The sequence below is a fragment of the Roseivivax isoporae LMG 25204 genome (assembly GCF_000521865.1).
Lineage (GTDB): Bacteria > Pseudomonadota > Alphaproteobacteria > Rhodobacterales > Rhodobacteraceae > Roseivivax > Roseivivax isoporae.
In genome coordinates this window covers 1-57,207 of sequence record NZ_JAME01000003.1, presented here as the reverse complement: position 1 = coordinate 57,207, position 57,207 = coordinate 1, and the positions used below count along the sequence as shown (strand labels likewise).

Below are 57,207 nucleotides of genomic sequence, written 5' to 3'. Positions count from 1 at the left end.
GGACCCCGCGCTGATGTCGACCCGCCGCTCCGCCCGCCGCCAGGACAGCGCCATGCGCGTCGTCGCGCTGACCGCAGCCGTGATCTTCGTGCTGGACCAGCTGACGAAATGGCTCGTCGTGCACGTCATGGCGCTGGACGCGAAGGGCGTGATCGAGATCGCGCCGCCCTTCCTGACCTTCCGCATGGCGTGGAACTACGGGATCAATTTCGGCCTCTTCTCGGGGCAGACGGACCTCACCCGGTGGGTGCTGATCGCGGTGGCGATCGGCATCGTGCTGTTCGTGCTCGTCTGGCTGCGCCGCGAGCCGCCGGGGATCTGGGGTGCCATCGCGGGCGGGTTCCTGATCGGCGGCGCGCTCGGCAACGTGGTCGACCGCCTGCTCTACGGGGCGGTCGCGGATTTCCTCAACATGTCGTGCTGCGGGATCGACAATCCCTATGCCTTCAACGTCGCCGACATCGCGATCTTCGCGGGGGCTCTCGGCCTCGTCCTCTTTCCTGGCCCCGGCGACACCCCGCGCAAGTCGCGGAAAAAGCGGACGTGACGGCGCGGCCTCTTTGCGGTAGAGCGGACCAAAGACCGGAGGGACGGCGGATGACGTTGCCGCGCATCGTGACATCGGGGATCCTCGGAGCGGCGCTCCTGCTGTCGGCCTGCGGCAGCCGCAACGCCGACGGCGAGACGCGCCTGCGCGACCTGCGCACCTATCGCGGCACGCCCGAGGAATTCGCCATCGTGCCGAACAAGCCGCTCGAGCAGCCGGCGACGTTCGCCGAACTGCCGGCGCCCGCGCCCGGACAGGCGAACCGGGCCGACGCGACGCCGCTCGAGGACGCGGTGGCGGCCCTCGGCGGCGATCCCGCGCGGCTCGCGCCGTCCGGCATCCCCGCGAGCGAGGCACAGCTGGTGGCCGCCGCCGGTCGGAACGGCACCGACGCGGCCATCCGCCAGGACCTCGCGCAGGCGGACGCCGATTTCCGCCGCCGCAAGTCGATCTTCTCGTGGCGGCTCGTGCGCGAGGACCAGTACAACCGCGCCTACCGGAACCAGTCGCTGGATCCCAATACCTGGATGGACGGCGTCCGGCGGCCGGGAACCAACCTGCGCACGCCGTCGGCACCGCCCCCCGGGCTTCAATGACCTTACAATTCTGTCAGGTTCCTTGAACTCCCGCAGGCAGCGCACAGGTGATGTGCATCGCACGACCGAGGAGGCTTCCTGACATGCTGAGACTGGCGACCGCCATCGCCGCTTTGGGGGCGTGCGCGCTGCCCGCCGCGGCCCAGAGCGTCGACGACCAGGTCACGACATTCACGCTCGACAACGGGATGGAGGTCGTGGTGATCGAGAACCACCGCGCCCCCGTGGTCACCCAGATGGTGTGGTATCGCGCCGGCTCGGCCGACGAGGAACGCGGCACCTCCGGGGTCGCGCACTTCCTCGAGCACCTGCTCTTCAAGGGCACGGAAACGCTGGAGCCCGGGGAGTTCAGCCGCGTCGTCGCGGCGAATGGCGGCACCGACAACGCCTTCACGTCCTTCGACTACACCGCCTATTTCCAGCGCGTGGCCGCGGACCGGCTCGACACGATGATGGAGATGGAGGCCGACCGCATGGTGAACCTGCGGCTGCGCCCCGAGGACATCGAGACCGAGCGCAACGTCATCCTCGAGGAGCGCAACCAGCGCGTCGAGAACGAGCCCGGCGCGCTGTTCCAGGAACAGATGCAGGCCGCGCTCTACCTCAACCATCCCTACGGCACGCCGATCATCGGCTGGAAGCACGAGATGGAGGCGCTCGACCTCGAGGCGGCGCAGGCCTATTACGACACGCATTACGCACCGAACAACGCGATCCTCGTGGTGTCGGGCGACGTGACGGCCGATGCCGTGCGCGAGATGGCGCAGGAGCATTACGGCGCGATCCCCTCCGACCCCGACGCGACCGACCGCGCCCGCCCGCAGGAGCCGCCGCAGCGTGCCGCGCGCCGCCTGACCTACAGCGATCCGCGGGTTGCGCAACCCTACGTCCTGCGCAACTACCTCGCGCCCGAGCGTGATCCGGGCGAGCAGGAACGCGCCGCGGCGCTGGTCATCCTGGCCGAGATCCTCGGCGGCGGGCAGACCTCGGTGCTGAGCCGCGAGCTGCAGTTCGAATCCCAGGCGGCGGTCTACACGAGCGCCTTCTACAACGCGACCTCGGTCGACGATTCGAGCTTCGGCCTCGTGGTTGTGCCGGCCGAGGGCGTGAGCCTGCGCGCCGCGGAGGACGCGCTCGACCGCGTGCTGCGCGAATTCGTCGAGGAGGGCGTCGATCCCGAGCAGCTCGAGCGGATCAAGTTCCAGCTGAAGGCGCAGCAGATCTACGAGCTCGACAATTCGGACGGGCTCGCGCGGCGCTACGGCGCGGCACTGGCGACCGGCCTGACCGTCGAGGACGTGCAGGCCTGGCCGGACGTGCTGCAGGCCGTCACCGAGGACGACATCATCGAGGCCGCGCGTGCCGTGTTCGACCCGGCGAAGTCCGTGACCGGCTGGCTGACCGGCACCGCCGGCGATGCGCCGGCCGAGGCCGAGGCCGAACCCGCCGCCGCAAGCGAGGGCACCGAGGCGCCGAGCGAGGAGATCACCCAATGAAAGAGCTGGCATTCCTGATCGCGGGCCTCGCCTGGGCCGTGCCTGCCGCGGCCGAGGTCGACATCCAGGAGGTCACGACCGAGGCGGGCCACCAGGCCTGGCTGGTCGAGGATCCCTCGATCCCCTTCGTGTCGCTCGAGATCAGCTTCCAGGGCGGCAGCGTGCTCGACCCCGACGGCAAGGAAGGCGCGGTGAACCTGATGACCGGCCTCCTCGAGGAGGGCGCCGGGTCCTACGACGCGCGCGGCTTCGCCGCCGCGGAGGAGGCCCTTGCCGCATCCTTCGGGTACGATTCGGGCCAAGATTCCGTGTCCGTCTCGGCCCGCTTCCTGACCGAGAACCGCGACGAGGCCGTGGCGCTGCTGCGCGAGAGCCTCGTGAACCCGGCTTTCGACCAGGAGGCCATCGACCGGGTCCGCGCGCAGGTCATGTCGGGGCTGCGGTCCGACGCGATGGACCCCAACGCCATCGCAGACCGGCGCGCCTCGGAACTGGCCTTCGGCGACCATCCCTACGCTCGGCCGCATGACGGCACGCTCGAAAGCGTGGCCGCGCTGACCCGTGACGACATCGTCGCCGCCCACGAGGCGACGATGGTGCGCGACCGCGTGTTCATCGGCGCCGCGGGCGATATCTCGGCCGAAGAGCTGTCGGCGCTCATCGACGACCTGCTGGAGGGGCTGCCCGAAACCGGCCCGGCCCTGCCCGGGCCGGCCGAGGTCGCGCTCGACGGCGGGGTGACGGTGGTGCCCTTCGACACGCCGCAATCGGTCGCGGTGTTCGGCCAGGAAGGCATCGACCGCCACGATCCCGACTTCTTCGCCGCCTTCGTGATGAACCAGATCCTCGGCGGCGGCGGGTTCGAGGCGCGCCTGATGAACGAGGTCCGCGAGAAGCGCGGGCTGACCTACGGCGTCTATTCCTACCTCGCCAACCGCGACTACGCCGACCTCGTGATGGGCCGGGTGTCGTCCGCCAACGACCGCATCGCCGAGGCCATCGACGTCATCCGCGACGAATGGACCCGCATGGCCGAGGAAGGCGTCACCGAGGACGAGCTCGCGCAGGCCAAGACCTACCTGACCGGGGCCTACCCGCTGCGGTTCGACGGCAACGGCGCCATCGCGGACATCCTCGTCGGCATGCAGATGGAAGGGCTCGACCCCGACTACGTCAACACGCGAAACGACAAGGTCGAGGCCGTGACGCTCGAGGACGTGCGGCGCGTCGCGGGAGAGCTCCTGCACGAGGACAACCTGCGCTTTGTCGTGGTGGGCCAGCCCACCGGCCTCGAGGGCTCCGCGACGCAGTGACCCGCTGACGCCGGCCTCCCTCCGCGGGGGCCGGCGGCCTAGCTGTGTTCCTTCAGCAGGCGCTGCTTCTGGCGGTTCCAGTCGCGCTTGGCCGCGGTTTCGCGCTTGTCCACGGTCTTCTTGCCCTTGGCGATGGCGATCTTGATCTTCGCGATGCCGCGGTGGTTGAAGTAGAGGACCAGCGGCACGAGCGTCATGCCCTTGCGGCTCGTCTCGTTCCACATGCGGCTCAGTTCGCGCTTGGACGCCAGCAGCTTGCGCGGCCTGCGGTCCTCGTGCCCGAACATCGCCTGCTCGTAGGGCGCGATGTAGCTGTTCACCAGCCACAGCTCGCCGTCCTTCACCTCGGCATAGCTCTCGGCGATGTTGGCGGTGTTCAGACGCAGCGACTTCACCTCGGAGCCCATGAGCACGATGCCGCACTCGATGTCCTCCTCGATCGCGTAGTCGAAACGCGCCCGCCGGTTCTCGGCGATCACCTTGTAGTTCTTGTCGCTCTGATCCTTGGCCATGACGTCACCGGGTATCGGAAGGGGCTGTGCCTGTCCATGACATAGGTGTGACGGCGCGCCTGTGCCAGCCGGGGCGTATCAGCCCGCACCGAGGCTCCTGAGCCGTGCCGCCCGGTGCGACCAGAGGATGTGTCCGAGAGCGAGGAACGCCGCGATGCCGCCCGCGACGCCGAGCGCGCCGGTGCCGGCCGAGGACAGCACCGCGCCACCCACGGCCGAGCCGATGGCGCTGCCCACGTAGATCGCCGCGGCGTTCAGCGCGAGGACGACGCTCGCCTCCTCCGGCGCAAGCGACAGGAGCCGCACCTGTTGGCCCGCCATGAACGACCAGCCGACTAGCGACCAGACGAAGCAGAGGAGCAGCACCAGCGCGGGCGGATAGGGCAGGCCCGAGAAGGCCGGCATCAGCACGATCTGCGCGATGCAGAGCGTGACCATCGTCGGCACCGCGCCCAGCCGGTCGGCCATCCAGCCGCCGCCGAGATTGCCGATGACCGCCCCCACGCCGAAGACGACCAGCGCCAGCGTCACGCCGTCGCGGCCCCAGCCCATCGTCTCGGACAGGAGCGGCCCGACAAAGGTGTAGAGGACGAAGATCGCGCCAAGAAACGACGTGGTGAAGAGGATGGCCCCCATGACCAGCCCGTCACGCAGCACGATGCCCAGGTCCGACAGGGCGACCGGGCGGAACCGCAGGCCGCGCGGGACGCGCGTCCAGACGAGCCAGATGCCCGCGAGCGCCACGGCCAGCACGACCCAGAACGCCGCGCGCCAGCCGAAGGTGTAGGCGATCCAGCCGCCCGCCGGCACGCCCGCGACCTGCGCGAGCGTCAGACCGAAGACCACCGCGGCGAGCGCCCTGCCCCGCGTCTCGGGCGGCGACAGCGCCGCGGCGACCGCCGCCGAGACCGGCGTGAACATCCCCGCGCCTGCGGCGGCGAGTGCCCGCGCGCCCATCAGGACCGGAAGCGAGGGCGCCAGCGCGCAGAGCGCCATGCCGAGGGCGAAGATCGCGAGTCCCGCCGCCAGCACGCGCCTGCGGCCCACGGCCCCCGTAAGCGACACGAGGACCGGCGACAGGACGGCATAGGACAGCGCGTAGACGGTCATCAGCCAGCCCGCGGTGCCGCTCGAGACCGCGAAGGCATCCGCGACAGGGCGCAGGAACCCGATCACCACGAACGCGCCCATGCCGATGACGAAATTGCAGGCCGAGAGGGTCCAGATCACCGCGCGCGGTGCGCCCGCCTCAGCCATAGGTCGGGTGGAAAAGGCCCCCTGGGGACAGGGTGAAGATGTCCGCACCGTCCGCCGTGACGCCCACGGAATGCTCGAACTGCGCCGACAGCGACTTGTCCCGGGTCACCGCCGTCCAGTCGTCGGCCAGCACCTTGGTCTCGGGGCGGCCGAGATTTACCATCGGCTCGATGGTGAAGAACATGCCTTCCTCGAGCACCGGTCCGGTGCCCGCGCGGCCGTAATGCAGCACGTTCGGCGGCGCGTGGAACACGCGGCCGAGCCCGTGGCCGCAGAAGTCGCGCACGACCGACATGCGCTGGCTTTCCACGTAGGCCTGGATGGCGTTGCCGATATCGCCGAAGGTGTTTCCGGGCTTCACCGCCTCGATGCCGATCATCAGGCTGTCATGCGTGACCTGGATCAGGCGCTCGGCCTTGCGGCTGAGCTTGCCCGCCACGTACATCCGTGAGGTGTCGCCGAACCAGCCGTCGACGATCACCGTGATGTCGATGTTCAGGATGTCGCCATCCTTGAGCGTCTTGGCTCCGGGGATGCCATGGCAGACCACGTGGTTCACGCTGATGCACGAGGCGTGCTGGTAGCCCTTGTAGCCGATGGTCGCCGAGGTCGCGCCTTCCTCCTCGATCCGGTTCCGGATGAAGTCGTCGATGGTGGCCGTGGCCTGACCCGGGATCACGAGGTCGGCCACCTCGTCGAGCAGGCGCGCGGCTAGGGCGCCGGCCCTGCGCATGCCGGCGAAGTCCTCGGATTCGTGAATTCGTATGCCGTCCCTCGTCAGGCGGCCGCGCGGTTCCTCGTTCAACCTTTCGGTCCTTCGCTGTGTCGAGACAGAGTCCTAATGCGGATGGTCGCGTATTTCCAGTGGATTGCTGCGACGCAGCTTGACGCCGTCATGAGATCGTGAACGGCAGGGAATCGGCGAGCGTCGCGCCCTCGGGCGAAAGGCGGCACCCGAGCGCGACCGTTTCGACGCCCGCCGCGCGGGCGGCGCGGAACCTCTCCGTGTAGGTCGGGTCGATGTCGGCGGCGAGCGTCACCTGCCGCGCGTCGGTGCGCTGCACCACGAAGAGCATGACGGCGCGGTCGCCGCGCGCCGCGACCGCGGCGAGTTCGTCGAGATGGCGCGCCCCGCGCGCCGTCACGCTGTCGGGGAACTCAGCGACACCCGCGCTGCGCGACAGCGTGACCGACTTCACCTCGACCCAGGCGTCCCTCAAGCCTTCCTGCTGCAACAGGAAATCGACGCGGCTCCGTTCGCCGTAGCGGCGTTCGGGCAGCACCGTGCAGTATGCCTCGAGGCCCGGGACGCTGCCCGCCTCGAGCGCCGCGCGCACCAGCCGGTTTGGCAGGCCGGTATCGACGCCCACGAAATGCCCGTCGGGCAGCGCGGAAAGCTTCCACGCGAAGCCGAGCTTGCGGCGCGGATCGTCGTTCGGTTCGAGCCAGACCGCCGTGCCGGGCTCCGCGAGCCCCAGCATGGAGCCCGGGTTGGCCACGTGCGCGGTGACCTCGCGCCCGTCCTCGAGCCGGACATCCGCAAGGAACCGTTTGTAGCGCCGGAGCAGCACGGCCGGCACGAGAGGGGTTTGAAAGCGCATGGGGCGGCCCTATACCTCGCCCCTGTCCCACGCGAAAGGAGGAGCCATGCCCAATCCGACCGCCGCCATGCTCGTGATCGGGGACGAGATCCTCTCGGGCCGGACCCGCGACGCGAACCTCGCCCATCTCGCCCAGGAATTCACCGCGGCGGGGATCGACCTGCGCGAGGCGCGGGTGGTGTCGGACGACGAGGCGGCGATCGTCGAGGCGGTCAACGCGCTGCGGGCACGCTACGACGTGGTGGTGACCTCGGGCGGGATCGGCCCGACCCATGACGACATCACCGCCGACAGCATCGCGCGGGCCTTCGGCGTGCCCATCGACGTGCGAGAGGACGCCCGCGCGCTGATGGAGGCGCATTACGCGGTCACCGGGCGCGAGATGAACGAGGCGCGGCTCCGGATGGCACGCATCCCCGACGGCGCCACGCTGATCGTGAACGCGGTGTCCGCGGCGCCCGGCTTCACGCTCGAGAACGTGCACGTGATGGCGGGGGTGCCGTCGGTCTTCCGCGCGATGCTCGCGGAGGTCCTGCCGACGCTCAACGGCGGCAAGCCGCTCCTCAGCGAGCAGATCCGGGTCGAGAAGGCCGAGGGCGACATCGCCGGGCCGCTGCGCCAGATCGCGGGCGAGTTCGCCGACCTCTCCTTCGGCTCCTACCCCTTCAGCGAGAACGGCGTCTACGGCGCGAACATCGTGATCCGCGGCACCGACGCCGACCGGATCGGCGTCGCGGCAGCACGGATCGCGGACGCGATCGGATGAGGCCGGATCTCGCCGCGCTCTACGCGGCGACGGAGGCCACGTGGCCGCCCGCGCGGCGCCTGCCGCGGCAAGGCTTCGTGCTGCGCGCAGGCGCGGGCGGCGGGCAGCGCGTCTCGGCCGCGACCGCGCGCGAGGGCTGGACCGAAGACGACATCGCCGGCGCGGAGGACGGCATGCGCGCCCTGGGACAGCGGCCGCTCTTCATGGTGCGGATGGGCGAGGACGCGCTCGACGCGGCCCTTGCCGCGCGCGGCTACACGCTCGTCGATCCGGTGAACGTCTGGGTGGCGCCGGTCGGCCGCTTTTCCGGCATGGCGCTGCCGCGGGTCACCGTCTTCGACCTGTGGGAGCCGCTTGCGATCATGCGCGAGATCTGGGCCGCGGGCGGCGTCGGCCCGGAGCGGCTGGCGGTGATGGCGCGCGTCGCGGGCCCGCGCACGGCGCTGTTCGGGCGGATCCGGGACAAGCCCGGCGGCGTCGGCTTCTGCGCGATCCACGACGGCACGGCGATGGTGCACGCGCTCGAGATCGCGGCCGCGCAGCGGCGGCAGGGCCTCGGGCGCTGGATGATGATCGCGGCCGCGCAGTGGGCGGAACGGAACGGAGCCACGCACATCGCCGTTCTGTGCACGGTGGCCAATGACGGCGCGAACGGCCTCTATGCCGCGCTTGGGTTCGAACCGGCGGGGCGCTATCACTATCGCAGGACGACGCTGGAGGACGCAGAGTGAGCGACGACAGACCGACCGCCCTCGACCTGCCGGAGGTGGACCCGCTGCCGCCCGAGACGCGACGCTACTTCGACATCTGCGACGAGAAGCTCGGCATGGTGCCGAACGTGCTGCGCGCGCATGCCTTCGACATCGACAAGCTCAACGCCTTCACCGGGCTCTACAACGAGCTGATGCTGGCGGATTCGGGCCTCTCGAAGCTCGAGCGCGAGATGATCGCGGTCGTGGTCTCGAGCGTGAACCGCTGCTTCTACTGCCTGACGGCGCATGGCGCGGCGGTGCGCCAGCTGTCGGGCGACCCGAAGCTTGGAGAGATGATGGTGATGAACTGGCGCGTGGCGGACCTTGCGCCGCGCCACCGGGCGATGCTGGCCTTCGCCGAGCGCGTGACCCGGGCCTCTTCCGAGATCGAGGAGACGGACCGCGAGGCGCTGCGCGCCGTGGGCTTCACCGAGCGCGACATCTGGGACGTCATCAATGTCGCGGCCTTCTTCAACATGACGAACCGGGTCGCGTCGGCGACCGGCATGGTCCCGAATGACGATTATCACGGGCAGGCGCGCTAGCGCCGCCCTGGCGCTCTGGCTGGCCGCCGCCGGCGCCGCGGCGCAGGTCCTGCCCGACCTGCCGCTGCCCGAGGGCGGCGTCCGGACCGTGGCCGAAGTCGAGGCGGGCGCGCGCTACCGGCTGCCGACCGGGGCGTGGACCGCCGCGCAGGGTCTGCCGACGCGGCGCGTGGACGGACAGGTGTCGCGGGCGGCGTGGCGGATTCCAGGGGGCACGATGACGCCCGGACAAGTCGTGGCGCCCATCCGTGACGCGCTCGACGCCGCCGGCTGGACGATCCTGCTCGACTGCGCGTCCGAGGGCTGCGGCGGCTTCGACTTCCGCTTCGAGACCGAGGTCCTGCCCGCGCCCGACATGTACGTGAACCTGACCGATTACCACTTCCTGTCCGCCGAGGCGCCGGACGGCGCGGCGGTGCTGGGCGTTCTGGTGAGCCGCAGCGCGGCGGACGGTTTCGTGCAGGTGATCGGTGCCATCCCCGGCCCCGCGCCCGAAAGCCCCTTTCCCGTGCCGGTGATCGACCCCGATGATGCCGCGCCCGCCCTGCCCATCCCCGCGACGCAGGGGCTGCCGTCGACCGCGGGCAGCATGACGGGATCGGGGCCAGCCGTGGTGGCGACGCTCGAGGCCGAGGGGCACGCGATCCTCACCGACATGCAGTTCGAGAGCGGGGATTCGAGCCTCGGGGACGCGGAGGTCGCGTCGCTCGACGCGATCGCAGACTACCTCTACGCCAATCCCGACCGACGCGTGCTGTTCGTGGGCCATACCGACGCGACCGGGTCGCTCGAGGCCAACCGCGCCCTGTCGCGCGACCGCGCCGGCGCCGCCGTCGCCTACCTGCGCGACCGGCACGGCCTCGGCGCCGACCGCATCTCGGCGGACGGGGCGGGCTACCTCGCGCCCGTCGCCTCCAATCTCGACGCGGACGGGCGGATCAGGAACCGCCGGGTCGAGGCGGTGCTGCTGCCCGGGGAATGACCGGGGCGCGGCGATGACACCGCGACCCGGTCCCGGTTTAACTTAGACGTACTTCTTGATCTCGCCCGACCGCAGCCGGCGCACGTAGCTGTCGAGCTCGCCGCGCACGATGGGCATGAGCAGGTAGAGCGCGATCACGTTGACCACCGCCATCGAGAACAGCATCGCGTCCGAGAAGTCGATGACCGGCCCGAGGCTCGCCGCCGAGCCGATGATGATGAAGAAGCAGAAGATCACCTTGAAGATCACCTCCTTCACCTTCCCCTCGCCGAAGATGTAGGTCCACGCCTTCAGCCCGTAATAGGACCACGACAGCATGGTCGAGAACGCGAAGAGCACCACGGCGATCGCGAGCAGTACCGGAAACCACGGCAGGACCTGCGCGTAGGCGGCGGATGTCAGTTCGACCCCGGTCACGTCGCCCTCGGTCGCGATGCGGCCGAGCTCGGCGTTCCAGACGTAGAGCCCGGTTTCGGGATCGACGTTCAGGACGCCGGTGATGACGATCACGAGCGCGGTCATGGTGCAGATCACCACCGTGTCGATGAAGGGTTCGAGCAGCGCGACGTAGCCTTCGGTCACGGGCTCCTTCGTCCGCACCGCCGAGTGCGCGATGGCGGCCGACCCGATGCCCGCCTCGTTCGAGAACGCCGCACGCCGGAACCCCTGGATCAGCGCGCCGGTGAACCCGCCGAGCACGCCGAGACCGGTGAACGCGCCCTCGAGGATGCGGCCGAACGCCCAGAGGATCTCGTCGTAGTTCACGATCAGGATGATGATGGACACGATCACGTAGAAGATGCCCATGAACGGCACGACCTTCTCGGTCACCCGCGCGATCGACCGCAGGCCGCCGACGATCACCGCGAACACGACCCCCGCGAGCAGGACGCCCGTGATCCATCCCGGGTAGTCCCCTAGGACGCCCGCGAGCTGGGCATGCGCCTGGTTGGCCTGGAACATGTTGCCGCCGCCCAGCGCGCCGAGGATGGTGAAGATGCAGAAGAGGATCGCGAAGGCCCCACCGCCCGGCAGCCCCCGCTCGCGGAAGCCCTTGGTCATGTAGTACATGGGGCCGCCCGAGACGGTGCCGTCGGGATACTCGTTGCGGTACTTCACGCCGAGCGTGCATTCGGTGAACTTGGTCGCCATGCCGAAGAGGCCGGCGATGATCATCCAGAACGTGGCGCCGGGACCGCCGATGCTGACGGCCACCGCGACGCCCGCGATGTTGCCGAGCCCGACCGTGCCCGAGAGGGCCGTGGCGAGCGCCTGGAAATGGCTGACCTCGCCCGCGTCGTTCGGGTCGGAATAGTCGCCCCTCACCAGCCGGATCGAGTGGACGAAGCCCTTGAGCTGGATGAAGCCGAAATAGAAGGTAAAGATCAGCGCCGCCACGACGAGCCAGAGCGCGATCCACGAGAAGTTGGTGCCGGGAAGGTCGGCGAAGATCAGCGCGACGTACCAGCCCGTGTAGTCGGCGAAGATCTGGTTGATGGTGGCATCGAGGCCGGCCTCCTGCGCAAGCGCCGGGGCGGACGACAGGACGAGGGCGGTCAGCGCCGCGAAGATGCGGAAGATCATGCGTTTCTCCTTTTCGGGCGCGTGCATCAGGGAACGATGGTGCAGGGCAACGTGGCGATCTGGACGAGCGTGCCGGCCGTGGAGCCGAACATGCGCGCGGCAAGGCCGCCATTGCCGTCCCGTCCCACGACCATCTGCGTCGCCCCGGTGTCGCGGGCGATGGTCACCAGCATCTCGGCCGAGTGTCCGTAGCGGATCTGCGCCTCGATGCTCACGCCGCTGCCGGCCAGCTTCTCGAGCACGGGGTCGAGGACGGCGGTCTGCGCGCGGCTGACCTCTTCCTTGCGGCGCTTGTGGCGTTCCGCGAGTTCCTCGTTCGAAAGGAAGCTGTAAGGCGACCATTCCAGCACGTAGGCGAGCACGATGCTCGCGCCCTGCGACTGCGCGAGCTTGACCGCGAAGTCGAGCGCGCGCCGCGCCGCCGGGCTTCCGTCAAAGCCGACAACGATCCTGTCCGGCATCTCTGACCCCCATCCCTGTTTTTTTCTGTTAATCTTTTCAGCCTATGGCCGTGAAACGACACGTCTACAAAAAAGTGTCGCTCAGAGCGGGCCAAGACGCAGGCGCCCCGCCTCGGTCAGAAGGTGGGCATCGCGCCCCAGGATCAGTGCGGCACAGAGCGGGCGGCCGAATCCGGTGCCGCCGTCGAGGTTCAGCCGGTTGCCGAAATGGGCAGGCCCCTCGACCGCCGTGTGGCCGTGCACCACGAGCCGGCCGTGGTCGCGCCGGTCCTCGAGAAAGCCCTCGCGGATCCAGAGCAGGTCGCGCTCCACCTGCTGGTCGAGGCTCCGTCCGGGACGGATGCCCGCATGCGCGAATACCTGCGGCCCGGTGACGTGCATCAGCCGGAGGGTGCGCAGGAATTCCACATGCGCGTCCGGCACCTGCGTGCGTGCCTCCTCCCGCAGCGCGCCGAGCGGCATGCGTCGGTCGGCCGTCACCCCGTAGGAGGCCAGCGTCTGCACCCCTCCGAGATTCGTGGACAGCCAGTTGCGCATGCGCCCGTCGTCGGGCGCGTCGGGGTCGAGGAAATCGCGCAGGAACCGGTCGTGGTTGCCGGCAAGCGTGATCCAGGGCGCCCCGTCGCGCTGCCCCTCGATCAGCCGGTCGAGAACGCCGCGGCTGTCGGGCCCCCGGTCGATGTAGTCGCCGAGAAAGACCACCGGCGCGCCGGCCTCGGGGTCGGTGTCGATGAGGCGCAGGACCCGGTCCAGTTCGGACAGGTGTCCGTGGATGTCGCCGACGGCAAAGATCGGGTCCATGGCGCGCCTCCTGGTCGTTGCCTTCCCCGAGGGGTAGCGCTCGGGGCGACAGACGCAATCCCTCGGGGCAAAACGAAAACGGGGCGCCCCCGAAGGGACGCCCCGCCCGACCCGAGGGGCCGAGGGTCAGAGGTTGCCGCGGCTCAGCTCGCCCGCGATGTGGTCCGCCTGCCGGATCGCGAGCGCCACGATGGTCAGCGTCGGGTTCTCCGCCGCGCCGGTCGTGAACTGCGAGCCGTCCGAGACGAAGAGGTTCGGCACGTCGTGCGCCCGTCCATTGCGGTCGACGACGCCGTCCTCCGGCCGCTCGGACATCCGGTTGGTGCCGAGGTTGTGCGTCGAGGGATAGGGCGGCGTCGGCATGGTGCGCGTGGCGCCCATGGCATCGTAGATGGCCGCGCCCTGCTTGTAGGCGTGGTTGCGCATCGCGATGTCGTTGGCGTGGTCCGAGAAGTTCACGTTCACGACCTTGAGCCCGAACTGGTCCTCGGTGTCCGACAGGGTGACGCGGTTCGACTCCTGCGGCATGTCCTCGCCCACGATCCACATGCCGGCCATGTTCTCGTAGGAATCGAGCGCGGTGGTGAACTCGCGCCCCCAGGCGCCCGGGTCGAGGAACGCCGCCATGAACGGCAGGCCGAGGCTCAGCGTCTCGAGCTCGTAGCCGCCGACGAACCCGCGCGAGGGATCGTGCCGCGCCTCGTCCTGGACGATGCCGGCCATCGTGGTGCCGCGCCACATGCGCACCGGCTTCTCGAAGGTCGCGTAGACCGACCCGGTGGTGTGGCGCATGTAGTTGCGTCCCACCTGCCCCGAGCTGTTGGCGAGCCCGTCCGGGAACATCGACGAGGCCGAGTTCAAGAGCAGCCGCGGGCTCTCGAACGAGTTGCCGGCGACGCAGACCACCTTGGCCCGCTGCATCTGCAGGGCGCCGTCCGCGTCGAAGTACTCGACGCCCGTGACCCTGCCGCTGTCGTCGTGCAGGATGCGGGCCACGTGCGCACGCTCGCGCACCTCGAGGTTGCCGGTCGCCTCGCCGCGCGGGATGTCGGTGTAGGCGGCCGACCACTTGGCGCCCCACTTGCAGCCCTGGAAGCAGAAGCCGGTCTGCTGGCAGGCCATCCGATCGTCGTTGTCGACCGCGTTGATCGCCATCCGGCCGGTATGGACCTCGGTGTAGCCGAGCTTCTTGGCGCCGGCCTCGAACACCTTGTAGTTGTTGTTGCCCGGAAGCCCCGGCAGGTTGTTGGTGAGCGTCACGCCGAGCTTCTTCTCGGCGAGGTCGTACCACGGCGCCATCTCGTCGGCATCGATCGGCCAGTCGAGAAGGTTCGCGCCCTCGACCGCGCCGTAGGTGCTGAGCGCCTTCCACTCGTGCGGCTGGAAGCGGATAGAGGCGCCGGCCCAGTGGGTCGTGGTGCCGCCCACCGCCTTGACGATCCACGCCGGCAGGCCGGAGAAGTCCTTGGCGACCCTCCAGTCGCCCGACGTGGTGCGCGGGTCGAGCCAGGCGAGCTGCCCGAAGCTTTCCCACTCGTCGTTGATGTAGTCCTCGGGCAGATAGCGCCCGCCGGCCTCGAGCGCGACGACGCTCACGCCCTTCTGGGCAAGCTCGTTGGCAAGGACGCCGCCGCCCGCGCCGGTGCCAATGATGACGACGACGCTGTCGTCGTTCCTGTCGAATGGTGCAGCCATGAGTGCGTCTCCCCCCTCAGATCCACGAGATGTCGTCGAAGCCGCGCATGATGTAGCCGCCCTGCGAATAGGACTCGCCCTCGTACCCGAAGATTGGCCATACCGCCTTCTGGTTGTAGAGGCCGGTCACGAGACCGCCGCGGATGCGCTGGAAGAACGGCGTGTCCTCGATCGCGCGCAGAATCCCGACGCGCTCGGCCTCCCACCCGGCGTCGAGGTATTGGCCAAAGCCCATCTCGCCCGCCTTCGCGTTCAGCATCTCGATGCCGTCCTCGGCGAAATCCACCTCGTCCGGCACGTCGTAGCCCTTGACCGCGGCGGCGTAGTACTGGTCGCCGACCTTGTCGTGGGGGTAGATGTCCCGCGCCATCTGGATCAGCGTCGCCATCGTGTCGGGCTTCAGCGCGTTCATCTCGGTGGCCCAGGCGGCGTCGCGCCCCGCCACGAAGGTGGCGCCGACGACGAAGCCCGCCCCCGCCGCGACGCCGCGCGACAGAAGCTGGCGGCGCGTCAGCGTCCGCAGCGACAATGTCTCTTGCATTCCCATTTCCTCCCTTATGAAGACCGCGGGCCGCCCTCCCCGACGGCCCGCGGTCCGGATCACTTGAAGCGGCCGGACCGTTCGAGCACCTCGATCTGGTAGCCGTCCGGATCGGCGACGAAGAAGAAGCGCCCGACGAGCGTGCCGCCCGGCGCGAATTCGACCAGCTTGCGCGGGTTGAGGCCCTCGGCCTCGAAACGGGCATGTTCGGCGTCGAGATCGGCCACCGACACCGCGAGGTGGCCGTAGCCGTCGCCGAGATCGTAGGGCTCGGTCCGACCCTTGTTCACGGTCAGTTCGAGCTCGAATTCCTGCTCGGAATTCGACATGTAGATCAGCGTGAAGTCGTCGAAATCGAGCCTGTCCGCGATCTCGAGCCCGAACGCCTTTTCATAGAACGCTACCGATCGTGCCTCGTCGAGCACGCGAATCATGCTGTGGATGGCCTTCGCCATGTCGCCTCCGTCGCGGTTGAACGACGGAAGGATCGCGCGCGGGCCCGGGCCCGGGGTAGTAGACCGATACTACAGGTCTACGCCTTTGGTCGTAGAGCGCGCCGCGGTCACTGCGCCGCGATCATGGGCGCGTCCGGGGCCCCCTGCCGCGAGAGGTAGATCAGGCAGGTCGTGCGCAGGAGCGAGGTGAAGTTCTCGGGTTCGCCGCGCAGGTCCAGCACCTCGCTGTGCAGCTTGGACAGGAAGCAGGGCGTCGACACGCCGTCGAACGCCGCGATCTCGTCGAGGGTATCCCAGAACGCGTTCTCGAGCCGGATGCTCGTGCTCTGGCCGTTGAGCCTGAGGCGCCGCGTGGTCGAGGCGTAGCGGGCGGGATCCTGTCCCGCGAAGACCTGGCACATGATCGATCTCCTCCGCGCGGCCCACCCGTCGGGTGCCAGCGCATCGCATGGCTGGGAGGCGGAAGTATTGCACCGCCCCGGCGACCTGTCAAAGCCGCGCGCCGGGGCGGATTGTCACGCGCTGCGGCGCGCCCGCATGGCCTGCCGGCGTGCCATGGCGTCCGTGCGCGCCCGCGCACGGTTGTTCGCGGATCCAGAGGCCTCGGGCGCCGCCGGCGCGTCCGCGGCGGAGCCCGACAGCTCCGCCACGCGCGCGGCGAGGTCGGCCAGCACCGGAAAGCGGAAGATGTCGGTGATCGACAGCTGCGCCACGCCCATCTCGTCGCGGATCGCGCGGTGCGCCTGCACCGCCAGCAGCGAATGCCCCCCGAGATCGAAGAAGCTGTCGCGCCCCGCGGGGGACGCGACCCCGAGGATGCGCGCCCAGATCGCCGCGATGCGCGCCTGCATCTCGGGCGCGGGCCGGCCTGCGGCGCGGATTGCGGCTTGCGGGGCGTCGGGCGCGGCGGTGCGCCGCGGAGGCTCGGCCGCCTGCGGCGGGGGCAGCGCGGCCCTGTCGACCTTGCGGTTGGGGGTCAGCGGGAAGGCGTCGAGATGCACGAAGCGCTGTGGCACCATGATCGCGGGCAGCCGCTCCGAAAGGCTCGCGCGCAGCCGCGCCTCGCCCTGCGGCGCGCCGGTGTAGTAGCCCACGAGCCGCACGTCACCCGGCCGGTCCTCGCGCGCGGCGACCACGCCCTGCGTGATCCCGGGCACCGCCTCGAGCGTCGCCTCGATCTCGCCGAGCTCGATCCGGTGGCCGCGGATCTTGACCTGGAAATCCGCGCGCCCGACGAAATCGATGCGCCCGTCCGCGCGCCGGCGCACGAGGTCGCCGGTGCGGTACATGCGGCCGCCGTGGAACGGGTTCGGCACGAAGCGTTCGGCGGTCAGCTCCTCGCGGTTCCAGTAGCCCCGCGCGACGCCCCGCCCGCCGATCCACAGCTCGCCCGGCACGCCCACCGGCACGGGGGCACGTTCCGCGTCGAGGACGTAGAGCTGCGTGTTCGCGATGGGTCGGCCGATGTTCACGATGCCCGCCGTCGGCGCGACCGGCTCGACCGACGACCAGATCGTCGTCTCGGTCGGTCCGTACATGTTGACGATGCGCGCGTCGGTGATGCCGGACAGCTCGGCGGCCAGCGCGCCGGGCAGCGGCTCGCCGCCGAGGAAGAGGTGCCGCACGCGCCCGAGCGCAAAGCGCGCCTCGTCATTCAGGGCGATCATGCGCGCCATCGACGGCGTGCACTGCAGGTGCGTGACGTCGTGGCGCACGATCTGCGCGGCGATGGAGAAGTCGTCGGGCGCGGGCTCCGCCCCGGCATTGGCGCGCGCCACCACGTCCGCCAGCGGCCTCAGCCCCTCGAGCACGGCGTCGGGCGCGATACCGTAATCGATGAGGCACGCGATCTCGCCCACGCCCAGCGCGCGCACCGCCTCGACGCGCGCCAGAGCATCCTCGACGGTGCCGAACAGCCCGGACTCGGTGAAGTACCGCTCGAAGGCGAAGTCGAGGATGCCTTCGAGCTCGTCCTCGGACAGCGATCCGAGGTCGAGCTGCATCGGGGTCTCGACGCCCTGCGGCCGCTTGAAGGCCGGGAAGGCCCAGGCGTACTGCTTGATGAGCCCCGCGGCCGAACGCAGGTAATCCTTCATCGGCTCCCGCGCGATCTCGCGCGCCTCCTCCCGCGTCGCCGCGATGAAGGTGTGCAGCATCAGCGTCACGGTGAAGCGTTCGGGATCGTGTCCCGCCTCGCGCAGCGCGGCGTGGTAGATCGCGATCTTGTCGCCCACCTCCTGCATCGACTGGCCGAGAAGGTGGGTCAGGACGTTCGCCCCGAGCCGTCCGGCCTCGGCCCAGGTCTCGGGATTGCCGGCGGTGGTGACCCAGACCGGCAGGTCGCGCGAGACGGGGCGCGGCTGGGTGACGACCTCGTGCATGGAGCCGTCCTTGCGGGGGAACGCCACCGCCTCGCCGCGCCAGAGGCGGCGCAACGTGCCGATGGCGTCGATCATGGCGCGCTTGTTGTCGGGGGGCGTGTTCTCGGGGCGCAGGACGAAATCGTCGGGCTGCCAGCCCGACGCGATGGCGAGGCCCGCGCGCCCGTCGGTGAGGTTGTCGATGACGGCCCATTCCTCGGCGATGCGGGCGGGATGGTGCAGCGGCGCGACGCAGGACCCCGCACGCACTCCGATCCGGCTGGTCAGCGCGGCCACCGCCGCGCCGGTCACCGACGGGTTCGGATAGGGGCCCCCGAAGGCATGGAAATGCCGCTCGGGCGTCCAGACCGCGCAGAAGCCGTTGGCATCGGCGAATTTTGCCCCCTCGAGCAGAGTGCGGTACTTGTCCGGGCCGACGCCGTCGTCGTTGCCCCAGTAATAGAGCGAGAAGTCCATCGCCCCGCCCGCACCGAGCGGACCCCTCGAGATCATGCCGCGGTCCGCGTCCGAGGTCAGCACGACCTTGTAGCCGCGCGCCGTGGCGTAGAAGATCTCAAGCACCGAGATGTCGAAGCTGAGCGAGGTGACGGCAAGCCACGTGCCGCCCGGGTCGGGCACATGCGCGTCCATGCCGGCGTAGAAGTTCGCGACGGTGCCGTGCTCGACCATCACCCCCTTGGGCGTGCCGGTCGATCCGGACGTGTAGATCAGGTAGGCGAGGTCCTCCGGCCCCGAGGTGGGGCCGAGCGGCGTGTCCGGCGCCGATGCGAGGCGCGGGTCGGCATCCATCCTGAGAAGCGCCGCCTCCGTCTCCGGCAGCGCCCCGGCGAGGGCCGATTGCGTGACGATCACCCGCGTGCCGCTGTCGGCGATGTAATGCGCGAGCCGCTCGGCCGGATAGGCCGGATCGAGCGGCAGGTAGGCGCCGCCCGCCTTCAGGATCGCGTAGGCCCCGGTCACGAGGTCGTGCGAGCGCGCGCAGGCGAGGCCCACCACCACGCCCGGACCGACCCCCATCTCCCGCAGGACATGCGCCGCCCGCGTGGCCCGAGCGTCGAGCTCGGCATAGCTGAGACCATGGTCCTCGAAGACGAGCGCCGGGGCGCCGGGGGTGCGCCGCACCTGCGCCTCGAACAGTTCGTGGATCGTGGCGGGCGCGACCTCGGCCGCGGTGTCGTTCCAGCGATCGACGACCAGAGCATGCTCGGCCTCGGGCATCGGCGGCAGGTCCGCGAGCGCGGCGTCGGGCGCGGCGTCCGAGAGGGCACGCATGCGGTCGCGCAGGAGCCGGGCAAGATCGGGACCGATGCGGGCGGTGTCCACGTGCAGGATCGTGCCCGCTTCGCGCGTCTCGAGCGTCAGCGCAGCGCCGGGAACGGGACCGGCAGCCTCGGACAGCGCGAGATCCGGCACCGCCCGCGGCAGGTCCGTGTCGCGCATGAGGAGGTCGCGGGCAAAGCCCGACCGGCCACGCAGGCGCGACGCCGCGTCGGCAAGGTCCGCGGCAAGGGCGGCGCGGGTCGGCGCGGCCGCCACCGTCAGCGGCACCCAGGGCGCGACGAGGCCTCCCGCGGCGAGGTCCGCGATGTCCCCGTGCCGCCAGGCCATCGTGACCTCGGACGCTTCGGACAGCCGCAACGCCAGCGCGGCCAGCGCGTCGGGATCGATGCCGGCCGCCTCGAGCGTCTCGACGGCGCCCGCGCCAGATGCCGCCCCGGGCAGCAGCGCGGGGCGCGCCGCGGCGAGCCTTGCGCGCCAGAAGCCGTCATGCCGCGCGACATCGGCCTCGGCCGCGTGCGGGCGACCGATCACGGACCCGGCCGGCAGCGCCTCGCGCGCATCGCAGGCCACGCCCTCGAGCGTGGCGACACGCGCCGCCAGCGCGCCCGAGCCGCAGGCGATGACGGCGCGGCCATCCTCGTGGCGTAGGATCGTGCCGGGCGCCCCGGCCCCGTGGGCGAGGCGCGCCTCCGTGACGGCGAGGACCGCATCGCCCGCCCGCAGCTTCGGCACGCAGAGCGGGTTCCAGTAGCCGCCATGGTCGAGCGCCCGGCACAGCCGTTCGAGCGCCGCAGCATCCTCGGCGGGATCGAGCACGCCCTGCCCCGCCGGCCGGTCGGCGCGCGCGTGGTAGCTGCGCCGCGACAGGTCCTGCGGCATCGCGTCGGGCGCGCCGCGCTCGAGTTCCGCCACAAGCGCGTCGAAGCTTTCGAGCGCGGCCTCGAAACATTTCATGTTGAGCGTGAGCGCGGTGTCGGCGGGGCCGATGTCCACCGCCCGCGCGACGAGGATGTCCCCCTCGTCGACGCCGCCGGCGATGCGGTGCCAGGTGATGCCGTGCCGGGTGTCGCCCGCGGCGATGGCCCAGACCGGCGCGTTCAGCCCCGCATGCCGCGGCAGCGGGCCGTCGTGGAAGTTGACCGCGCCCTTGCCCGCCAGCACCAGCACGTCGTCCGGGACGAGGTCGAGGTTCGCCACGCTCAGCAGCCATTCGAAGGGCGGCAGCCGCGTCTCGAGCCCGGCGCCCGGCGACTCCACGGCCAGCCCGTGCCCGCGCGCCCAGTCCACGACCGGCCCGGACCGCGTCACGACGCAGGCGATGCGGTGACCGCGCGCGAGGAGCTTCCTGCCGCATTCGAGCGTCAGCGTGTCGTTGCCCATCAGCACGGCGGTAAAGGCGGTCATCTGCGGTCCTCGGCGTTCGGCGCGCCGAGCGGGCGCCGCGATGGGTGTGAGCCGGGCCGGTGCGCCCGGGACAGGAGCGCGCGCGCGTCATGTGCGGCGAGCGTGCGCAGGAAGCGCCGGGGATCCACCCGCGGCCGCCGCAGCAGTCCGAGCTTCAGCCGGCAGAGCACGCCGCCCGCGAGGTGGGCGAGCGTGGCGCAGGCGGCATAGGCGCGCCCGCGGGTCTTGGTGAAGTAGTGCCAGCGGCTGTCGTACCAGTATTCCGGGACGCGCACCCAGGTCCTCATCCCCGTCGACACGGAGCCAAGGTGCATCACGCGGCTCTCGAGGACGTAGTGCACCTCGGCGCCGAGCGCGGCCACGCGTCGGCAGAGTTCGGTTTCCTCGAAGTAGAGAAAGAACGCCTCGTCGAAGAGCCCGCTCCGGTCGAGGATGTCCATCCGCATGAGCATCGAGGCACCGGCCAGCCAGTCGACCTTCCGGGTGGCGTTCGGCACGCCGAGCGACACACGCGCGTCGGGCATGAGCTTCGACACCAGCCCGATCCGTGCCGCGCCCTCGAATTCCGAGGCGATGGACGGAAACCGGAACGCCGTGGCGTGCGGAATGCCGTCCTCGCCGTAGATGAAGCTTCCCGCGATGCCGACCCAGGGGTGGGATTCGAGGTGGTGCAGCAGCACGGCGATGGCCGAGGGATCCGGAAAGGCGTCCGAGTTCAGGATGTAGACGTAGTCGGGCCGCACACCGTCGCTGCGGCCCGCGCGGATGCCGGCATTGTTGCCCGCGCCGAAGCCGCCGTTGCGCCCGCTCTGGATTACCCGGACCGGCAGGTCGCGCGCCCAGCGCGCCTCGGCGACGCCCGCGCGCAGCTTCTCCTCCGACCCGTCGCCCGAGCAGTTGTCGACGATCACGATCTCGCCGTCGAGACCATCGAGGGCGCACGCCGCGGCCTCGGCGGCGCGCAGCGTCATCTCGGGCGTGCGCCAGTTCAGGATGACGGTCAGGAGGCGCGGGGTGCTCATTCGGCGGCCTGGATCGGTCGGAAATCGACGACGGTGCCGCGGTCACCCGCCGCAGCCTCGGCCCGCGCGAGGACGGCGCGCATCTTCTGCGCCAGCACCCGCACGTTCGGTTCGAGCACCATGGAATCGTGGTCGCCCGGCACCTCGTGCACCTCTACACCCGGAACGAAGGCGCCCCAGCCGTTGTCCGGCAGGAGGTAGGCGCGCTGGCTGTCCACCGTGCGGCCGCCCGCGACACGCCACTGCGCCTGCTGCGGCGGCCGGAAGAGGACGAGCCGCCCGCCCCACGGCGCGACGCGGTAGGCCGCCACCGCGCCGAGGAAGGCCGCCTCGATCTCGGCATTGTGGAAGGCTGCGGCGGCGTCGGTCCGCGCGGTGCCGCGCCGGCGCGCGATCTCCCACCGGACGCGGTTTGCGGCCCAGACGAAGGGGTAGCCCACGCCCTTGCGGCGCAGCTCGTGCAGCTGGATCATGGCGCGGTCCTGCCAGAGGAGCGGCGCACGCTGCGGCAGCGGCGTGTCGAGCAGAACCACCAGCGCGACGCTGTCGCCCATCGCCTCGAGCTGGCGGGCGATCTCGAACGCCGTGATCCCGCCGCCCGAGAAGCCGCCGACGAAGTAGGGGCCGTCCGGCTGGACCTGCTTCATCTCGGCCACGTAGTCGGCGGCCGCCTCGGGCAGCGTCGCGTGCGGCGCCTCGTCACCGTAGAGCCCCCTGGCCTGCAGCCCGTAGAACGGGCGGTCGGTCCCGAGGAGATGGGCGAGGTGGCGCAGGTTCAGGACGTTGCCGAACATGCCGGCGACGAGGAAGAACGGCGCCCTCGGCCCGCCCTCGCCGTCGTGCATGGCGACGAGGTGCTTGAAGCGCCGCTCGGGCCGGGTCCGGGCGGGGGCGGGCGCGCCCGAGGCATCCACCGCCCCGGTGCGCTCGGCGATGAGCGCCGCGCATTTGCGGATGGTCGGCGCCTCGAAGAGGACGGAGATGGGGAACTCCACCCGGTAGGCCTTGCGCACCATGGCGAAGAGCCGCACCGCGATCAGGCTGTGGCCGCCGAGGTCGAAGAAGCTGTCCTCGACACCTGCGCGCGAGACGCCGAGGAGGTCCTGCCAGAAGCCCGCAAGCGTGCGCTCGATATCGGTCTCGGGCGCGACGTAGTCGCCGTCGAGATCGGGTCGGTCGAACCGCTGGCCCTCGCCCGGGGCGGCCGACACGGCACCCGCCTGCGCAACGAGCGCGGGCAGGTCCATGGACGACACGACGAGGTCGGCGGGACCCGCCGCCATGGCGCGGGCGAAGGCGTCGACGCCCTCCGCCGGCCGGATGCCTTGCGAGAGGTTGTGCGCGAGCCGCTCCTCGGCGGGCGACAGGGGCGCGGCGTGCGCCGGGGCGTCGGTCTCGACCTCGGCGGCGGAGAGGCGCGGCGCCTGCGCGAGCGTCGCCGGGCCGGAGAGGCGGCGGATGGTGAAGCCCTCGACCTCGACCAGCACGGTGCCGGAGGGGTCGGCAAGCGTGACGTCGAACACCGCCGCCTCGCCGTCGGCGCGGTTCTCGGCGGCATTCCGGACCCAGCTGACCACGCGCGCGCCGAGAGGCGCGTGCACGCGGACGCGTGCATAGGACACGGGCACCCAGAGATGGCTCGGCCGGTAGCCCGCGATCAGGTCCATCGCCCAGCCGGTGGCGATGTCGAGGAGCGCCGGGTGCAGCATGAAACCCGCATCGCCCTGCGCCTCGAGCGGCAGGGACAGCTCGGCCAGGCCCTCGTCCCGTCCGAGCGCGCGGGTGTCGAGCACGCGCCAGCGGGGCCCGAACCGCAGGTGCACCTCCTGCCCCGTGCGCAGCTTGCGCCCGTCCGAGGCGGCCTGCGGGGCGCCGCACCGGTCGCGGATCGCCGCGAGGTCCAGCCTGCGCGGCGGCGCGAGCGGCGCGAGGCGGAGCGCTCCCTGCGCGCAGAGCGCGAAGCCCGACCGCCCCCCGGCGCGCGCATCCGCGAGCACCTCGAAGCCGTAGCCGGCCTCGTCGCGGGTCAGGCGCACGCGCACGTCGCGGGCTCCGCCCTCGGGCACCGACAGCGGGCGCAGGAAGGTCAGGTCGCGCAGCTCGAAACTGTCGCCCTCGCCCTGAGCGAGCAAGGCGTGCGCGGCGAGCGTCAGGTAGCCGGTGCCGGGCAGGAGCGCATCGCCCGCGGCGGTCCGGTGCTCGTCGATGAACCAGTCGGACGCCGAATAGCGCGCGGCAAAGACGCGCCGGCCCCGTGCATCGAAGCTCGCGGTGTCGAGCATCGGCGGCGCGGCCTCCGTCACCGGCAAGTCCGGCACGTCGCCGGTGCGGGCCGCCACGGCCTCGGCCGCCATGCCGACCTCGCTCCAGATGCCCCAGTTGATCGCGACGACGCGCGTGGTCCCGCCGGCCCGCGCCCGGGCGAAGGCGTTGAGATATTCGTTGGCGGCGACGTAATCGACCTGTCCCACCGGCGCGGTCACCGTCGAGGACGAGGCGAAGAGCGCCATCCACCTGAGCGTTCCGTCCGGGAACAGCCGGTCGAGCACGTGGGTCCCGTGGATCTTGGGGGTGAAGACGTCCTCGACGCTGGCGGACGTCTTGGCGAGGAGCGGCGCGTCGGCAATGAGGCCCGCCCCGTGGATGACCGCCTCGACCGGGCCGAAACGGGCCTCGGCCTCGGCCACGGCCGCACGCATCTCGTCCGCGTTGCAGACGTCGGCGGCGACGCAGAGGACAGCGGCGCCCGTCGCCTCGAGCGCCTGCACCGCGCGGATGCGCCGCGCGACGCGGTCCTGCGGCGCATGGCGGCGCAGATAGAGGTCCCAATCGGCGCGGTCTGGGAGCGCACCGCGGGCCACGAGCACGAGGTTCGCGCCCCTGGCGGCGAAGGCGCGGGCAAGCGTGAGACCGATCCCCCCGAAGCCGCCGGTGATCAGGATCGTCCGCGCCTCGGGCAGCGGCGCCTCGCGCAACGGGCGGGGCACCATGGTGCATTCGTGGCGGCGGCCGCCGCGCAGTGCGACGATGCGGTCGCCCGGTTCCGACATCAGTTCCTCGAGCACCGCCTCGTCGAGCGGCGCGCGGGCGCGGTCGTCGCGGCGGGCGAAAAGGCCCGTCGTGCGCCGGGGCAGAACGAGGTCGCAGGTCGACACGGTGACGCCCGGCAGCTCGCGCGGGATCACCCGAGCGGGGCCGGCGATCGTCGCCTTCTCGGGATGGGGCAGCGCCTCGTCGCGCAGGCGCGCGGCGCCGTTGGTGAAGACGGTGACGTGGATCGGGCGCGGCAGCGTCTCGTCGGCGATGGCCTGCGCGAGGAAGAGGAGCGCGTAGAAGCCCTGTTCCTGCAGCCTGTGAAAGAAGCTCGACCCCGGCCGATGGTCCGTGCCCTCGGTCACCGGCCAGAAGTGGCCGATGCGGGTGGGCACCACGCCCCGGGACAGAAGGTCCTGGATCAGAAGGTCATATCCCTCGCGCCCACGTTCCGGGGCGAGGGTGTAGGCATCGTCCGCGAGCCGCGCGAACATGTCGCCCGGACGCACCTCGACCACGTGGTGGCCGGCGGCGCGCAGGCGCGCGGCGGCAGCCGCGGCGAGGCCGCTGTCATCGGCGAGCAGGAGCCAGGTCTGCGGCTCGGCGGCGGCGAGGTCGTGGCGCACGTCGACCTCGACCGGGGCGGCGCGGGGACGCCAGCGGGGCTCCCATCCCCAGCGGGCGACGTCGTCGAGGCGCGGCAGGAAATCCGGCGCGGCCTGCGCCGCCTGCGTGCCGGGCTCGATGAAGTAGGGCGACCGCTGAAAGGCATAGGTAGGCAGCACCACGCGGTTGCGGCGGCCCTCGCCCCAGACCTGCGCCCAGTCCGCCTCGAACCCCAGCGCCCAGAGGCGGCCAATGATTTCAAGGAAGTAGCGGTCGTCCGCGATCTCTTCCTCCGGGTGGCGGAGGCTCGACAGCACGGCATTGGCGGGCACGTCGCCATGCTGGCGCGCGAGCGCCGACAGGGCCTTTCCGGGCCCGACCTCGAGATAGATGCGGTTGTCCCGCGCCAGCGTGCCGACGCAGTCCGCGAAATGGACCGTGTGGCGCAGATGCTCGACCCAGTAATCGGGCGAGGTGGCCTGCGCGTCGGTCATCCACGTGCCGGTGCGGTTCGAGGTGAGCGGAATCCGCGGCGGCGAGAGGGTGATAGTCCGCAAGTGGTTACGGAAGTCTTCAAGGATCGGGTCGAGCATGCGGCCATGCGCGGCGATGTCGATGGCGATGCGCTGGCAGTCGATCCCGTCCGCCGCGAGCCGCGCCTCGAGCGCCTCCAGCGCCTCGGACGGGCCCGACGCGACCGACAGGCCCGGGCCGTTTTCCGCACCAAGATCAAGGTCCTGGCCGAGATAGGGACGGAGCCTGTCGGCCGGCAGCGCGACCGACAGCATGCCGCCGGCGGGCACGGTGTCGAAGAGGCGGCCGCGCAGGTGCACGAGACCGATGCAGTCCTCGAAGGACATGACGCCCGCGACGCAGGCGGCGGTGTTCTCGCCCATGGAATGGCCCGCGAGCGCGGCGGGTTCGACCCCCCAGCTCTGCCAGAGCCGGGCGAGCGCGTATTCCACGATCATGATGAGCGGCAGCTGCACGGACGGTCGGCGCATCCGCTGCTCAGCCGCCAAGCGGTTGTCCTCGCTCGGGAAAAGCGTCGCGCGAAGGTCCTCGCCGGTCAGCGTTCCGAGGTGGTCGAGGCCGCGGTCCATCCAGTCGGCGAAGACCGGTTCGGTCTCGTAGAGATCGCGCGCCATGCCGGGATATTGCGCGCCGCCACCAGGAAACAGGAACACCACGTCGGGGTCCTGGAGGGCGGTGTGGTCGTGCATCCGGCGGGGCTGGTTTCCGTCCAGCAGGCGTATGGCATCGGTATGGCTCTCGGCCACCAGGACGCGGCGCTTCTCGAACCCGCGGCGGCCCTCCTTGAGGGTCCAGGCGATGTCCGCGAGCGGCTGGTCCTCGTGGCAGGCGAGGTGCGCCGAGAGGCGCTGCGCGTTGGCATCGAGCGCGGCCCTCGACCGCCCGGAGAGCGTGAGCACCTGGAACGGGAAGGCGGGCGCCCCGGAGGGCGCGCGCGGCGGCGCCTCCTCGAGCACCGCATGCGCGTTGGTGCCGCCGACGCCCAGCGAGTTGACGCCGGCCCGGCGCACGCCCGCGGCGGGCTGCCAGTCGGTCAGGGTCGCGGCCACGCGGAAGGGAGATCCGTCGAAGGCGATGGCGGGGTTCGGCGCCTCGAAGCCCAGCGAGGGCGGGATCTGGCGGTTGTGCAGCGCGAGCGCGGTCTTGATGAGGCTCGCCACGCCCGCGGCGGTGTCGAGGTGGCCGATATTCGTCTTGACCGACCCGATGCGGCACTGGCCCACGGCATCGCTCGTCTGCCGGAAGGCCTGTGTCAGCGCCGCGACCTCGATCGGGTCGCCGAGATAGGTGCCGGTGCCGTGACATTCCACGTAGGACACCGTGTCGGCGGTGACGCCCGCGACCGCGAGCGCCTCGGCCACGGCGCGGGCCTGCCCGTCGACCGAGGGCGCGAGGTAGCCGGCCTTGGCCGCGCCGTCGTTGTTGACCGCGGTGCCGCGGATCACCGCCCAGACATGGTCGCCGTCGGCGATCGCGTCGGCGAGCTGGCGCAGCACGACCGCGCCCGCGCCCGAACCGAACACGGTGCCCCGGGCACGGTGATCGAAGGCGTGGCAGGCGCCGTCGGGCGACAGGATCTCGTTCTCGCGGTAGAGGTAGCCGCGGTTCGCCGGCAGCTCGATGGTCGCGCCGCCCGCGATCGCCATGTCGCATTCGCCGAGCAGCAGCGACTGGCAGGCATAGTGCGTGGCCACGAGCGAGGTGGAGCACGCGGTCTGCAGGTTCACCGAGGGGCCGTGCAGGTCGAAGACGTGGCTCGCCCGCGTGGTCATGAAGTCCTTGTCGTTGCCGGTATGGCGCAGCAGGAACATCCCGGTCTGGTCGACGAGGTCGGGATTCGAGCAGACGTTGAAGTAGAAGTAGCTGCCCATGCCGCAGCCGGCGAAGACGCCGACCTGCCCGGCGAAGCGTTCGGGCACGTGGCCGGCGGTTTCCATCGCCTCCCACACGGTCTCGAGGAACTGGCGGTGCTGGGGGTCCATCACCGCCGCCTCCTTTGGGGAGAACCCGAAGAAGTCCGCGTCGAAGGTCTCGAACCCGTCGAGCGGCGCGGCGTAGGGCACGTAGTTCTTGTGGCGGATCAGGCCCGGGCTTTCGCCCGCCGCGATCAGCTCGTCCTCGGTCAGGCGGCGGATGGACGACACGCCGTCGCGCAGGTTGCGCCAGTAGGCCGCGATCGAGGCCGCGCCGGGAAGGTGCGCGGCCATCCCGACGATGGCGATGTCGTTCTCGTGGCCCGCAGGCGGGCTGGTCGGTTCAGTCATGGCACCAGGTACTCAACGCTTCGTCCCGCCTAGACGGGTCCTGTGGGCGAAATTGGGCAGATTTGTGATAACCTCTGCCCGGCCGCTGGTTTTCCCCGCCCGCCGCGCCGCATTGCGGACGGGCCGGCGACGGTCGCGACGATATCCGAGTTTTGTCGTCGCCGGAACGCGGCCGGTGTCACGAAGTCGCGGCCAGGGCCACAATGTCGCTATAGTTGAAATGAATCGCCGCAAGCGCAATCAGGAGACCCGCGCCGAAGCCCAGGAGGTCGTGCATCGGGTCCCAGGCGCCCATGCGCCGGGCGAGCCAGAGCACGACCGGGTACATGGCGAGGTAGGCCGCCCCCTGCCCCACGAGCGCGCCCATGAGCCCGTGGGTCTCGAGCCCGACGAGAAGGCCCGCGACCATCAGAAGCGCGCGCGCCAGCTGCAGGACGAAGAAGCGCCGTGAATCGCCCGCGGCGAGCGCCGCCTGGTCGTAGGTCAGCGCGACGATCTGCGGGATCTGCCCCACCGCGAGGATGACCACCACGGCGCCCGCGCTCTCGTAGCGGGGATCGTAGAGGAGGTGCACGAGCCACACCCCGAGCAGACCCGCGCCCGCGAGCAGCGCCAGCAGGAAGGTCGTGACCGCGGCGCGCATGCGGCGGAGCTTGAGGAAGTTCGCGCGCGAGGCGGTGGGCGGGCTTTCGCGGTAGACGGGGATCAGCACCTTGCGGGTGATCATGCCGCCGAGGAGCATCGGGAACGAGGCGAGGAAGTAGCCGATGTTGTAGATCCCGAAGAGGTCGAGCGGCAGGTAGCGGCCGATCAGGATCTTGTCGCCCTGGTGGAAGGCGAAGCCGCAGACGGTGGAGAGGAAGATCCACTTGCCGAAGCGGATGAGTTCCTGCGCCGCCGGCGCCTCCCAGCGGAAGCGGTTGGGCGTGCCGGGCAGGAAGCGGCGCAGGAGGACGAGGTGCACGAGCTGGCTGAGGATGCCGCTCGCCACGAGCGCCCAGACCGACCCGGTGGCCCAGGCGAGCGCGATGGCGGCCAGGAGACCCACGACCTGCGTCGCGACCTCGATCACCGTGACGCGCCCGAGCAGCAGGTGGCGCCCGGCGGTGTCGAGGGTCGTCGGGTTGAAGCCCGCGATGAGCAGCGTGAGGCCCGCGACCGGCAGGAGGTGGGCGAGCTGCGGCTCGCCGTAGACCCACGCCATGGGCCAGGCGAGCGCGGCGGCGGTGGCCGAGAGCGCGACGCCCCGGATCACCTGGATGGTCCAGGCGGTGTCGAGGAAGTCGCGGTCGTCGCCCCGGCGCGACTGCAGGATCGCGGGCGTCACGCCCACGTCCGAGAACATGGCGAGGCCCTGCATGAGGACGCTGACGAGCGCCATCATCCCGAACGCCTCGGGAAAGAGCAGCCGCGTCAGGACGAGGTTCGAGAGGAGCCGCAGGAGCTGCGCGGTGCCGAAGCCGCCCATGGTCAGCATCGAGGAGCGCATGACGCGGGCGCCGAGCGAGGCGCCGCGGATGCGGGCGGTGAAGCTCGCCGCGCCCATCATCGGCCGCGGCTCCAGCCGTCGGGGCCGCGCGGGGACAGGCGGACGGCGAGCGCCACGCCGGAATAGACGGCGAAGCCGAGCGGGTCCGACAGCGCGAGGCGCAGCTTGCGGGCCAGCGGAAACGGCGGCTTGTTGTCGTTGGCGGCGAGCGCGGGGAAGCGCGCGGCGATCTCGGCCACGCCGCGGTCCTGCCGGCGGCGCACGCGCACGAGGGCGGGAAGCCCCTCGACCACGGGCCAGTCGTAGGGCGCGGGCACGGCGACGCGTTCGGAGGGCGCGAAGTTCAGCCGGACGAAGGTGTCGTCGGACACGATGTCGGGGAAGGCGCCCCAGCGGGCGCGGCCGGCGGCGTTGACCGCGAAGAGCCCGCAGCCCGGCACGTCTGTCGACATGAACGGCACGCGCGCCCAGATGCGGGCATAGGCGCGGCTCGCCCAGCTGCGCGCGCGGGCGATGCGCAGGGTGCCGCTGGCGTAGCGCGGCGCGTCGGTGGCGAGGGCCGCGGCGAGGGCCGGCAGGAGCGGCGGGCTGACCCGGACGTCGGCGTCGAGATAGGCGCGGGCGGCACCCGCGGCCGCGGCGTCGCCGTCGTTCAGCGCCGCGAGCTTGCCGCCGTCGGCACGTTCGCGCACCACGAGCCGCCAGCCGCGGGCGGCGAAGTCCGGCGCCCGGTCGCGGGCGCGCGCGGCGGTGTCGTCGCGGCAGCCGTTCGCCACCACGATGACCTCGACCCCGCCCGGAACCGGGTCGGAGGCCGCGAGCGCACGCAGGCATTCGGCGATCAGCGCCGCCTCGTTCGAGGCGGGCACGATCACGCTCAGGGCCGGGACGGACGCCGCCGGCGACACCGGCGGGCAGACGGGCGTCGATCGTTCCAATCCAGTCACACTTGCAAAAATTCCGTCATGTGTCGGACCGGCACATGCAGGCCGAGTGTGGCCAAAGAATGAAAACTAATAAAGGTTCGAAAGGATGGTCCGGTCTGCTCCCGGACCGGCTGCCCTGACCGACATCGACGACAGACAGGCGGAAATCGTGACCCGACCCTTGCGGATCGGATACCTCGTGCCCCAGTTCCCGGGGCAGACCCATGTCTTCTTCTGGCGCGAGATCGCGGCGCTGGAAGATATGGGCGTGGAGGTGCAGTGCCTGTCGACGCGCAGGCCGCCGGCCGGGATCGTGGCGCACCGCTGGTCCGAGGCGGCGATGGCGCGAACCGTCTACCTCGACCGCATGGATATGACCGCGGCGCTGCGCGCGACGGCGGAACTGGTGCCGCGGGGGCTGAACCTCTGGATGCTGACCGAGGGCGTGGGGTTCGCCCGCGACGTGACGCTGACGCTGTCGGCGGCCTGGCAGTTGCGCACGCTCGCCCGCAAGCAGGGGATCGACCACGTGCACGTGCATTCCTGCGGCCGCGCGGCGCTGATCGCGGCGCTGTCGGCGCGCATGGGGGGGCCGAGCTATTCGCTGACGCTGCACGGGCCGCTGTCCGACTATGGCCCGGGCCAGCGGTTCAAGTGGCGCGGCGCGGCCTTCGCCACGGTCATCACGCGCCAGCTCGAGGCCGCGGTGCGCGCGGAGCTGGGCGCGGCGCTGCCGCCCCGGGTGGTGGTGCGGGCGATGGGCGTCGATCCCGACGCCTTTGCCCGCGACACCCCCTATGCGCCGGTGCAGCACGGCCGGCCCATGCGGCTGTTCTCGTGCGGGCGGCTCAACGTGGTCAAGGGCCACCAGGACGTGATGTCGGCGGTGCGCCAGCTTCTCGACATGGGCGTGGACGTGCGGCTCGAGATCGCGGGCGAGGACGACGAGGGCGGCACCGGGTACCGGCGCATGCTCGAGGCGCACCTGAAGCAGCTGCACCTGCGCGACCACGTGAAGCTTCTGGGCGCGATCGACGCGGCCGAGGTGCGCGCCCGGCTGATGGCGGCGGACGTCTTCGTGCTGGCAAGCTGGCACGAGCCGCTGGGCGTCGCCTACATGGAGGCGATGGCGGCGGGCGTGCCCACCATCGGCACCGATGCGGGCGGGGTGCGCGAGCTCATCCGCGACGGGCATACCGGCATCCTGGTGCCGCCGCGCAACCCCGGGGCGCTGGCCCGCGCGATCCGCGACCTTGCCGGCAAGCCCGATTACGCGCTGCAGCTGAGCGCGGCGGGCCGCGCCCACGTGGCGGAGCATTTCCACGCCAGGCTCGGCGCGCAGACGCTGGTGGACGAGATCGGCCGCGTGCGGGCGGAGGCCGGCGCGGACGCCTGACCCGCCCGCGTCAGTTGGTCGGCACCACGGTGCCCGGATCGCCGGCAAAACCCATCTCCTCGATCGCGACCATGGTCACGCGGACGGTGCCGCGCGTCGCGACGAGGCGCGGGCCGTCCTCGGCGAAGCTGTAATCGGTGGAGAGACCCGGCAGGATGGCGCGGTCGCGCCCGGCCCCGCCGTGCAGCGCGTCGCTGCCGCCGCCCGAAACCAGCACGTCGTCGCCCGGCCCGCCGAGCAGGATGTCCTCCTCCGGCGTGCCGACGAGGTCGCCGCCCCTGGCCGGGGCGGCGGCGACGCGGCCGTCGGCAAAGACCTCCGGCTCGCGCGGGTCCCAGTCGACCGGGGCGGAGGCGTTGTGGGCCATCAGCACGTCCCAGCGCGGGTTGGCGTCGTCGAGATGGCGCAGCCCGCCCCAGCTGCCCCATTTCGACGGCGCGGCCACGTCCACGAAGGCGTTGAAGAGCCGCCCGCCCGCCGCGGTCCAGCCCGCGAGCGCCTCCTGGTAGAGCGCGGCCATCTCGGGGGCGTAGCTGAAGGCGTTGAGAAACTCGGTCAGGCGGGCATCCGCGACGCGCGCGCCCTGCGCGACCGCGTGGCTGCCGCCCTCGTACATGACGAGCTGCAGGCCCGCCTCCGCGGCCACGGCGGCATGGTAGGGAAAGAGCTCGTCGGTCAGCGCGGCGAGCGAGCCTTCGCGGATCGCCCGGGCGAGCGCCGGGAAGGCCGGGGCGAAGCGGTTCGCGCGCACGTATTCGCGCAGCGCGACTCGGCTCAGGCCCTCTGCCGCGCCGGCGTCCTGCGCTGCGGCCTCGGCCGCATCGAGCCACGCGTCGATGCGGGGGGCCATGTCCTCGGCCGCGACCTCGTAGCCGAAATAGCCGGTGACCGCGTAGGCGTCGAAGCTGTCCCGCGGCATGCGCCCGAGTTCGAGATAGGCGAGCGGAGCGGTCAGCACCTGGGCCTCGAGCCCCGGCCAGCCGGTCTGGGTCGAGACCACGCGCACGAGGCGCGCCTCGGCCTCGGGGCCGAAGACCTCGGTCCAGATGTCCATGACCTGCGCCGCGCGCAGGCCGTAGAACTGCATCCAGCCCGCCTCGCTCTCGCCCCAGCGGGCGCGGGCCTGGTCCTCGGCCCAGTCGGCCTGCGGGAAGATGCGGTTCCAGACCTCGTTGGAATATTCCACGTGGGCGCGCAGCCGCGGGTCGAGCGTGTCGCGCACGGCCGTCGCGAAGGCGCGGACGAAGGCGTCGTCGGCGGCATGCGGCAGGGTGAACCACGGATCGGCGCCGACCTGGTTGGCGAGCGCCACCATGATCTCGACCGGCGCGCCGCGCACCGCCCAAGTGCGGTCGGCGGGTTCGGGGCGGTCCTCCCACGCGGTCAGGGTCGAGCCGTTCGTCATCATCCAGTCCATGAAGCGCAGCACGCGCACGTGGCGGACGCGTTCGATCCAGTCGGGATTGAAGACCACGCCGGCCTCGTGCAGGCGCAGGTAATCCTCGCGCACGATCGTGATGTCGCGGACGGGATCGTCGGGATCGGTCTCGAGGAGGACGATGCCCACCGGGTCGGGGCCCGGCGCGTAGTGGAACCGGATCTCCTGCCCGCGGCGCTGGACGCGGCCCGCGCGGCCCGAAAGCTCGATCCGGCCGGTGCCCTGCCAGCGCAGCACGTAGGCGCCGCGCAGGTGGTCGGCCGCCTCGGGCTGGTCGGTCAGCACGAAGGTCTCGAGCCGCTCGACGCCGTCGGGGATGCGCAGCGGCCAGCCTTCGGGGGAGAGGTGCCCGGCGGCGCGCAAGGCGTCGCCGTCCATGCCGCCCCATTGCCCGGGCAGGTGGCCGACCCAGTCGCGCGCGGTCTTCATCACGTCGACGAAGGGGTGCTGCGTCGACCAGTCGGAAATGCCGTTCAGCCCGAGCCCGAGCGCGGGCGCACCCTCGGGCAGGGCGCCGGCGGGCGGCAGGTCGTGGTCCTGCCGCGCGGGCAGGTCCGTCGCGGCGGCGGTCCGGGTCGGCGCCGGGGCCGCGGCATGGTCGCACTCGGCCACGGTGGCGGCGATGGCGCCCGCGATCTCGGGCCAGGCCGCGCGCAGGGGATCGGGCAGCGTCGCGGGCAACTCGAGGTCGGCGGGGGCGGCCGCGCCGTAGAGCGCCGCGTAGACCGAGGCCGCGGCGAGCAGATAGGTCGCCTCGGTCCCGTGGGGAGCGTCGTCGAGGTAGAGGTCGGTCGCGTCGAGGTCGTCGAGCGGGTCTTGGGTCATGACCGCCGAGAGCGCGGGCGCCACCGGGATCAGGCGGATGTCGAGCGCGGGGCGCGCGCGGCGCAGCGCGTCGACGTAGTCCACGTACCAGTCGTGGTAGTCGCCGAGGTTGAAGCGGTGGTAGCGGCGCAGCGCGCGGCGCGAGGGCGGGAAGGCGCGGGTGAACTGCGCCATGTCGGCCCAGCCCTCGTAGATGTGGAAGGTCGCGTCGGGCGCGCGGGCGGCGGCACGGTCGAGGACCGCGAGCGTGGCGTCGAGCGGGCTCCGGTCGTCGCCCTCGTAGCTGCGGTCGGCGGGCTGGTACTGGATGAAGTTGGTGGGCGTCACCACGATGTCGGTGAAGTCCGCGGGATCGGCCGAGTCCTGACGCGCGACGCCCTCGATGGCCCAGCCCGGCGCGGGGTCGGCCGCGGCGAAGTCGCGCAGGAAGCCCCATTGCCCGTCGATGCGCAGCGCGCGCCCGTCGGCCTCTGCCATGAGCGCCAGCCAGTGCGGCACGTTGGCGCGCGGCTCGTCGGGATGGTGCACGAGGCTGTTGCCGAAGACGTAGAGGTCGCGCGGCGCGTCCGGCTGCGCCGGCGCGGCGGCGGCCAGCGGCAGGAGCGCCAGCACGGCGAGGAGGACGGCCATCGGGCGGCACGGCCGGACAAGACGCATGGGATATCCCGGGGGTTAGGAACGGGGCGATGCCGAGCATAGGCCGCGCCGGCCGCGTGCATCAACGGCTTTCGGCCCGGCTGCGGCGGCGGGGCGCGCGTGGCGAAACACCGGGCGCGCGGGGGCCGGATTGTCGCCCCGCGGCGCGCGGTGCTAGAACCGCCCTGCCCCAGCCGGAGAGGATGACATGACCGACCGTTCCCACCTGATCGACGCGCTGCGCGCGCTGCTCGGCGAGCGCCTGTCCACGGGGCAGTCGGTGCGCGAGGCGCACGGCCGCGACGAGGCCTACAGCGCGCACGCCCTGCCCGATGCCGTGGCCTTTCCCGAGACGACCGAGGAGGTGTCGCGCATCGTGACGCTCTGCGCCGGGGCCGACTGCCCGGTGACGGCCTTCGGGGTCGGCACCTCGCTCGAGGGGCACGTGATCCCGGTGCGGGGCGGCATCAGCCTCGACCTCTCGCGGATGAACCGGGTGCTCGCGGTGAACGCGGCGGATCTCGACGCTGTGGTGGAGCCCGGCGTGACGCGCAAGGCGCTGAACGAACACCTGCGTGCCTCGGGGCTCATGTTCACGGTCGATCCGGGAGCCGACGCGAGCCTCGGCGGGATGGCGGCGACGCGGGCCTCGGGCACCAACGCGGTGCGCTACGGGACGATGCGCGAGAACGTGCTCGCGCTCGAGGTGGTGCTGGCGGACGGCACGGTGATCGAGACCGGCACGCGGGCGCGCAAGTCCTCGACCGGCTACGACCTGACGCACCTCTTCGTCGGATCGGAGGGCACGCTCGGCATCATCACCAAGCTGACGGTGAAGCTGCACGGCGTGCCCGAGCGCGTCTCGGCGGCGACGGCGGCGTTTCCCGACGTGGCCTCGGCGGTCGACACGGTGATCCTGGCGATCCAGTCGGGCCTGCCGATGGCGCGGATCGAGCTTCTGGACGAGGTGCAGATGGGGGGCATGAACCTCTACAACCCGGACCTGAAGCTGCCCGAGAAACCGCACCTGTTCCTCGAGTTCCATGGCACCGAGGCAGGGGTTGCGGAACAGGTGGAGACCTTCCGCGCCATTGCCGAGGAGCACGGCGCCGCGGGCTTTGCCTGTGCCACGCGGACCGAGGAGCGCACGCGGCTCTGGGAGGCGCGGCACAACGCCTACTATGCCGGCAAGGCGCTGCGGCCGGGCTGCGACGGCGTGGTGACCGATGTCTGCGTGCCGATCTCGGCGCTGGCCGAGAGCATCGCGCGCACCAAGGAGGAGATCGCGGCCGCGGGGCTGATCGCGCCTCTGGTCGGCCACGTGGGCGACGGCAACTTCCACCTGCTGATTCTCGTGGAGCCCGGCAATGCCGAGGAGCTCGCGCGCGCGCAGGACCTCGCGCACCGGGTCTGCAAGCTGGCGCTCAACCTCGGCGGCACGGTGTCGGGCGAGCACGGCGTGGGCACGGGCAAGCTGAAATACATGGCCGAGGAACATGGCGCGGCGGTGGGCGTGATGGCGACGCTCAAGCGCGCGATGGACCCGCGCAACATCCTCAACCCCGGAAAGCTCGTGGCGCTGAACTGAGCCCGCCGCGGGCGCGGTCCGCGTTACGGGATCTCCCTATAAGGGATTCCCCCAATTGTGGTGAGTCGCGGGTTGAGGGTAATCGTTAACCACTGCGGGCAAGCAGGTCTGCCGACAAGGGGTTGCGACAGACCTGCACCACCTAGAACCAACGTCAGCTGTTCCCTGACGGCACTCGCTCACACAACCGGTCGGCACTTATTTCAGTGCCGGCCGGTCGTTCTGCCGGAACATCACTGACGATCGCGCGGCGCATAGCCGGGCCGCGATCGCCCCCCAGACTCGCAAAACAAAAAGCAGGCGGCAGAACAGCGCTCTTGTGGCGCCGCCTTCGTGGCGGGATTGCGTCGCGCATGTGCGCAATCAGCGGCAATCCGTCAGGTTTTTCGGAGATTTTCACGCAATTCCCGCTGCTCGGGACACGGCGCGAGCTGCATGCACGCCTTGGGGAGTCCGCTCGTCCGGCTGCGCGCGCCGACGCGGAGACCGCGGCCGAATCGTTGTCCGGCCGCGGCGTCGGGCCTACCAGCTGTTGTAGCCGAGGTACTTGCCGGACATCTCGATCCTGACGCGGTCGCCCTTGGGATTGGGCACGCGGGTGATCTGCATGTCGAAGTCGATGGCGGACATGATGCCGTCGCCGAATTTCTCGTGGATCAGCGCCTTGATGGTCGGGCCGTAGACGCCGACGATCTCGTAGAGCCGGTAGATGCAGGGATCGGTAGGCACGGCCTGTTCCCAGATCTTGGTCGGGCTTTCCTCGAGGACGCCGGCGGCCTCCTGCGGCAGGCCCAGGGCCGAGACGAGCGCCGCCGCCCGGTCCTTCGGGAAGGCGTTCATGCCCATGCAGGCGGAATGGGTCCAGACCGGCGACATGTCGATCCGCTCCGCGATCTCTTCCCAGGTCAGGCCGGCGGTCTTCTTGGCCGACAGGATCATCGCGGTCACGTCTTCCTTGGTCATCATCGCCGGCACTTCGTAATTGTCCTTCATGTCAGGTCTCTCCTCTCTCTTTCAGGCAGATCGGGGGGTCAGAGGCCGAGCGCGGTCAGCCCCGGATGGTCGGTCGGCCGCGGGCCCTGCGGCCAGCGGAAGAGGCGGTCGGCCTCGGCGATGGGCACGTCGTTGATCGAGGCGTGGCGCACGGCCATGTGGCCGGTGTCCGAAAACTCCCAGTTCTCGTTGCCGTGGGCCCGGAACCAGGCGCCGCCCGTGTCGTGCCATTCGTAGACGAAGCGCACCGCGATGCGGGCGCCGTCATGGGCCCAGAGCTCCTTGATCAGGCGGTAGCCGTTCTCCTTCTGCCATTTGCGGGTCAGGAAGGCCTCGACCTCCGCACGCCCGTTCAGGAAGTCCGACCGGTTCCGCCAGCGCGTGTCGGGCGTGTAGGCCAGCGCCACCCGTGCCGGGTCGCGCCCGTTCCAGGCGTCCTCGGCCATCCGCACCTTCCGCACCGCGTCCTCCCGCGAGAACGGCGGCAGCGGCGGGCGGGGAGCGTCGGCGGTCACCGGGGACACGTTCAGTGGTTCACGGCGCGCAGCCGCGGCGCAGGCTCGGCCTCGGCGTCGGGCTCGCCGCCGGTGACGTCGAGGCGCACCGTCTCGGGTGGCGGCGTGCCACCCTCGACCCGGCCCGCGAGGTCCCGGGAGCGCTGCCCGAGGAAGTGCACGAGGTGGTTGCGGATTGCGTAGTAGTTCGGATGGTCCACGATTCCGGTGCGCGTGCGCGGCCGCGGGATCGTGATCTCGACCGATTCGGCCACCCGGGCGAAGGGACCGTTGGTCATGAGCAGGATCCGGTCGGCGAGCAGGATCGCCTCGTCGATGTCGTGGGTGATCATGAACACCGTCTGCTCGGTCCCGGCCCAGATCTTGAGCAGTTCGTCCTGGATCGTGCCGCGGGTCAGCGCGTCGAGCGCGCCGAAGGGCTCGTCGAGCAGCAGGAGCTTGGGATGGTTGGCGAAGGCGCGCGCGATCGACACCCGCTGGCGCATGCCCCCCGAAAGCTGCGCGGGCTTGCGGTTGAGGACGTCGCCCTCGAGACCGACCATGGCCAGGTATTTCTTCGATTCCTCCACCACGCGGGCGCGGGACCAGTCGCGGTAGCGCGCCTGCACGCCGAAGGTGACGTTGGCGAGCGCCGAGAGCCACGGCAGGAGCGAGTAGTTCTGGAACACCACGCCCCGGTCGAGGCTCGGCCCCGACACCGCGTAGCCGTCCATCTTGACCACGCCCGAGCTGGGATCCGACAGGCCGGCGAGAATGTTCATTATGGTGGACTTGCCGCAGCCGGAATGGCCGAGGATGACCACGAACTCGCCCTTTTCGATGCCGAAGCTTGCATCCTCGAACACGGTGAGCGTGCCGCCCGCGCCGTCGGGATAGCGCTGGGTCAGGTTCTCGACGGAAAGAAATGATTTCATTGGGGGGCTCCTATTCGGCGTAGGCGACGGCGCGCTGCAGCTGGCCGAACGCCGCGTCGAGCGCCATGCCGACGATGCCGATCATGAGGATGGAGAAGATGACCGAGGTCAGGTCGAGATTGTTCCACTCGTTCCAGACATAGTAGCCGATGCCGGTGCCACCGACGAGCATCTCGGCCGCGACGATCACGAGCCACGCGATGCCGATGGAGATGCGCATGCCGGTCACGATGGTGGGCGCCGCGGCGGGCAGGATCACGGTGAAGGCGGTGCGCAGCGCGCCAAGCTCGTGCGTGCGCGCGACGTTGACCCAGTCCTGGCGGACGCCCGCGACGCCGAAGGCGGTATTGAGCAGCATGGGCCAGATCGAGCAGACGAAGATCACGAAGATCGCCGACATCTGGCTGTCCTGGATCACGAACAGCGCGAGCGGCATCCACGCCAGCGGCGAGATCGGCCGCAGCACCTGGATGAACGGGTTGAGCGCGCGGTAGGCCACCGGCGACATGCCGATGAGGAAACCGAGCGGGACCGCGACGAGCGCCGCGAGAAGGTAGCCCGTGAGCACCCGGAAGAGCGAGTAGCCGATCTGGATGCCGATGCCCTTGTCGTTGGGCCCCGCGTCGTAGAACGGGTTCGACAGCTCGGCCCACGCCTTGGCGATGACCTCGGACGGGGGCGGGATGCCTGCCTTCTGCGCGGCGCCGCCGATCAGCCGCTCGTATTCCGTGAGTTCGCCCGCGGCCTTCTGGGCGGGGATGGCGGCCTCCCACACGAGGAGGCCGATGGCGAGCAGGACGACCGACAGGATCGCCGCGCGCTGGTTGAGCGAGAGCGAGGTCAGCATGTCAGCCCCGCCCGATCGCGAAGGAGGCGACGTAGTCCTCGGGCGCTGCGGGATCGAAGGTCTTGCCCATGATCGTGTGCGACTTGTACGTCACCTCGGGCGCCTCGTAGCCCAGGTCGCGCATGACCTTGGCGCAGTCGGCCGCGAGGTAGACCTGTTCCGCCACCGCACGGTAGTCGATGTCCTGCTCGATATAGCCCCAGCGCTTCATCTGGGTGAGGATCCACACGCCCATGGAATGCCAGGGGAACGGGTCGAAATCGATCCGGTCGGGCACCTGCTGCACCTCGCCCAGGCCGTCGGCATAGGTGCCGGTCAGCACCTGCTCGACCACCGGGACGGGCTGGTTGAGGTAGTTCGTGGGCGAGATCGCCTCGGCGATCTCCTTCCGGTGGGCGGGGTCCTGCGCGTACTGCGTCGCGTCCACGATGGATTTCAGGAGCGCCCCGTAGGTGTTCGGCAGCTCCTCGGCGAAGGAGAGCGGGCAGGCGAAGGCGCAGCACGGATGCCCTTCCCAGATGTCCTTGGTCAGCGTGTGGATGAAGCCGATGCCTTCCCAGACGGCGCGCTGGTTGAAGGGGTCGGGCGAGAGATAGCCGTCGAGGTTGCCGGCGCGCAGGTTCGCCACCATCTCGGGGGGCGGCACCACGCGGATCTGGATGTCCTGGTCGGGGTCGAGCCCGTGCTCGGCCACGTAGTAGCGCAGCAGGAAATTGTGCATCGAATATTCGAACGGCACGCCGAAGGTGAAGCCCTTCCACTGCGCAGGATCGCGGCGCTCGAGGTGCTGGTTCGCCAGCACGATGGCCTGCCCGTTGATGTTCTCGACCGCGGGCATGATGTAGGGCGTGGCGACCGAGCCCGCGCCGAGCGTCATGGCAAGCGGCATGGGCGTCAGCATGTGCGAGGCGTCGTATTCGCCCGACAGCGACTTGTCGCGCGCCACCGCCCAACCGGCGGTCTTGATCACCTGGGCGTTGAGGCCGTGGCGTTCGTAGAAGCCCATGGGCTGCGCCATGATGATCGGCGTCGCGCAGGTGATCGGCACGAAGCCGATGGAGAGGTCGGTCTTTTCCGGCGCGCCGAGTTCGTCGAGGATCGCGGCCTTGGCCTTGTCGAGCGGCAGCACCGAGGCGAGCGCGGCGGCCAGCGTGCCGCCGCCCATCATGCCCATGAACGACCGCCGCCCGATGTCGCTGTGACCAAAGACCGAGCGCACAACCGCGCTTTCCACCGCGCGGTCGAGCATGGCGTCCGAGGACATGCGCGTGGCGTCGGGCTTCTCCCGGGCGGTGCAGCTCTCGCAGCCGCAGGACGCGCCATGGCGCAGGTCGGTGTCGGCGGAATAGGGATCCCCGAGGCTCTTGATGGTCATCTGCTTCCCCTTGCATCTGTCACTCCTCAAGTCTGGCGCCGGAGGCCGGGTGCGCAAAAGCCGGTGCCCGCAATTTGGGCGAAGGTGAAATCCCCATGTTTCGCAAAGGCTTGAGACATTCCCGCAGGGGCGCTGGGTTACGATATCTCGTGATTTACGAAATATCGTTATGCCGTGCCGCGGTGCGGCGGCTAGGCTTCCGCACATGGACGCCCCGCTGCCCGATGCCGATTCGCTGCTGTGCGCGCTGCCCGACGCGGCGCTGGTGCTCGACACCGTGGGCGACCGCGTGGCGGCATGGAACGCCCGGGCCGACACCCTGCTGGGGCTCTCGGGGGGCGGGCGGTTCTCGGCCCGGCTCGGGGCCGCGCTGCCGCGCTTCGTCGTCTTCCTCGAGGAGATCGACCACCGCGGGCAGGCCTGGACGCGGGACGTCGCCCTCGACGCCGCGGACGGGCGGCCCCTGCGCTGCGAGATCCGCGGCAGCCTGATCGCGGGGGCGCCGGGGCGGATGCTGCTGTCGGTGGCCGACCTCGACGAGATCAACCGGCGGGCGGAGCTGTCCGAGGCCGCGCGCCTGCACCGCGCGGGCGTCACCGAGTGGAAGCGCGCGCAGGGCTTCTTTGCCGAGCTCGAGCGGCGCAACCAGCTGATCCTCGACGCCGCGGGCGAGGGCATCTACGGCATCAACGCCGAGGGGCTGACCACCTTCGTCAACCGCGCCGCGCAGGAGATGCTGGGCTGGTCGGCGGAGGACCTGCTGGGCCGTGACACCCACGCGATCATCCATCACCACCATCTCGACGGCGAGCGCTACGACCACCGCGACTGCCCGATCTACCATTCTTTCCGGCACGAGCGGGTGAGCCGCATCGAGGACGAGGTCTTCTGGCGCAAGGACGGCAAGCCGATCCGCGTCGAATACGTCTCGACGCCGATCTACGACAGCAAGGTGCTGGCAGGCGCGGTGGTGATCTTCCGCGACATCACCGAGCGCAAGGAGAACGAGCGCAAGCTGCGCGAGGCGCTGGACGAGGTCGCGGCGCTGCGCGACCGGCTGGAGGAGGAGAACGCCTACCTGCAGGAGGCGATCAGCACCGAGCGCGCACACCACGACATCATCGGCAGCTCGCCCGCGATCCGGCTCCTGCTGACGCGGATCGAGCTCGTGGCGCAGACCGACGCCACGGTCCTCATCAGCGGCGAGACCGGCACCGGCAAGGCGCTGGTTGCGAGCGCCATCCACAAGGACAGCGCGCGGGCGCGGCGGCCGCTCATCCATTTCAAGTGCGGTTCGGTGGCGCCCGAGGCGGTGGCGGCCGAGATCTTCGGCCAGATCCGGGGCGCGGGCCCGGGGGCCGTGCGCGACAGGCCCGGGCGGCTCGAGATCGCGCATGGCGGCACGCTGTTCCTCGACGACGTGGACGAGCTGCCCATGGACATCCAGGGGCGGCTCCTGCACGCGCTGCAGAGCGGGACGGTCACGCGGCTTGGCGACACGCGCGCCAAGACGCTCGACATCCGGGTGATCGCGGCGACCACCCTCACCCCCGAACAGGCGCTGAAATCGGGGCGCGTGCGCGAGGACCTGCTGCTGTTCCTCAACGTCTTTCCCATCGCCTGCGCGCCGCTGCGCGAGCGGCCGGAGGACATCCCGGCACTGGCGGCTCAGCTGCTGCGCATCGCGTGCCGGCGGCTCAACCGGCCGGTCCCGGTCATCACCGAGGGCACGATGCGGCGGATGATGGACTACGACTGGCCCGGCAACGTGCGCGAGCTGCGCAACGTGATCGACCGGGCGGCGATCGTGTCGAAGGGGCGCAAGCTGATCCTGGAACTGGGCGAGGCGCAGCGCGCCGCGCCGGCCGCGCCGCATGCCGTGCGCACCGAGGCCGAGATGCAGCGCATGGTGCGCGACAACATCGTGGCCTGCCTGCGCGAGACGGGGGGCGTGGTGTCGGGCGCGAACGGGGCGGCGGCGCTGCTCGGGGTGCGCCCGACCACGCTGTCCTCGCGCATCCGCACGCTCGGGATCGGGCCGCAGGACTGGCGCTAGGCGCCGCGCGCCACGTCGACCGCGGTGCCCCAGTCGCGGCAGGCCGCCACGAGCCCGGGCGGCAGCGCGGCGTCGGTGAAGAACGTGTCCACGTCGGCGAGCGAGGCGATGCGCGCGGGCGCGGTGCGCTTGAACTTGGTATGGTCGGCCACGAGGAAGCGGCGGCGCGAGCGGGCGAGGATCGCCTGCCGCACGCCCACCTCCTGCACGTCGAAGTCGAGGATGTCGCCGTCCCCGTCGATGGCCGAGCAGCCGATCACGCCGATGTCGACCTTGAACTGGCGGATCGCCGCGGTGGTGATGTCGCCGATGAGCCCGCCATCCGAGCGGCGCAGCGTGCCGCCGGTGACGATCACCTCGCAATCCGCATTGCCGGCGAGGATGTTCGCCACGTTCATGTTGTTCGTGACCACGAGCAGGTTGCGGTGACCGAGAAGCGCCGTCGCCACCGCCTCGGTGCTGGTGCCGATGTCGAGGAAGACCGAACAGCTTTCGGGGATGGCGGCGGCGCAGGCGCGTGCGATCGCCCCCTTGCCGTCGGCGTTGAGGCCGCGCCGCTCCTCGTAGCCGATGTTCGTCGTCCCCGAGGGCAGCACCGCGCCGCCATGCACGCGCTCGAGCCGGCCGGCCTCGGCCAGTTCGGACAGGTCGCGTCGGATCGTCTGGAGCGTCACGCCGAAATGGCAGGCGAGCCCCTCGACGGTCACCCGGCCGTCGCGGCGGGCAATCTCCAGGATCTCGGGGTGGCGGAAGGTCTGCGACATGCGCCGGTCACGCGGGCGGACGCGCGCCACGGGGCGGCGGCCCGGGTCGTCGGCTTTCGTTTGCGTTCGCTTTCACGGTCCCGACTCCAGACAGGCGCAGGCGCGCGCGCGGTTCCCAAAATCCCTGCGAGGGCGCGGCATGCCGCTCCCGTCCGCGCTGCGACGCAGCAGGACGGACACCGAATCGCAGGTTAAAACGAAAGAAAACGAAAATCGAGGCTTTCCTTTTCGCGCTGAACTGGTAACCCTTGGTCCTGCCGTGTCCCGCGAGGAGGCGCGACGCGGCAGGAGAGGCGGCCCCGGGGGCCGCGAGGGGGACATCGATGCGGGAAGACGCGGAGCAGGTGCGCGACGTTTTCGTGATCGGCGGCGGCGTGAACGGCTGCGGGATCGCGCGCGACGCGGCGGGCCGCGGGCTGAGCGTGACGCTGGCGGAACAGGGCGACCTGGCGCAGGCGACCTCCTCGGCGTCGACCAAGCTTTTCCACGGCGGGCTGCGCTACCTCGAATATCTCGAGCTGCGGCTGGTGCGCGAAAGCCTGATCGAGCGCGAGCGGCTGCTGCGGGCCATGCCGCACATCGCCTGGCCCATGCGCTTCGTCCTGCCCTTTCACCGCGACATGCGATTCGAGAGCGACACGCCGGTCTCGCGCATGCTGAACGCGGTGATGCCCTGGATGAAGGGGCGCCGCCCGGCATGGCTGATCCGGGCGGGGCTGTTCCTCTACGACACGCTCGGCGGGCGCGAGATCCTGCCCGGCACGGCGCGGCTCGACCTCGCCACGGCGCCCGAGGGCCGCGCGCTGAGACCCGAATTCCGCACCGCCTACGAATACTCGGATTGCTGGGTGCAGGATTCGCGCCTCGTCGTGCTGAACGCGCGGGACGCCGAGGCGCGCGGCGCCGAGATCCTGACGCGCACGCGGGTCGTGTCGGCGCGCGCCGAGGACGGCGGCTGGCGCATCCTCACCCGCGACGCCGAGACTGGCGCCGAGCGCACCCACCGCGCGCGGATGCTGGTGAACGCCGGCGGACCATGGGTCGGACGCATCCTGCGCGACACCGTGCGGTCGTCCCTCGGCGAGGGCGTGCGGCTCGTGCGCGGCAGCCACATCGTGACGCCCCGGCTTTTCGATCACGACAAGGCGTATTTCTTCCAGGGGACGGACGGCCGCATCGCCTTCGCGCTGCCTTACGAGCAGGACTTCACCCTGATCGGCACCACCGACCGCGACCACGCGGACGCGGACACCGCCCCCGAATGCACCGACGGGGAACGCCGCTATCTCATCGACTTCGTGAACGGCTACCTCGCGGCGCCGATCTCGGAGGCGGACGTGGTGTGGTCCTATGCCGGGGTGCGGCCGCTCCACGACGACGGCGCGGCTTCGGCGAGCGCTGCGACGCGGGACTACACGCTGCGGCTCGACGACAGCGCGGGCGCGCCGGTGCTGCATGTCTTCGGCGGCAAGATCACCACCTACCGACGGCTGGCCGAGGGGGCGCTGGCCAAGATCGCGCCGCGGCTCGGCGCCCGGGGGGCGCCCTGGACGGCGGGCGCATCCCTGCCGGGGGGCGATTTCCCGGTGGCCGAGACCGGGGCGCGGATCGACGCGCTGCGCGTGGCGCACCCGTTCCTGACGCCGGACTGGGCGCTGCGGCTCTTCCGGACCTACGGAACCGAGACCGGCACGGTTCTGCGCGGCGCGCGGACGGAGGCGGAGCTGGGGAGGTCCTTCGGCGGCACCCTCACCGAGGCCGAGGTCGACTGGCTGATGGACCGCGAATATGCCCGCACGCCCGAGGACGTGCTCTGGCGGCGCACCCGGCTCGGACTGCGGCTCGACGCGGAGGGCGCCGAGGCGCTAGGGTCTTACATGAACGAACGCCGCACGCGGAACGTGCGCACGGCCGCGGAATAGCGGCGGGGAGGATCGGTATATGACGCTGACGCTTGACGGCGTGACCAAGGTTGTGGGCGCCGAGACGCATATCCACCCGACGGACCTGACGCTCGAGAAGGGCACGATGAACGTGCTCCTGGGACCGACGCTGTCGGGAAAGACGTCGCTGATGCGCCTGATGGCGGGTCTCGACGCACCGACGCAGGGCCGCATCCTGTGGAACGGCGAGGACGTGACCGGCATGCGGGTGCAGGACCGCAAGGTGGCGATGGTCTACCAGCAGTTCATCAACTACCCGTCGATGTCGGTCTACGACAACATCGCCTCGCCCATGCGGCTGATGGGTCTCGGGCGCGACGAGATCGACGCCCGCGTGCGCGAGACCGCCGACCTGATGCAGCTCGCGCCGATGCTGCAGCGCAAGCCGCTGGAGCTGTCGGGCGGCCAGCAGCAGCGCTGCGCGCTGGCCCGCGCGCTGGTCAAGAACGCGGGGCTCGTGCTGCTGGACGAACCGCTGGCCAACCTCGACTACAAGCTGCGCGAGGAGCTGCGCGCCGAGATCCCGCGCATCTTCGAGAAATCGGGGGCGATCTTCGTCTACGCCACGACCGAGCCCGAGGAGGCGCTGCTGCTCGGCGGGCATTGCGCGACCCTGTGGGAGGGCCGCGTGACCCAGTTCGGGCCGACCGCGCGGGTCTACCGCCAGCCGGCGGACGCCACCACGGCGCGGGTGTTCAGCGACCCGCCGATGAACTTCCTGCGGCTGACCAAGCGCGGCGCCGAGATGGTGGCGCCGGGCGGCGAGGTCATCCCGGCCGGCACGTTCGGGCATGCGGGCCTCGCGGACGGCACCTACCTCGCGGGCTTCCGTCCGAACCACGTCGAGATCGACCGGCAGGCGGACCACGCGATCCGTTTCGACGCGACGCTGAGCGTGACCGAGATCACCGGGTCCGAGACCTTCGTGCACCTCGACCACCACGGCGCGCGCTGGGTCGGGCTGGTGCACGGCGTGCGCGACCTCGATCCCGGGCAGCAGCTGCAGGTCTTCATCGATCCCGCCCATGTCTACCTCTTCGCCGAGGACGGCGCGCTCGTCGCCTCGGCGCCCTACGCGGAGGCCGCGTGATGGCGAAGATCACCCTCGAGAACCTTGCCCATTCCTACCTGCCGAACCCGTCCGCCGAGGACGATTTCGCGCTGAAGGAGTTGAACCACGACTGGGCGGACGGCGAGGCCTACGCGCTGCTCGGCTCGTCCGGCTGCGGGAAATCCACGCTTCTCAACATCATCTCGGGGCTCCTGATCCCGAGCCAGGGGCGCGTGCTGTTCGACGGGCAGGACATGACGCATGCGCCGACGGCCGAGCGCAACATCGCGCAGGTGTTCCAGTTCCCCGTGGTCTACGACACGATGACCGTGCGCGAGAACCTCGCATTCCCGCTCAAGAACCGGCGGATGCCGGCGGACGAGATCGCCCGGCGGGTGCAGAAGGTCGGCGCGATGATCGGCATGGAGGCCGAGCTCGGTCGCAAGGCGCGGGGCCTTACGGCGGATGCCAAGCAGAAGATCAGCCTCGGGCGCGGGATGGTGCGCGAGGACGTGAACGCGCTGCTGTTCGACGAGCCGCTGACGGTGATCGACCCGCACATGAAGTGGGAGCTGCGGACGCAGCTGAAGAAGCTGCACCACGATTTCGGCCACACGATGATCTACGTCACCCACGACCAGACCGAGGCGCTGACCTTCGCCGACAAGGTGGTGGTGATGTATGACGGCCGCGTGGTGCAGATCGGCACGCCGCAGGAGCTGTTCGAACGTCCCGCCCACACCTTCGTCGGCTACTTCATCGGCTCGCCCGGGATGAACCTCTTCGACGCCGAGCTGGCGGGCACCGCCGCCACGGTCGACGGCGCGCGGGTGGAGCTCGGCCGCGCCTATGCCGCGCGCGGGCGCCGGGTCCAGCTGGGCGTCCGGCCGGAATTCGTGCGGATCGGAACCGGGGACGCGGGCATCCCCGCCCGCGTGCGCCGAGTCGAGGACGTGGGCCGCCACAAGATCGTCCGGCTCGAGGTCGCCGGGCGCGAGGTCAGCGCCATCGCCGGCGAAGGCACCCGCATCCCCGCCGACGCGAACCGCATCACCTTCGATCCCGAAGGCATCAACGTCTATGCCGACGACTGGCGCGTCGCGCCGGAAGGAGAGGCCGCATGAACAAGACCGTCAACCAGAAAGCCTGGTTCCTCGTGCTGCCCGTGCTGGTGCTGGTCGCCTTCTCGGCGGTGATCCCGCTGATGACGGTGGTCAACTACTCGGTGCAGGACACCTTCGGGAACAACGTGTTCTTCTGGAACGGCATCCGCTGGTTCGAGGAGATGCTGGCGGACGAGCGCATGTGGAACGCGCTCGGCCGGCAGCTGGTGTTCTCGTCGATCATCCTGGCGATCGAGGTGCCGCTCGGCATCCTCGTGGCGCTGTCGATGCCCAAGCGCGGCTTCTGGGCGTCGTTCTGCCTCGTGGTCATGTCGCTGCCGCTGCTGATCCCGTGGAACGTCGTGGGCACCATCTGGCAGATCTTCGGCCGCATCGACATCGGGCTGCTGGGCTACACGCTGGACGCGATCGGCATCGACTACAACTACACGCAGGATTTCTATGCCGCGTGGATCACCGTAGTCGTGATGGACGTCTGGCACTGGACCTCGCTCGTGGCGCTGCTGGCTTATGCGGGCCTGCAGTCGATCCCCGACGCCTATTACCAGGCGGCCAAGATCGACCAGGCGAGCCGCTGGGCCGTGTTCCGCTACATCGAGCTGCCCAAGATGGCAGGCGTGCTGATGATCGCGATCCTGCTGCGCTTCATGGACAGCTTCATGATCTACACCGAGCCGTTCGTGGTCACCGGCGGCGGTCCGGGCAACGCCACCACCTTCCTGTCCATCGACCTCGTCAAGATGGCGCTCGGCCAGTTCGACCTCGGCCCCGCGGCGGCGTTCTCGATCATGTACTTCCTGGTGATCCTGCTGATCTCCTGGGTGTTCTACACCGTGATGACCAACCTCGACAAAAGGGACGCGAAGGGATGACCCACACTGCACAGGCTCCCGGCGCCGCCTCGATCCCGGGCGACATGACCGCAGACCGGGCGGCAGCCCGGACGCGCAGGCTGCGCCGACCCTCGGGATCGGTGGTGGTGATGACGCTCTACCTGCTCTTCCTCATGCTGCCGATCTACTGGCTGCTGAACATGAGCCTGAAGACCAACACCGAGATCCTGTCGGGGCTCACGCTCTTTCCACACACCCTGACCTTCGAGAACTACGCCACGATCCTGACCGACGCGTCGTGGTACATGGGCTACGTGAACTCGCTGATCTACGTGGTGATGAACACCGTGATCAGCCTCGCGGTGGCGCTGCCTGCGGCCTACGCGTTCTCGCGCTACTCGTTCATGGGCGACAAGCACCTGTTCTTCTGGCTGCTGACCAACCGGATGGCGCCGCCGGCGGTGTTCGCCCTGCCCTTCTTCCAGCTCTATTCGTCGGTCGGGCTCTTCGACACGCACATCGCGGTGGCCTTGGCGCACTGCCTGTTCAACGTGCCGCTGGCGGTGTGGATCCTCGAGGGCTTCATGCGCGGCGTCCCGCGCGAGATCGACGAGACCGCCTATATCGACGGCTACTCGTTCGGGAAGTTCTTCGTGAAGATCTTCATGCCGCTGATCGCGAGCGGCATCGGGGTCGCGGCGTTCTTCTGCTTCATGTTCTCGTGGGTGGAGCTGCTCCTGTCGCGCACGCTGACGAGCGTCGACGCCAAGCCCATCGCGGCGACGATGACCCGCACCGTGGGCGCCGCGGGCGTCGACTGGGGCGTGCTGGCCGCGGCGGGCGTCCTGACCATCGTGCCGGGCGCACTCGTGATCTACTTCGTGCGCAACTACATCGCCAAGGGCTTCGCCCTGGGGAGGGTGTGATGCGCCGCGCCACCGCCACGACCTACACACATGCGGCGCACGCGCGTCGGGCGACCGCGATCGCCCCGCGCCGCACCGCCCAGCGGGGAGACTGAGCGATGTCCTGGATGGCATGGACCTGGCCGACCGCGGCCTTCTTCGCGGTGATCGCGCTCCTGCTGGTCACCTTCTCGATCCTCGCGATCCGCTTTCCCGAGACGCCCCGCCGGGGCATCCTCCGGATCGAGACCACGCGGGGCGACCGGCTCTTCATCACGCTGCTGGGCTCGGCCTTCATCAACCTGATCTGGCTCGGTCTCGGTCTCGGGCCCCAGTACTGGGCCCTCGTCGTCTGCCTCGTCTACGCCGCGGCGGTGTTCCGCTTCGTCTGAGACGCCCGCCTTCCGTCGCGCCCCCGGCCACAAGGGGGCGCGGCCGAAAACGAAGAACGTTCAAGACCCATGGGAGGAAACGAATGAACGTCACCCTGAAATCCACAACGGCGCTGGGCCTTGCCCTGAGCCTCTGGTCCGCGCCCGCCTGGGCCGGAATGGAGGAGGCGATCGAGTTTCTCGACAACGAGATCGCCGGCGTCACGACGCTGTCCCGCGAAGAGCAGGAAGCAGAGATGCAATGGTTCGTCGATGCCGCGCAGCCCTTCGCCGGCATGGACATCAACGTGGTGTCCGAGACGATCACCACGCACGAATACGAGAGCCAGGTGCTGGCGCCCGCCTTCACGGCGATCACCGGCATCAACGTCACCCATGACCTGATCGGCGAGGGCGACGTGGTCGAGCGTCTGCAGGTGCAGATGCAGTCGGGCCAGAACGTCTACGACGCGTTCGTGAACGACAGCGACCTGATCGGCACCCACTGGCGCTACGGCCAGGCGCGCAACCTGACCGAGTGGATGTCGGGCGAGGCGTCCGACGTGACCTCGCCGACGCTCGACCTCGAGGACTTCATCGGCACCCAGTTCACCACCGGGCCCGACGGCAACCTCTACCAGCTGCCGGACCAGCAGTTCGCGAACCTCTACTGGTTCCGCTACGACTGGTTCAACGACGAGAAGAACAAGGCCGACTTCCAGGAAGCCTACGGCTACGAGCTGGGCGTGCCGGTCAACTGGTCGGCCTACGAGGACATCGCCGAGTTCTTCACCGGCCGCGACCTGAGCCACATGGGTGTCGAGGGCGACATCTACGGCAACATGGACTACGGCAAGAAGGACCCGAGCCTCGGCTGGCGCTACACCGACGCGTGGATGTCGATGGCCGGCATGGGCGACACGGGCGAGCCGAACGGCCTGCCCGTCGACGAGTGGGGCATCCGGGTGAACGAGAACTCGCAGCCCGTGGGCGCCTGCGTGGAACGCGGCGGCGCGACGAACTCGCCCGCGGCCGTCTACGCCGTCGACAAGGCGATCGAGTGGCTGCAGAAGTACTCGCCGCCCGCCGCAGCCGGCATGACCTTCTCCGAGGCCGGCCCGATCCCGGCGCAGGGCCAGATCGCCCAGCAGATGTTCATGTACACCACCTTCGTGCCGCCGCTCGTGGCCTCCGAGGCGGTGATGAACGAGGACGGCACGCCCAAGTGGCGCCTCGCCCCCTCGCCGCACGGCGTCTACTGGGAAGAAGGCATGAAGGTCGGCTACCAGGACGTGGGGTCGTGGACTATCCTCGACTCGACGCCCACCGACCGCGCCAAGGCCGCGTGGCTCTACGCGCAGTTCGTGACCTCCAAGACCGTCGACGTGAAGAAGTCGGACGTGGGTCTCACCTTCATCCGTGACAGCACCATCAACTCGGACCACTTCTCCGAGCGGGCGCCGCGGCTGGGTGGCCTCGTCGAGTTCTACCGTTCGCCGGCGCGGACGCAGTGGTCGCCCACGGGCACCAACGTGCCGGACTACCCGAAGCTCGCGCAGCTCTGGTGGCAGAACATCGGCGATGCCATGTCGGGCGCCAAGTCCACGCAGGAAGCGCTCGACACGCTCTGCGCGGACATGGAGGACGTCATGAGCCGTCTCGAGCGGGCCGGCGTGCAGGGCGATCTCGGCCCCGTGCTGAACGAGGAGCAGGACGCGCAGTACTGGCTCGACCAGCCGGGCGCCCCGAAGCCGGCCCTCGAGAACGAGGACGAGGAGCCCCAGACCATCAGCTACGACGAGCTGATCCAGTCCTGGAACCAGTGACGCCCCTCGGGGCGTGACGGACGGCCCCGCGCCCCCCGCGCGGGGCCGTCTGCGTTCCGGGCCCGCGCGCTGCGCGCGGCGAGACGTTTCGCCGCTTTCCCCGCCCCGCGAAGCGCTTTACCCATGGCGCATGGACCGGCGGCCGTTTCATCCCTTCGTGATCCTCGCGCTGATCTGCGCGATCCTGCTGCCGCGCAGCGCGGCCGCGCTGGCGGCGGCGGGCGTGCCGGGCCTGCAGGCGGTGGTGATCTGCACGGGCACCGAGACGCGCACGTTGATCCTCGGGCCCGATGGCGCTCCGGTGCAGGCGACGCCGTCCCACGAGCCCTGCATGACCGCGCAGGCTCCCGATCCGCTGGCGCGGGGTCCGCTCCCGCTCGCGCCCGCGCGCTTCGTTCCGGCCGAACCGCCCGCCGCGGCGGCCGTGCCGCCCGTGACCGCACCCGGGGAGGGCGCCGCCCTGCCCCGTGCGCCCCCCGCCTCTCCGTCCCGCTGAACGAACGATCACAACGGACGGCCGCGACGGGACGCCCCGGCGGCCATGGACGAACGGAGAGACATCCCATGAAGACGCTTCTTGCCGCGGCGCTGGCCTGCGCCCTGCCCTTTGCCGCGCCGGCGCACGAATACCGTGCCGGCGCCATCGAGATCGGCCATCCCTACGCGATCGAGACGCCGCGCGTGGCCAAGGCCGGCGCGGGCTACCTCACGCTGACCAATACCGGCACCGAGCCCGACGCGCTGCTCGCCGTCGAAGCCGAGCTGCCGCAGGTCATGCTGCACCGCTCCGAGACCACCGACGGCGTCACCTCGATGCGCCACGTGGACCGGCTCGAGATCGCGCCGGGCGAGACCGTGACGTTTGCGCCCGGCGGGCTGCACGTGATGTTCATGGGCCTCGACGGCGGCCTCGCGGCCGGGGACACGGTGCCGGCGGTACTGGTCTTCGAGCGTGCCGGCCGGGTCGAGGTCACCTTCAACGTCGAGGCGCGCGATGGCGACGCCCCGGCCGAGGACCATTCCGGCCACTGAAGCGCCTGCAGCCGGCGGCGGTCACTCCGCCGCCGGCGCCCCCTCGTCGAGCGCCATCGGCAGCAGCGTGCCGCCTGGCTCCGACGCATCCCCTGCGCAGGCGGGCCGCGCCACGAGGCCCGCGCCGAAGACCGGGTCGGGCCCCGGCGCGCCCAGATCCTCCGCGCCGTCGCGCAGGGCCTGCATGACCGCGCGCGCGTCGAGATCCGGGGCGTCCGCGCGCAGCCGCGCCGCGGCGGCGGTCACGAACGGCACGGCGAAGGATGTGCCCGTCTTCCACCGTGCGCCGCTGATCGAGGCCGCGGTCCAGACCGAGACCCCCGGCGCCGCGAGGTCGATATGCGCCCCCTGCACCGCGCGGCGGTAGACGCGCCGGTCGCGGTCGATCGCGGTCACCGCCAGCACGTCCGGGAACGCCGCCGGGTAGAGCGGATCGGCCCGCGGCCCGGCATTGCCTGCCGCGGCCACCAGCACGATGTCGCGCTCGTCGACGAGTCGCGTCACGATGTCGCCCAGGGTCGCGTTCTCGGGGCCGGCGAGGCTGAGGTTGATGACCGGCACGCCGCGCCCGGCGAGGATGTCGAGCGCCTCGATCAGGGTGAAGACGTCGGCGCGCTCGTCGCCACGGTCACGGTGGAAGGCGTCGATGGCCACGAGCCGCGCGCCGGGCATGAGCCCCGGCGACCGCGTCCCGGGCGCCCCCACGAAGAGCGCGGCGATGGCCGTTCCATGCAGCGCCTGCGATTCCGGCAGATCGCCCGGCGCCAGCCGCTCGACCTCGAGCCGGGCCCCGGCAAAGGTCTCGTGCCCGGGATTGATGCCGGTGTCGATCATGCCGACGCTCAACCCCTCGGTGCAGCCGTCGGCGCGCGCCTCGGGCAGCGGCCAGCCGAAGGCGGTGCGCGCCGGACATTCGAGCCCGCTGCAATCGGCGGGAAAGCCCTCGCTGCGGTAGTAGTGGTTGAAATCGGCGCTGGTGCCGGTGCCGAGCGCACGCACCGCCGCGCGCGCCTCCTCGAGCGACAGTTCCGCCGGGACGGCGAGGCGCCGCGCGGTCTGGCCGAGCACCGCGACCTCGTATTCCTCGAGCACGGCGAACCCCTGGCCCTGCAGGACCGCGAGATCGTCATCGCTGAGCGCGAGCGTCACGATCTCGTCCTCGGCGAAGTCCGGGCGGGGCGGCTCGGGCGCCTGCGCCGGCGCGGGGGCGGGCGCGGGGCGCGAGGGCCGTGCGACGCGGCGCGGCGCCGGCTCGGACCCGAAGACGTCGTCGAGGAAGCGCGTCAGCGGATCGGACCCGCTGCCCCGGCGCACGCCGAAGCCGTCGTCGCCCCCGCCGCGGGACGCCCCCCCGCTGCGGCCGCCGTCGTCATCGTCGTCGTCATCGCCACCGTCGTCATCATCGCCGCCATCGTCGTCGTCATCCGCAAACACCGCGCCCGCGGGCCCGGACCAGGGTCCCGCCACGAGCGCGGGCAGCGCGAGCAGCGTCGCGGCGAGGCAGAGAATCGCGAAAAGCGCGCGCAAGGTCATGACGTCCCCCTTTTGCGTGGTCAGCCCGGATATACCGGATTACGTAGCGGGGGCGGGAATATTCCAAGTCGGATGCGGAGGCGACGGATGGCGCAGGGCGACGTGCCGCTCGAGGACAGGATCATCGCGATCCTGCCCAACCTGAACCGTTACGCGTACTCGCTCTGCCGCCGGCACGACGTGGCCGAGGACCTCGTGCAACTGGCGGCGCTGCGCGCGCTCGAAAGCCGCGCCAGCTACGACGGCGCGACGCGGATCGAGCCGTGGATGTTCCGCATCCTGCGCAACGCCTGGATCGACATGACGCGGCGGACTCGCACGCGCGGCACCGAGCTCGAACTGTCGGACGCGCCGGAACAGGTCGGGTCCGACGGCAGCCGGGTGACCGAGGCGCGGCTGATGCTCGACGCGACCGAGCGCGCGCTGGCCACGTTGCCCGAGGAGCAGCGCGAGGTGCTGGTCCTCGTCTGCTACGAGGAGATGAGCTATGCCGAGACCGCCGAGATCCTGGGCATCCCGCGGGGGACGGTCATGAGCCGGCTGTCGCGGGCGCGCGTGGCGCTGGCGGAGCGATTGGGAATAAACTGAGCCGCGGTTCGTTGTCCTCCGCGAAGGGGAAAGACCATGACCGAAGAAGACGACAGACAGGACGAGATCCTGATGGCCTACGCGGACGGCGAGCTGCCGCCCGCCGAGGCCTCCGCGCTCGAGGCGCGGCTCGCGGCCGAACCCGACCTCGCCGAGCGACTCAGGCTGTTCACCGGCACGCGCGACGCGCTGTCGGCCGCGGCCGCGCGCCGTGCCGAAGCGCCTCTGCCCGAGGGGATGGAGGCGCGGCTGCGCGCGGCCATGGCCGGCGCGGCCGCCGGGCGGTCCACGGATAACGTGGTGCCGCTGAGGGCGCGCGCGGCGACGGCCCCCGCACAGGGCGGCAGCGCGTGGGCACCCGCGGCGATCGCCGCCTCGCTCGCGCTGGCGGTCGGCCTTGCCGGCGGGTTCATCCTGGGCGTGGGATCGGGCAGCGGGCCGACGCCGCCGCCGCTCACGCTCGCCGCGCTCGACCCGGGCGTGTCGGACGCGCTCGACACCGTGCCCTCGGGCGAGGACGCGGCGCTCGAGGACGGTCGGACGCTGGCCGCGATCGCCTCGTTCGAGGACGGCGCGGGCGCGTTCTGCCGGGAATACGAGGTGATTGCCGCGGATGGACGGCGCACCGTGTCTGTGGCCTGCGACGCGGGCGAGGGCTGGGACATGCGGCTCGCCCTTGATGCCGGCCGCGAGGCGGCGGACGGGAGCTTCGTGCCGGCCTCCTCGCTCGAGGTGCTGGACGCCTACTACGCCACGACCGGTGCCGGCGCGCCGCTGCCGTCCGAGGACGAGGCGGCGCGCCTCGCGGACCGCGACCGCTAGGTCGCGGTCGCCTCGGCCGGCACGGTCGCGGTCCGCGCGGCGCTCACGAGCGTCGCGCCCGTCTCGGCCGCGAAGGCCTCGATCCGCGACCGGAGCGCCGGATCGGCCGCGGCCACTTCCGCCTCGACCAGCAGGAGACGCGGGCGCAGCTGGCGCGCCCGCACGAGGGCGAGCGCCACGCGTTCGTCGGGACCAAGGTCGCGGCCCCCCTCGCGCACCCGCCCGTCGAGCCCGCCCAGCCGGTCGAGAAGCGGCCCGAGCCCCTCCGCCCGCGCCATCTTCACGAGCGCCGCATCGTCCCGCCGGCGCGCCACGCCGAGCGTCAGCGCGCGGCGCAGCGATCCCTGCAGGATCGCGGGCCGTGCCCCGACACGCACCACGCCACGGCGAAGCGTGCCGCGGCTGAGCCCCGTCAGGCAGAGGCCCGAGAGGCGCACGCGGTCCTGCGCCACCGGTTCGAGCCCCTGCAGGACGTCCATCAGCGCGGCCGCGTCGCGGGTCGGCAGGTCGAGCGCGTGGCGCGCGCCCGGCGCGAGCGACAGCGACAGGTGCCGGCCCGAGGGCAGAGGCAGGGCGCGGATCTCGATCCCCGCCGGTCCGCCCGGCAGCGCCTGCCGCCCGGCGCCGGTGCCGCGCTGCGGGCGGTCGAGGGCGGCATGCGCCTTGGCCGCCGCGGCGCGCCAGGCGGAATGGAAGTTCCAGACCGAGGCGAGGTCGCGCAGCGGCGCGAGCATGAGCCCGAGCGCCGCGAGTGCGCCGGCGACGGCACCCGGCGCGGCGCCCGCCCGCGCGCCCGCGTCGATCACGAGCGCGGCGGCGAGGCCCGCCACGAGGTCCGGCAGCGCCTTCAGCGCCTCGGCCGCGCGGATGCGCGCCAGCGCCGCGACGATCATCCGGTCGACACGGCGGGCGAGGCGCCGCCGCTCGACCGGGCGCCGCCCCAGACGGTCGAGCTCGGGGGCGAGCGGCATGCGTTCGGCCATGTCGG

The 57,207-nt window shown here is 71.0% G+C and carries 47 protein-coding genes; 22 read left to right on the top strand and 25 right to left on the bottom strand.

The annotated features are described in order from the left end of the window. The first annotated feature begins 52 nt into the window (after nucleotides 1-52). The 4 genes from lspA (at nucleotide 53) to RISW2_RS02410 (ending at nucleotide 3,952) form a co-directional block, all read left to right on the top strand. Nucleotides 53-547 (top strand): signal peptidase II, encoded by a 495-nt coding sequence (gene lspA, locus RISW2_RS02425; RefSeq protein ID WP_043766479.1) that lies wholly within the window; start codon nucleotides 53-55, stop codon nucleotides 545-547. A 50-nt stretch (nucleotides 548-597) separates the two neighbouring features. Then, a complete protein-coding gene (locus tag RISW2_RS02420; protein WP_051491756.1) occupies nucleotides 598-1,143 on the top strand; it encodes a DUF3035 domain-containing protein in 546 nt (181 codons plus the stop codon). Between the two features lie 83 nt (nucleotides 1,144-1,226). Next, complete coding sequence (locus RISW2_RS02415; RefSeq protein WP_043766122.1) at nucleotides 1,227-2,639, top strand: M16 family metallopeptidase; 1,413 nt, start codon at nucleotides 1,227-1,229, stop codon at nucleotides 2,637-2,639. Beyond that, nucleotides 2,636-3,952, top strand: a complete 1,317-nt coding sequence (locus RISW2_RS02410; protein WP_043766120.1) for a M16 family metallopeptidase — start codon at nucleotides 2,636-2,638, stop codon at nucleotides 3,950-3,952. Before RISW2_RS02415 ends, RISW2_RS02410 begins: the two co-directional genes overlap by 4 nt. 38 nt (nucleotides 3,953-3,990) lie before the next feature. Here the strand turns inward: RISW2_RS02410 and smpB are convergent, their stop codons facing one another. From smpB to sfsA, 4 genes are all read right to left on the bottom strand, one after another. Continuing rightward, a complete protein-coding gene (gene smpB, locus RISW2_RS02405) occupies nucleotides 3,991-4,464 on the bottom strand; it encodes an SsrA-binding protein SmpB (RefSeq protein ID WP_043766118.1) in 474 nt (157 codons plus the stop codon). Nucleotides 4,465-4,542: 78 nt separating this feature from the next. Next, a complete protein-coding gene (locus RISW2_RS02400) occupies nucleotides 4,543-5,694 on the bottom strand; it encodes an MFS transporter (protein WP_162164308.1) in 1,152 nt (383 codons plus the stop codon). A gap of 19 nt (nucleotides 5,695-5,713) precedes the next feature. Next, a complete protein-coding gene (gene map / locus RISW2_RS02395) occupies nucleotides 5,714-6,526 on the bottom strand; it encodes a type I methionyl aminopeptidase (protein ID WP_043766115.1) in 813 nt (270 codons plus the stop codon). Nucleotides 6,527-6,614: 88 nt separating this feature from the next. After that, nucleotides 6,615-7,322 carry a DNA/RNA nuclease SfsA gene (gene sfsA / locus RISW2_RS02390; RefSeq protein ID WP_043766112.1) on the bottom strand — a complete coding sequence of 236 codons (708 nt, stop codon included), beginning with the start codon at nucleotides 7,320-7,322 and terminating at the stop codon, nucleotides 6,615-6,617. Between the two features lie 46 nt (nucleotides 7,323-7,368). On the opposite strand from sfsA, the gene RISW2_RS02385 reads away from it, so the two are divergent. From RISW2_RS02385 to RISW2_RS02370, 4 genes are read left to right on the top strand one after another with little or no spacing between them, the layout of a single operon-like run. Continuing rightward, complete coding sequence (locus RISW2_RS02385; RefSeq protein WP_043766110.1) at nucleotides 7,369-8,088, top strand: competence/damage-inducible protein A; 720 nt, start codon at nucleotides 7,369-7,371, stop codon at nucleotides 8,086-8,088. Then, nucleotides 8,085-8,819: a GNAT family N-acetyltransferase gene (locus tag RISW2_RS02380; RefSeq protein WP_043766108.1), complete on the top strand. Its 735-nt coding sequence runs from the start codon at nucleotides 8,085-8,087 to the stop codon at nucleotides 8,817-8,819. Before RISW2_RS02385 ends, RISW2_RS02380 begins: the two co-directional genes overlap by 4 nt. Then, nucleotides 8,816-9,385, top strand: coding sequence for a peroxidase-related enzyme (locus RISW2_RS02375; protein ID WP_043766106.1), 570 nt, complete (start codon nucleotides 8,816-8,818; stop codon nucleotides 9,383-9,385). Before RISW2_RS02380 ends, RISW2_RS02375 begins: the two co-directional genes overlap by 4 nt. After that, nucleotides 9,357-10,367 carry an OmpA family protein gene (locus RISW2_RS02370; RefSeq protein ID WP_043766103.1) on the top strand — a complete coding sequence of 337 codons (1,011 nt, stop codon included), beginning with the start codon at nucleotides 9,357-9,359 and terminating at the stop codon, nucleotides 10,365-10,367. Before RISW2_RS02375 ends, RISW2_RS02370 begins: the two co-directional genes overlap by 29 nt. Nucleotides 10,368-10,409: 42 nt before the next feature. Here the strand turns inward: RISW2_RS02370 and RISW2_RS02365 are convergent, their stop codons facing one another. From RISW2_RS02365 to RISW2_RS02310, 12 genes are all read right to left on the bottom strand, one after another. Further along, nucleotides 10,410-11,951, bottom strand: coding sequence for an alanine/glycine:cation symporter family protein (locus RISW2_RS02365; RefSeq protein WP_051491754.1), 1,542 nt, complete (start codon nucleotides 11,949-11,951; stop codon nucleotides 10,410-10,412). Between the two features lie 26 nt (nucleotides 11,952-11,977). After that, a complete protein-coding gene (locus RISW2_RS02360) occupies nucleotides 11,978-12,412 on the bottom strand; it encodes a universal stress protein (RefSeq protein ID WP_043766100.1) in 435 nt (144 codons plus the stop codon). 81 nt (nucleotides 12,413-12,493) lie between these two features. Beyond that, complete coding sequence (locus tag RISW2_RS02355; protein WP_043766097.1) at nucleotides 12,494-13,213, bottom strand: metallophosphoesterase family protein; 720 nt, start codon at nucleotides 13,211-13,213, stop codon at nucleotides 12,494-12,496. A 126-nt stretch (nucleotides 13,214-13,339) separates the two neighbouring features. Then, nucleotides 13,340-14,908 carry a GMC family oxidoreductase gene (locus RISW2_RS02350; RefSeq protein WP_043766094.1) on the bottom strand — a complete coding sequence of 523 codons (1,569 nt, stop codon included), beginning with the start codon at nucleotides 14,906-14,908 and terminating at the stop codon, nucleotides 13,340-13,342. A 16-nt stretch (nucleotides 14,909-14,924) separates the two neighbouring features. After that, nucleotides 14,925-15,449 carry a twin-arginine translocation pathway signal gene (locus RISW2_RS02345; protein WP_043766092.1) on the bottom strand — a complete coding sequence of 175 codons (525 nt, stop codon included), beginning with the start codon at nucleotides 15,447-15,449 and terminating at the stop codon, nucleotides 14,925-14,927. A gap of 59 nt (nucleotides 15,450-15,508) precedes the next feature. Continuing rightward, entirely contained in the window at nucleotides 15,509-15,904 is a 396-nt protein-coding gene (locus RISW2_RS02340) for a VOC family protein (RefSeq protein WP_043766089.1), read from the bottom strand. 107 nt (nucleotides 15,905-16,011) lie between these two features. Continuing rightward, complete coding sequence (locus tag RISW2_RS02335) at nucleotides 16,012-16,305, bottom strand: ribbon-helix-helix domain-containing protein (protein WP_043766086.1); 294 nt, start codon at nucleotides 16,303-16,305, stop codon at nucleotides 16,012-16,014. 114 nt (nucleotides 16,306-16,419) lie between these two features. Further along, nucleotides 16,420-20,970, bottom strand: coding sequence for a MupA/Atu3671 family FMN-dependent luciferase-like monooxygenase (locus RISW2_RS02330; protein WP_043766083.1), 4,551 nt, complete (start codon nucleotides 20,968-20,970; stop codon nucleotides 16,420-16,422). Next, a complete protein-coding gene (locus RISW2_RS02325) occupies nucleotides 20,967-21,992 on the bottom strand; it encodes a glycosyltransferase (protein WP_043766081.1) in 1,026 nt (341 codons plus the stop codon). The genes RISW2_RS02330 and RISW2_RS02325 overlap by 4 nt, the downstream gene beginning before the upstream one ends. After that, a complete protein-coding gene (locus tag RISW2_RS02320; protein ID WP_043766078.1) occupies nucleotides 21,989-28,429 on the bottom strand; it encodes a type I polyketide synthase in 6,441 nt (2,146 codons plus the stop codon). The genes RISW2_RS02325 and RISW2_RS02320 overlap by 4 nt, the downstream gene beginning before the upstream one ends. Nucleotides 28,430-28,607: 178 nt before the next feature. Next, the gene (locus RISW2_RS02315; RefSeq protein ID WP_043766076.1) at nucleotides 28,608-29,978 is read right to left on the bottom strand and encodes an oligosaccharide flippase family protein; all 1,371 of its coding nucleotides are present in this window, start codon (nucleotides 29,976-29,978) and stop codon (nucleotides 28,608-28,610) included. Beyond that, the gene (locus RISW2_RS02310; protein WP_244437494.1) at nucleotides 29,975-30,856 is read right to left on the bottom strand and encodes a glycosyltransferase family 2 protein; all 882 of its coding nucleotides are present in this window, start codon (nucleotides 30,854-30,856) and stop codon (nucleotides 29,975-29,977) included. Before RISW2_RS02310 ends, RISW2_RS02315 begins: the two co-directional genes overlap by 4 nt. A 157-nt stretch (nucleotides 30,857-31,013) precedes the next feature. On the opposite strand from RISW2_RS02310, the gene epsE reads away from it, so the two are divergent. Further along, nucleotides 31,014-32,240: an exopolysaccharide biosynthesis GT4 family glycosyltransferase EpsE gene (gene epsE / locus RISW2_RS02305; protein WP_244437493.1), complete on the top strand. Its 1,227-nt coding sequence runs from the start codon at nucleotides 31,014-31,016 to the stop codon at nucleotides 32,238-32,240. Nucleotides 32,241-32,250: 10 nt separating this feature from the next. Here the strand turns inward: epsE and RISW2_RS02300 are convergent, their stop codons facing one another. Next, a complete protein-coding gene (locus tag RISW2_RS02300) occupies nucleotides 32,251-35,133 on the bottom strand; it encodes a type I secretion protein (protein WP_043766073.1) in 2,883 nt (960 codons plus the stop codon). A 214-nt stretch (nucleotides 35,134-35,347) separates the two neighbouring features. Here RISW2_RS02300 and RISW2_RS02295 point away from each other — a divergent pair, with 214 nt between their 5' ends. After that, a complete protein-coding gene (locus tag RISW2_RS02295; protein ID WP_043766070.1) occupies nucleotides 35,348-36,727 on the top strand; it encodes an FAD-binding oxidoreductase in 1,380 nt (459 codons plus the stop codon). Nucleotides 36,728-37,249: 522 nt separating this feature from the next. Here the strand turns inward: RISW2_RS02295 and cynS are convergent. From cynS to RISW2_RS02270, 5 genes are read right to left on the bottom strand one after another with little or no spacing between them, the layout of a single operon-like run. Next, entirely contained in the window at nucleotides 37,250-37,720 is a 471-nt protein-coding gene (gene cynS, locus RISW2_RS02290; RefSeq protein WP_043766067.1) for a cyanase, read from the bottom strand. A 38-nt stretch (nucleotides 37,721-37,758) separates the two neighbouring features. Beyond that, nucleotides 37,759-38,235 (bottom strand): nuclear transport factor 2 family protein, encoded by a 477-nt coding sequence (locus RISW2_RS02285; protein WP_043766063.1) that lies wholly within the window; start codon nucleotides 38,233-38,235, stop codon nucleotides 37,759-37,761. Between the two features lie 11 nt (nucleotides 38,236-38,246). Beyond that, nucleotides 38,247-39,149, bottom strand: coding sequence for an ABC transporter ATP-binding protein (locus RISW2_RS02280; RefSeq protein ID WP_043766060.1), 903 nt, complete (start codon nucleotides 39,147-39,149; stop codon nucleotides 38,247-38,249). A 10-nt stretch (nucleotides 39,150-39,159) separates the two neighbouring features. After that, nucleotides 39,160-39,996 carry a nitrate ABC transporter permease gene (gene ntrB / locus RISW2_RS02275; protein ID WP_244437492.1) on the bottom strand — a complete coding sequence of 279 codons (837 nt, stop codon included), beginning with the start codon at nucleotides 39,994-39,996 and terminating at the stop codon, nucleotides 39,160-39,162. A 1-nt stretch (nucleotide 39,997) separates the two neighbouring features. Then, the gene (locus RISW2_RS02270; RefSeq protein ID WP_043766057.1) at nucleotides 39,998-41,371 is read right to left on the bottom strand and encodes a CmpA/NrtA family ABC transporter substrate-binding protein; all 1,374 of its coding nucleotides are present in this window, start codon (nucleotides 41,369-41,371) and stop codon (nucleotides 39,998-40,000) included. Between the two features lie 205 nt (nucleotides 41,372-41,576). On the opposite strand from RISW2_RS02270, the gene RISW2_RS02265 reads away from it, so the two are divergent. After that, the gene (locus RISW2_RS02265; RefSeq protein WP_043766054.1) at nucleotides 41,577-43,427 is read left to right on the top strand and encodes a sigma 54-interacting transcriptional regulator; all 1,851 of its coding nucleotides are present in this window, start codon (nucleotides 41,577-41,579) and stop codon (nucleotides 43,425-43,427) included. On the opposite strand, the gene RISW2_RS02260 is transcribed toward RISW2_RS02265, so the two are convergent. After that, the gene (locus RISW2_RS02260) at nucleotides 43,424-44,191 is read right to left on the bottom strand and encodes a DeoR/GlpR family DNA-binding transcription regulator (protein ID WP_043766052.1); all 768 of its coding nucleotides are present in this window, start codon (nucleotides 44,189-44,191) and stop codon (nucleotides 43,424-43,426) included. The genes RISW2_RS02265 and RISW2_RS02260 overlap by 4 nt on opposite strands. 323 nt (nucleotides 44,192-44,514) lie before the next feature. Between RISW2_RS02260 and glpD the strand changes: the two genes are divergently transcribed. The 9 genes from glpD to RISW2_RS02215 all read left to right on the top strand — a co-directional run bounded on the left by glpD (nucleotide 44,515) and on the right by RISW2_RS02215 (nucleotide 53,276). Further along, a complete protein-coding gene (gene glpD / locus RISW2_RS02255; protein ID WP_043766048.1) occupies nucleotides 44,515-46,113 on the top strand; it encodes a glycerol-3-phosphate dehydrogenase in 1,599 nt (532 codons plus the stop codon). Nucleotides 46,114-46,132: 19 nt separating this feature from the next. Then, on the top strand, nucleotides 46,133-47,224 hold the full coding sequence (locus RISW2_RS02250) for an ABC transporter ATP-binding protein (RefSeq protein WP_043766045.1): 1,092 nt from the start codon (nucleotides 46,133-46,135) through the stop codon (nucleotides 47,222-47,224). After that, on the top strand, nucleotides 47,224-48,309 hold the full coding sequence (locus tag RISW2_RS02245) for an ABC transporter ATP-binding protein (RefSeq protein ID WP_043766041.1): 1,086 nt from the start codon (nucleotides 47,224-47,226) through the stop codon (nucleotides 48,307-48,309). Before RISW2_RS02250 ends, RISW2_RS02245 begins: the two co-directional genes overlap by 1 nt. Continuing rightward, nucleotides 48,306-49,181: a carbohydrate ABC transporter permease gene (locus RISW2_RS02240; RefSeq protein ID WP_043766038.1), complete on the top strand. Its 876-nt coding sequence runs from the start codon at nucleotides 48,306-48,308 to the stop codon at nucleotides 49,179-49,181. Before RISW2_RS02245 ends, RISW2_RS02240 begins: the two co-directional genes overlap by 4 nt. Beyond that, entirely contained in the window at nucleotides 49,178-50,068 is an 891-nt protein-coding gene (locus tag RISW2_RS02235) for a carbohydrate ABC transporter permease (protein WP_051491753.1), read from the top strand. The genes RISW2_RS02240 and RISW2_RS02235 overlap by 4 nt, the downstream gene beginning before the upstream one ends. 98 nt (nucleotides 50,069-50,166) lie before the next feature. Beyond that, a complete protein-coding gene (locus tag RISW2_RS02230) occupies nucleotides 50,167-50,439 on the top strand; it encodes a DUF2160 domain-containing protein (RefSeq protein ID WP_043766036.1) in 273 nt (90 codons plus the stop codon). An 83-nt stretch (nucleotides 50,440-50,522) separates the two neighbouring features. Further along, nucleotides 50,523-52,244, top strand: a complete 1,722-nt coding sequence (locus RISW2_RS02225; RefSeq protein ID WP_211238654.1) for an ABC transporter substrate-binding protein — start codon at nucleotides 50,523-50,525, stop codon at nucleotides 52,242-52,244. Between the two features lie 130 nt (nucleotides 52,245-52,374). Beyond that, on the top strand, nucleotides 52,375-52,740 hold the full coding sequence (locus RISW2_RS02220) for a hypothetical protein (protein WP_043766032.1): 366 nt from the start codon (nucleotides 52,375-52,377) through the stop codon (nucleotides 52,738-52,740). 68 nt (nucleotides 52,741-52,808) lie between these two features. Further along, a complete protein-coding gene (locus tag RISW2_RS02215) occupies nucleotides 52,809-53,276 on the top strand; it encodes a copper chaperone PCu(A)C (RefSeq protein WP_043766030.1) in 468 nt (155 codons plus the stop codon). A gap of 21 nt (nucleotides 53,277-53,297) precedes the next feature. On the opposite strand, the gene RISW2_RS02210 is transcribed toward RISW2_RS02215, so the two are convergent. After that, nucleotides 53,298-54,809, bottom strand: a complete 1,512-nt coding sequence (locus RISW2_RS02210; RefSeq protein WP_051491752.1) for a S8 family serine peptidase — start codon at nucleotides 54,807-54,809, stop codon at nucleotides 53,298-53,300. A gap of 87 nt (nucleotides 54,810-54,896) precedes the next feature. Here RISW2_RS02210 and RISW2_RS02205 point away from each other — a divergent pair, with 87 nt between their 5' ends. Next, nucleotides 54,897-55,397, top strand: a complete 501-nt coding sequence (locus RISW2_RS02205; protein WP_043766028.1) for an RNA polymerase sigma factor — start codon at nucleotides 54,897-54,899, stop codon at nucleotides 55,395-55,397. Between the two features lie 36 nt (nucleotides 55,398-55,433). Beyond that, a complete protein-coding gene (locus RISW2_RS02200; RefSeq protein ID WP_043766025.1) occupies nucleotides 55,434-56,219 on the top strand; it encodes an anti-sigma factor family protein in 786 nt (261 codons plus the stop codon). Here the strand turns inward: RISW2_RS02200 and RISW2_RS25000 are convergent. Then, nucleotides 56,216-57,207: P-loop NTPase family protein (locus tag RISW2_RS25000; RefSeq protein ID WP_043766023.1), on the bottom strand; the 992-nt coding region annotated here is incomplete at its 5' end. The two genes, RISW2_RS02200 and RISW2_RS25000, sit on opposite strands and share 4 nt — an antisense overlap.

What these genes read in the sequence shown, in the direction of transcription:
- RISW2_RS02250 (WP_043766045.1), top strand. Translation starts at nt 46,133, where the DNA reads ATGACGCTGACGCTTGACGGCGTGACCAAGGTTGTGGGCGCCGAGACG.
- RISW2_RS02215 (WP_043766030.1), top strand. Translation starts at nt 52,809, where the DNA reads ATGAAGACGCTTCTTGCCGCGGCGCTGGCCTGCGCCCTGCCCTTTGCC.
- RISW2_RS02365 (WP_051491754.1), bottom strand. Translation starts at nt 11,951, where the DNA reads ATGATCTTCCGCATCTTCGCGGCGCTGACCGCCCTCGTCCTGTCGTCC.
- RISW2_RS02260 (WP_043766052.1), bottom strand. Translation starts at nt 44,191, where the DNA reads ATGTCGCAGACCTTCCGCCACCCCGAGATCCTGGAGATTGCCCGCCGC.
- RISW2_RS02270 (WP_043766057.1), bottom strand. Translation starts at nt 41,371, where the DNA reads ATGACCATCAAGAGCCTCGGGGATCCCTATTCCGCCGACACCGACCTG.
- RISW2_RS02355 (WP_043766097.1), bottom strand. Translation starts at nt 13,213, where the DNA reads ATGGACCCGATCTTTGCCGTCGGCGACATCCACGGACACCTGTCCGAA.
- RISW2_RS02330 (WP_043766083.1), bottom strand. Translation starts at nt 20,970, where the DNA reads ATGACCGCCTTTACCGCCGTGCTGATGGGCAACGACACGCTGACGCTC.
- RISW2_RS02220 (WP_043766032.1), top strand. Translation starts at nt 52,375, where the DNA reads ATGGACCGGCGGCCGTTTCATCCCTTCGTGATCCTCGCGCTGATCTGC.
- RISW2_RS02320 (WP_043766078.1), bottom strand. Translation starts at nt 28,429, where the DNA reads ATGACTGAACCGACCAGCCCGCCTGCGGGCCACGAGAACGACATCGCC.
- RISW2_RS02210 (WP_051491752.1), bottom strand. Translation starts at nt 54,809, where the DNA reads ATGACCTTGCGCGCGCTTTTCGCGATTCTCTGCCTCGCCGCGACGCTG.
- RISW2_RS02315 (WP_043766076.1), bottom strand. Translation starts at nt 29,978, where the DNA reads ATGATGGGCGCGGCGAGCTTCACCGCCCGCATCCGCGGCGCCTCGCTC.
- RISW2_RS02205 (WP_043766028.1), top strand. Translation starts at nt 54,897, where the DNA reads ATGGCGCAGGGCGACGTGCCGCTCGAGGACAGGATCATCGCGATCCTG.
- sfsA (WP_043766112.1), bottom strand. Translation starts at nt 7,322, where the DNA reads ATGCGCTTTCAAACCCCTCTCGTGCCGGCCGTGCTGCTCCGGCGCTAC.
- RISW2_RS02420 (WP_051491756.1), top strand. Translation starts at nt 598, where the DNA reads ATGACGTTGCCGCGCATCGTGACATCGGGGATCCTCGGAGCGGCGCTC.
- RISW2_RS02340 (WP_043766089.1), bottom strand. Translation starts at nt 15,904, where the DNA reads ATGGCGAAGGCCATCCACAGCATGATTCGCGTGCTCGACGAGGCACGA.
- RISW2_RS02200 (WP_043766025.1), top strand. Translation starts at nt 55,434, where the DNA reads ATGACCGAAGAAGACGACAGACAGGACGAGATCCTGATGGCCTACGCG.
- glpD (WP_043766048.1), top strand. Translation starts at nt 44,515, where the DNA reads ATGCGGGAAGACGCGGAGCAGGTGCGCGACGTTTTCGTGATCGGCGGC.
- RISW2_RS02235 (WP_051491753.1), top strand. Translation starts at nt 49,178, where the DNA reads ATGACCCACACTGCACAGGCTCCCGGCGCCGCCTCGATCCCGGGCGAC.
- cynS (WP_043766067.1), bottom strand. Translation starts at nt 37,720, where the DNA reads ATGAAGGACAATTACGAAGTGCCGGCGATGATGACCAAGGAAGACGTG.
- RISW2_RS02325 (WP_043766081.1), bottom strand. Translation starts at nt 21,992, where the DNA reads ATGAGCACCCCGCGCCTCCTGACCGTCATCCTGAACTGGCGCACGCCC.
- RISW2_RS02415 (WP_043766122.1), top strand. Translation starts at nt 1,227, where the DNA reads ATGCTGAGACTGGCGACCGCCATCGCCGCTTTGGGGGCGTGCGCGCTG.
- ntrB (WP_244437492.1), bottom strand. Translation starts at nt 39,996, where the DNA reads ATGCTGACCTCGCTCTCGCTCAACCAGCGCGCGGCGATCCTGTCGGTC.
- RISW2_RS02370 (WP_043766103.1), top strand. Translation starts at nt 9,357, where the DNA reads ATGACGATTATCACGGGCAGGCGCGCTAGCGCCGCCCTGGCGCTCTGG.
- RISW2_RS02230 (WP_043766036.1), top strand. Translation starts at nt 50,167, where the DNA reads ATGTCCTGGATGGCATGGACCTGGCCGACCGCGGCCTTCTTCGCGGTG.
- RISW2_RS02380 (WP_043766108.1), top strand. Translation starts at nt 8,085, where the DNA reads ATGAGGCCGGATCTCGCCGCGCTCTACGCGGCGACGGAGGCCACGTGG.
- smpB (WP_043766118.1), bottom strand. Translation starts at nt 4,464, where the DNA reads ATGGCCAAGGATCAGAGCGACAAGAACTACAAGGTGATCGCCGAGAAC.
- RISW2_RS02240 (WP_043766038.1), top strand. Translation starts at nt 48,306, where the DNA reads ATGAACAAGACCGTCAACCAGAAAGCCTGGTTCCTCGTGCTGCCCGTG.
- RISW2_RS02350 (WP_043766094.1), bottom strand. Translation starts at nt 14,908, where the DNA reads ATGGCTGCACCATTCGACAGGAACGACGACAGCGTCGTCGTCATCATT.
- lspA (WP_043766479.1), top strand. Translation starts at nt 53, where the DNA reads ATGCGCGTCGTCGCGCTGACCGCAGCCGTGATCTTCGTGCTGGACCAG.
- RISW2_RS02295 (WP_043766070.1), top strand. Translation starts at nt 35,348, where the DNA reads ATGACCGACCGTTCCCACCTGATCGACGCGCTGCGCGCGCTGCTCGGC.
- RISW2_RS02280 (WP_043766060.1), bottom strand. Translation starts at nt 39,149, where the DNA reads ATGAAATCATTTCTTTCCGTCGAGAACCTGACCCAGCGCTATCCCGAC.
- RISW2_RS02245 (WP_043766041.1), top strand. Translation starts at nt 47,224, where the DNA reads ATGGCGAAGATCACCCTCGAGAACCTTGCCCATTCCTACCTGCCGAAC.
- RISW2_RS02385 (WP_043766110.1), top strand. Translation starts at nt 7,369, where the DNA reads ATGCCCAATCCGACCGCCGCCATGCTCGTGATCGGGGACGAGATCCTC.
- RISW2_RS02225 (WP_211238654.1), top strand. Translation starts at nt 50,523, where the DNA reads ATGAACGTCACCCTGAAATCCACAACGGCGCTGGGCCTTGCCCTGAGC.
- RISW2_RS02410 (WP_043766120.1), top strand. Translation starts at nt 2,636, where the DNA reads ATGAAAGAGCTGGCATTCCTGATCGCGGGCCTCGCCTGGGCCGTGCCT.
- RISW2_RS02300 (WP_043766073.1), bottom strand. Translation starts at nt 35,133, where the DNA reads ATGGCCGTCCTCCTCGCCGTGCTGGCGCTCCTGCCGCTGGCCGCCGCC.
- RISW2_RS02360 (WP_043766100.1), bottom strand. Translation starts at nt 12,412, where the DNA reads ATGCCGGACAGGATCGTTGTCGGCTTTGACGGAAGCCCGGCGGCGCGG.
- RISW2_RS02265 (WP_043766054.1), top strand. Translation starts at nt 41,577, where the DNA reads ATGGACGCCCCGCTGCCCGATGCCGATTCGCTGCTGTGCGCGCTGCCC.
- RISW2_RS02345 (WP_043766092.1), bottom strand. Translation starts at nt 15,449, where the DNA reads ATGCAAGAGACATTGTCGCTGCGGACGCTGACGCGCCGCCAGCTTCTG.
- RISW2_RS02335 (WP_043766086.1), bottom strand. Translation starts at nt 16,305, where the DNA reads ATGTGCCAGGTCTTCGCGGGACAGGATCCCGCCCGCTACGCCTCGACC.